Annotated in this window: 52 protein-coding genes and 2 pseudogenes (2 of these 54 running past the window's edge); 25 read left to right on the forward strand and 29 right to left on the reverse strand. The window is 71.9% G+C overall.

The features are described 5' to 3' along the window. Together ACIHCM_RS01755 and ACIHCM_RS01760 are read right to left on the reverse strand one after the other, a co-directional pair. Positions 1 to 18, reverse strand: partial view of a hypothetical protein gene (locus tag ACIHCM_RS01755; RefSeq protein WP_399887698.1) — the 5' end (the start) only. The gene continues 186 nt to the left of window position 1, outside the view; 18 of the gene's 204 nt are visible here — the first part of the coding sequence; the start codon lies at positions 16 to 18; its stop codon lies beyond the left edge, outside the window. A 96-nt stretch (positions 19 to 114) separates the two neighbouring features. Beyond that, positions 115 to 759 (reverse strand): PhzF family phenazine biosynthesis protein, encoded by a 645-nt coding sequence (locus tag ACIHCM_RS01760; RefSeq protein ID WP_399887700.1) that lies wholly within the window; start codon positions 757 to 759, stop codon positions 115 to 117. A 41-nt stretch (positions 760 to 800) separates the two neighbouring features. Between ACIHCM_RS01760 and ACIHCM_RS01765 the strand changes: the two are divergent. The 3 genes and pseudogenes from ACIHCM_RS01765 to ACIHCM_RS01775 form a co-directional block, all read left to right on the forward strand. Beyond that, a pseudogene (locus ACIHCM_RS01765) lies at positions 801 to 1180 on the forward strand (hemin ABC transporter ATP-binding protein); the annotation flags it as partial. Position 1181: 1 nt separating this feature from the next. Next, positions 1182 to 1319, forward strand: a pseudogene (locus ACIHCM_RS01770) (iron transporter); the annotation flags it as partial. Next, entirely contained in the window at positions 1282 to 2289 is a 1008-nt protein-coding gene (locus ACIHCM_RS01775; RefSeq protein WP_399887702.1) for a hypothetical protein, read from the forward strand. The pseudogene ACIHCM_RS01770 and the gene ACIHCM_RS01775, both read left to right, overlap by 38 nt. Positions 2290 to 2765: 476 nt before the next feature. On the opposite strand, the gene ACIHCM_RS01780 is transcribed toward ACIHCM_RS01775, so the two are convergent. Together ACIHCM_RS01780 and ACIHCM_RS01785 are read right to left on the reverse strand one after the other, a co-directional pair. Next, positions 2766 to 3500 carry a bifunctional DNA primase/polymerase gene (locus ACIHCM_RS01780; protein ID WP_399887704.1) on the reverse strand — a complete coding sequence of 245 codons (735 nt, stop codon included), beginning with the start codon at positions 3498 to 3500 and terminating at the stop codon, positions 2766 to 2768. 140 nt (positions 3501 to 3640) lie between these two features. Then, positions 3641 to 4294 (reverse strand): TetR/AcrR family transcriptional regulator, encoded by a 654-nt coding sequence (locus ACIHCM_RS01785; protein ID WP_399887706.1) that lies wholly within the window; start codon positions 4292 to 4294, stop codon positions 3641 to 3643. Positions 4295 to 4423: 129 nt separating this feature from the next. Here ACIHCM_RS01785 and ACIHCM_RS01790 point away from each other — a divergent pair, with 129 nt between their 5' ends. Further along, positions 4424 to 4594 (forward strand): DUF6243 family protein, encoded by a 171-nt coding sequence (locus ACIHCM_RS01790; RefSeq protein ID WP_399887708.1) that lies wholly within the window; start codon positions 4424 to 4426, stop codon positions 4592 to 4594. A gap of 15 nt (positions 4595 to 4609) precedes the next feature. On the opposite strand, the gene ACIHCM_RS01795 is transcribed toward ACIHCM_RS01790, so the two are convergent. Genes ACIHCM_RS01795 through ACIHCM_RS01805 form a run of 3 tightly spaced genes read right to left on the reverse strand, consistent with a single transcriptional unit; the run spans position 4610 to position 8054 of the window. Continuing rightward, positions 4610 to 5602: a small ribosomal subunit Rsm22 family protein gene (locus ACIHCM_RS01795; RefSeq protein WP_399887710.1), complete on the reverse strand. Its 993-nt coding sequence runs from the start codon at positions 5600 to 5602 to the stop codon at positions 4610 to 4612. A 29-nt stretch (positions 5603 to 5631) separates the two neighbouring features. After that, a complete protein-coding gene (locus tag ACIHCM_RS01800) occupies positions 5632 to 6810 on the reverse strand; it encodes a serine hydrolase domain-containing protein (protein ID WP_399887712.1) in 1179 nt (392 codons plus the stop codon). Next, on the reverse strand, positions 6759 to 8054 hold the full coding sequence (locus tag ACIHCM_RS01805) for a multidrug effflux MFS transporter (RefSeq protein WP_399887714.1): 1296 nt from the start codon (positions 8052 to 8054) through the stop codon (positions 6759 to 6761). The genes ACIHCM_RS01800 and ACIHCM_RS01805 overlap by 52 nt, the downstream gene beginning before the upstream one ends. Before the next feature lie 112 nt (positions 8055 to 8166). Here ACIHCM_RS01805 and ACIHCM_RS01810 point away from each other — a divergent pair, with 112 nt between their 5' ends. After that, complete coding sequence (locus ACIHCM_RS01810) at positions 8167 to 9204, forward strand: Gfo/Idh/MocA family protein (protein ID WP_399887716.1); 1038 nt, start codon at positions 8167 to 8169, stop codon at positions 9202 to 9204. On the opposite strand, the gene ACIHCM_RS01815 is transcribed toward ACIHCM_RS01810, so the two are convergent. Next, the gene (locus ACIHCM_RS01815) at positions 9191 to 10831 is read right to left on the reverse strand and encodes an alkaline phosphatase D family protein (RefSeq protein WP_399887718.1); all 1641 of its coding nucleotides are present in this window, start codon (positions 10829 to 10831) and stop codon (positions 9191 to 9193) included. The two genes, ACIHCM_RS01810 and ACIHCM_RS01815, sit on opposite strands and share 14 nt — an antisense overlap. 142 nt (positions 10832 to 10973) lie before the next feature. On the opposite strand from ACIHCM_RS01815, the gene ACIHCM_RS01820 reads away from it, so the two are divergent. Further along, positions 10974 to 11747, forward strand: coding sequence for an SDR family oxidoreductase (locus tag ACIHCM_RS01820; protein ID WP_399887720.1), 774 nt, complete (start codon positions 10974 to 10976; stop codon positions 11745 to 11747). Between the two features lie 285 nt (positions 11748 to 12032). Here ACIHCM_RS01820 and ACIHCM_RS01825 read toward each other — a convergent pair whose 3' ends face one another. Further along, positions 12033 to 12359: a nuclear transport factor 2 family protein gene (locus tag ACIHCM_RS01825; protein WP_399887722.1), complete on the reverse strand. Its 327-nt coding sequence runs from the start codon at positions 12357 to 12359 to the stop codon at positions 12033 to 12035. Positions 12360 to 12476: 117 nt separating this feature from the next. Between ACIHCM_RS01825 and ACIHCM_RS01830 the strand changes: the two genes are divergently transcribed. Then, positions 12477 to 13025, forward strand: a complete 549-nt coding sequence (locus ACIHCM_RS01830) for a DoxX family protein (RefSeq protein ID WP_399887724.1) — start codon at positions 12477 to 12479, stop codon at positions 13023 to 13025. A gap of 86 nt (positions 13026 to 13111) precedes the next feature. Here the strand turns inward: ACIHCM_RS01830 and ACIHCM_RS01835 are convergent, their stop codons facing one another. Beyond that, the gene (locus ACIHCM_RS01835) at positions 13112 to 13762 is read right to left on the reverse strand and encodes a response regulator (RefSeq protein ID WP_399888691.1); all 651 of its coding nucleotides are present in this window, start codon (positions 13760 to 13762) and stop codon (positions 13112 to 13114) included. A 2-nt stretch (positions 13763 to 13764) separates the two neighbouring features. After that, positions 13765 to 14970 (reverse strand): sensor histidine kinase, encoded by a 1206-nt coding sequence (locus tag ACIHCM_RS01840; protein WP_399887726.1) that lies wholly within the window; start codon positions 14968 to 14970, stop codon positions 13765 to 13767. A gap of 161 nt (positions 14971 to 15131) precedes the next feature. On the opposite strand from ACIHCM_RS01840, the gene ACIHCM_RS01845 reads away from it, so the two are divergent. Further along, entirely contained in the window at positions 15132 to 15680 is a 549-nt protein-coding gene (locus tag ACIHCM_RS01845; protein ID WP_399887728.1) for a YceI family protein, read from the forward strand. Between the two features lie 195 nt (positions 15681 to 15875). Continuing rightward, complete coding sequence (locus tag ACIHCM_RS01850) at positions 15876 to 16328, forward strand: Asp23/Gls24 family envelope stress response protein (protein WP_399887730.1); 453 nt, start codon at positions 15876 to 15878, stop codon at positions 16326 to 16328. A 58-nt stretch (positions 16329 to 16386) separates the two neighbouring features. Here the strand turns inward: ACIHCM_RS01850 and ACIHCM_RS01855 are convergent, their stop codons facing one another. The 3 genes from ACIHCM_RS01855 to ACIHCM_RS01865 all read right to left on the reverse strand — a co-directional run bounded on the left by ACIHCM_RS01855 (position 16387) and on the right by ACIHCM_RS01865 (position 18111). Continuing rightward, positions 16387 to 16734, reverse strand: coding sequence for a hypothetical protein (locus tag ACIHCM_RS01855; RefSeq protein ID WP_399887732.1), 348 nt, complete (start codon positions 16732 to 16734; stop codon positions 16387 to 16389). Positions 16735 to 16944: 210 nt separating this feature from the next. Then, complete coding sequence (locus ACIHCM_RS01860) at positions 16945 to 17358, reverse strand: SRPBCC family protein (protein WP_399887734.1); 414 nt, start codon at positions 17356 to 17358, stop codon at positions 16945 to 16947. A 204-nt stretch (positions 17359 to 17562) separates the two neighbouring features. Further along, a complete protein-coding gene (locus ACIHCM_RS01865) occupies positions 17563 to 18111 on the reverse strand; it encodes a Uma2 family endonuclease (protein ID WP_399887737.1) in 549 nt (182 codons plus the stop codon). A 218-nt stretch (positions 18112 to 18329) separates the two neighbouring features. Between ACIHCM_RS01865 and ACIHCM_RS01870 the strand changes: the two genes are divergently transcribed. The 4 genes from ACIHCM_RS01870 (at position 18330) to ACIHCM_RS01885 (ending at position 22098) form a co-directional block, all read left to right on the forward strand. Beyond that, entirely contained in the window at positions 18330 to 18491 is a 162-nt protein-coding gene (locus tag ACIHCM_RS01870) for a hypothetical protein (RefSeq protein WP_399887739.1), read from the forward strand. 208 nt (positions 18492 to 18699) lie between these two features. After that, positions 18700 to 19842 (forward strand): universal stress protein, encoded by a 1143-nt coding sequence (locus ACIHCM_RS01875; protein ID WP_399887741.1) that lies wholly within the window; start codon positions 18700 to 18702, stop codon positions 19840 to 19842. Between the two features lie 173 nt (positions 19843 to 20015). Beyond that, on the forward strand, positions 20016 to 21383 hold the full coding sequence (locus ACIHCM_RS01880) for a TrkH family potassium uptake protein (RefSeq protein ID WP_399887743.1): 1368 nt from the start codon (positions 20016 to 20018) through the stop codon (positions 21381 to 21383). Continuing rightward, positions 21376 to 22098 carry a potassium channel family protein gene (locus tag ACIHCM_RS01885; RefSeq protein ID WP_399887745.1) on the forward strand — a complete coding sequence of 241 codons (723 nt, stop codon included), beginning with the start codon at positions 21376 to 21378 and terminating at the stop codon, positions 22096 to 22098. The genes ACIHCM_RS01880 and ACIHCM_RS01885 overlap by 8 nt, the downstream gene beginning before the upstream one ends. A gap of 31 nt (positions 22099 to 22129) precedes the next feature. Here ACIHCM_RS01885 and ACIHCM_RS01890 read toward each other — a convergent pair whose 3' ends face one another. The 6 genes from ACIHCM_RS01890 to kdpF form a co-directional block, all read right to left on the reverse strand. Next, positions 22130 to 24682 carry a DUF4118 domain-containing protein gene (locus ACIHCM_RS01890; RefSeq protein ID WP_399887747.1) on the reverse strand — a complete coding sequence of 851 codons (2553 nt, stop codon included), beginning with the start codon at positions 24680 to 24682 and terminating at the stop codon, positions 22130 to 22132. A gap of 54 nt (positions 24683 to 24736) precedes the next feature. Further along, entirely contained in the window at positions 24737 to 25420 is a 684-nt protein-coding gene (locus tag ACIHCM_RS01895) for a response regulator (RefSeq protein WP_399887749.1), read from the reverse strand. A gap of 124 nt (positions 25421 to 25544) precedes the next feature. Next, entirely contained in the window at positions 25545 to 26159 is a 615-nt protein-coding gene (kdpC, locus tag ACIHCM_RS01900; RefSeq protein WP_399887751.1) for a potassium-transporting ATPase subunit KdpC, read from the reverse strand. A 5-nt stretch (positions 26160 to 26164) separates the two neighbouring features. Further along, on the reverse strand, positions 26165 to 28303 hold the full coding sequence (kdpB, locus tag ACIHCM_RS01905; protein WP_399887753.1) for a potassium-transporting ATPase subunit KdpB: 2139 nt from the start codon (positions 28301 to 28303) through the stop codon (positions 26165 to 26167). Further along, complete coding sequence (kdpA, locus tag ACIHCM_RS01910) at positions 28303 to 29964, reverse strand: potassium-transporting ATPase subunit KdpA (protein ID WP_399887756.1); 1662 nt, start codon at positions 29962 to 29964, stop codon at positions 28303 to 28305. The genes kdpB (ACIHCM_RS01905) and kdpA overlap by 1 nt, the downstream gene beginning before the upstream one ends. Before the next feature lie 9 nt (positions 29965 to 29973). After that, positions 29974 to 30063: a K(+)-transporting ATPase subunit F gene (kdpF, locus tag ACIHCM_RS01915; protein ID WP_355810199.1), complete on the reverse strand. Its 90-nt coding sequence runs from the start codon at positions 30061 to 30063 to the stop codon at positions 29974 to 29976. A gap of 371 nt (positions 30064 to 30434) precedes the next feature. Between kdpF and ACIHCM_RS01920 the strand changes: the two genes are divergently transcribed. Beyond that, positions 30435 to 31055 (forward strand): hypothetical protein, encoded by a 621-nt coding sequence (locus ACIHCM_RS01920; protein WP_399887759.1) that lies wholly within the window; start codon positions 30435 to 30437, stop codon positions 31053 to 31055. Positions 31056 to 31297: 242 nt separating this feature from the next. Here ACIHCM_RS01920 and ACIHCM_RS01925 read toward each other — a convergent pair whose 3' ends face one another. The 4 genes from ACIHCM_RS01925 to ACIHCM_RS01940 form a co-directional block, all read right to left on the reverse strand. Then, positions 31298 to 31813, reverse strand: coding sequence for a hypothetical protein (locus ACIHCM_RS01925; protein ID WP_399887761.1), 516 nt, complete (start codon positions 31811 to 31813; stop codon positions 31298 to 31300). A gap of 36 nt (positions 31814 to 31849) precedes the next feature. Continuing rightward, positions 31850 to 32023, reverse strand: coding sequence for a hypothetical protein (locus ACIHCM_RS01930; protein WP_399887763.1), 174 nt, complete (start codon positions 32021 to 32023; stop codon positions 31850 to 31852). Between the two features lie 149 nt (positions 32024 to 32172). Then, complete coding sequence (locus ACIHCM_RS01935) at positions 32173 to 34680, reverse strand: ATP-binding protein (RefSeq protein ID WP_399887765.1); 2508 nt, start codon at positions 34678 to 34680, stop codon at positions 32173 to 32175. A 9-nt stretch (positions 34681 to 34689) separates the two neighbouring features. Then, entirely contained in the window at positions 34690 to 34779 is a 90-nt protein-coding gene (locus tag ACIHCM_RS01940; RefSeq protein ID WP_399887767.1) for a potassium-transporting ATPase subunit F, read from the reverse strand. 768 nt (positions 34780 to 35547) lie between these two features. Here ACIHCM_RS01940 and kdpB (ACIHCM_RS01945) point away from each other — a divergent pair. The 3 genes from kdpB (ACIHCM_RS01945) (at position 35548) to ACIHCM_RS01955 (ending at position 40042) form a co-directional block, all read left to right on the forward strand. Beyond that, the gene (kdpB, locus tag ACIHCM_RS01945; protein ID WP_399887769.1) at positions 35548 to 37701 is read left to right on the forward strand and encodes a potassium-transporting ATPase subunit KdpB; all 2154 of its coding nucleotides are present in this window, start codon (positions 35548 to 35550) and stop codon (positions 37699 to 37701) included. A gap of 339 nt (positions 37702 to 38040) precedes the next feature. Further along, entirely contained in the window at positions 38041 to 38850 is an 810-nt protein-coding gene (locus ACIHCM_RS01950) for an SDR family NAD(P)-dependent oxidoreductase (protein ID WP_399887771.1), read from the forward strand. Positions 38851 to 39376: 526 nt separating this feature from the next. Further along, on the forward strand, positions 39377 to 40042 hold the full coding sequence (locus tag ACIHCM_RS01955) for a GNAT family N-acetyltransferase (protein ID WP_399888694.1): 666 nt from the start codon (positions 39377 to 39379) through the stop codon (positions 40040 to 40042). Between the two features lie 187 nt (positions 40043 to 40229). Here the strand turns inward: ACIHCM_RS01955 and ACIHCM_RS01960 are convergent, their stop codons facing one another. After that, complete coding sequence (locus tag ACIHCM_RS01960; RefSeq protein ID WP_399887773.1) at positions 40230 to 40541, reverse strand: hypothetical protein; 312 nt, start codon at positions 40539 to 40541, stop codon at positions 40230 to 40232. 65 nt (positions 40542 to 40606) lie between these two features. On the opposite strand from ACIHCM_RS01960, the gene ACIHCM_RS01965 reads away from it, so the two are divergent. Further along, positions 40607 to 40858 carry a hypothetical protein gene (locus ACIHCM_RS01965; protein WP_399888697.1) on the forward strand — a complete coding sequence of 84 codons (252 nt, stop codon included), beginning with the start codon at positions 40607 to 40609 and terminating at the stop codon, positions 40856 to 40858. A 281-nt stretch (positions 40859 to 41139) separates the two neighbouring features. Here the strand turns inward: ACIHCM_RS01965 and ACIHCM_RS01970 are convergent, their stop codons facing one another. After that, entirely contained in the window at positions 41140 to 42111 is a 972-nt protein-coding gene (locus ACIHCM_RS01970; RefSeq protein WP_399887775.1) for an alpha/beta hydrolase, read from the reverse strand. Positions 42112 to 42507: 396 nt separating this feature from the next. Between ACIHCM_RS01970 and ACIHCM_RS01975 the strand changes: the two genes are divergently transcribed. The 5 genes from ACIHCM_RS01975 to ACIHCM_RS01995 all read left to right on the forward strand — a co-directional run bounded on the left by ACIHCM_RS01975 (position 42508) and on the right by ACIHCM_RS01995 (position 47077). Then, positions 42508 to 44388, forward strand: coding sequence for an amidohydrolase (locus tag ACIHCM_RS01975; protein ID WP_399887777.1), 1881 nt, complete (start codon positions 42508 to 42510; stop codon positions 44386 to 44388). Between the two features lie 137 nt (positions 44389 to 44525). Then, entirely contained in the window at positions 44526 to 45188 is a 663-nt protein-coding gene (locus ACIHCM_RS01980) for a hydrolase (protein WP_399887779.1), read from the forward strand. A 40-nt stretch (positions 45189 to 45228) separates the two neighbouring features. Continuing rightward, positions 45229 to 45753 (forward strand): DoxX family protein, encoded by a 525-nt coding sequence (locus ACIHCM_RS01985; RefSeq protein ID WP_399887781.1) that lies wholly within the window; start codon positions 45229 to 45231, stop codon positions 45751 to 45753. Next, on the forward strand, positions 45734 to 46471 hold the full coding sequence (locus tag ACIHCM_RS01990) for a YoaK family protein (protein WP_399887783.1): 738 nt from the start codon (positions 45734 to 45736) through the stop codon (positions 46469 to 46471). Before ACIHCM_RS01985 ends, ACIHCM_RS01990 begins: the two co-directional genes overlap by 20 nt. Before the next feature lie 30 nt (positions 46472 to 46501). After that, positions 46502 to 47077 (forward strand): Dps family protein, encoded by a 576-nt coding sequence (locus ACIHCM_RS01995; protein WP_399887785.1) that lies wholly within the window; start codon positions 46502 to 46504, stop codon positions 47075 to 47077. 63 nt (positions 47078 to 47140) lie between these two features. On the opposite strand, the gene ACIHCM_RS02000 is transcribed toward ACIHCM_RS01995, so the two are convergent. Then, positions 47141 to 48115 carry a helix-turn-helix domain-containing protein gene (locus ACIHCM_RS02000; RefSeq protein ID WP_399887787.1) on the reverse strand — a complete coding sequence of 325 codons (975 nt, stop codon included), beginning with the start codon at positions 48113 to 48115 and terminating at the stop codon, positions 47141 to 47143. Positions 48116 to 48388: 273 nt separating this feature from the next. Here ACIHCM_RS02000 and ACIHCM_RS02005 point away from each other — a divergent pair, with 273 nt between their 5' ends. Together ACIHCM_RS02005 and ACIHCM_RS02010 are read left to right on the forward strand one after the other, a co-directional pair. Next, positions 48389 to 49375 (forward strand): alpha/beta hydrolase, encoded by a 987-nt coding sequence (locus ACIHCM_RS02005; RefSeq protein WP_399887789.1) that lies wholly within the window; start codon positions 48389 to 48391, stop codon positions 49373 to 49375. Positions 49376 to 49495: 120 nt separating this feature from the next. Then, on the forward strand, positions 49496 to 52243 hold the full coding sequence (locus ACIHCM_RS02010) for a LuxR C-terminal-related transcriptional regulator (RefSeq protein WP_399887791.1): 2748 nt from the start codon (positions 49496 to 49498) through the stop codon (positions 52241 to 52243). Between the two features lie 17 nt (positions 52244 to 52260). Here ACIHCM_RS02010 and ACIHCM_RS02015 read toward each other — a convergent pair whose 3' ends face one another. After that, complete coding sequence (locus tag ACIHCM_RS02015) at positions 52261 to 55023, reverse strand: ATP-binding protein (protein WP_399887793.1); 2763 nt, start codon at positions 55021 to 55023, stop codon at positions 52261 to 52263. A 148-nt stretch (positions 55024 to 55171) separates the two neighbouring features. After that, positions 55172 to 56534: the 3' portion of an ATP-binding protein gene (locus ACIHCM_RS02020; protein WP_399887795.1), read on the reverse strand. The gene runs 1388 nt beyond the window's last position; the window shows 1363 of its 2751 coding nt (coding positions 1389-2751); its start codon lies beyond the right edge, outside the window; the stop codon is at positions 55172 to 55174.

The raw sequence follows: 56534 nt of genomic DNA on the forward strand, positions 1-56534 counted from the left end.
GGCAGATCGGATGCGCATGGGGCTCCTCTCGCGATGCTGAGTGGTCACGCCCATCGGTCCCCGTTCACCACCGCACGCACACGCTGTTCCACCCGTACGGGCGCTCACCGCCGGTCAGCGCTCCAGCAGGACCCGGCCCCCGATCTCCACCCACCCCTGGGGCTGAGGCGCCGTCAGGATCTGTGAGCCGCCGCCCTGCGCGATGTTCAGGGCCCGGCCCAGCCCGGCCGTGAGCAGAAGGGCGGCGGCGCCGGTCGCCTCGTCCTCGGCGATGCCGTCGCCCCGGCCGGGGAAACCCCGGGCCCGCACGCGCCCCGCCGCCTCGTCCTCCCACGCCCAGGCGTAGATCCACTCCCCGGGCGGCGGTACGGGCAGCTCGTCGACGTCCGCGGCGGTGGCGTACCGGCGCAGGGTGCGCGGCTCCGGCCACTCCGGGCGCGCCTCGATCCAGCTGAACTCCCCGTCCTGCCGGGCCCCCACCACCCCGGCGGGCGTGACGAGTTCGGGCACGTCGAGCAACCAGGCCGCGCCGACGCAGGGGTGCCCGGCGAACGGCAGGCGCGCGCCGGGCGTGTAGATGTCGATGACGCCGCGTTCGGGATCGTCCACGAACACGGTCTCGCTGAATCCGAGCTTCGCCGCGAACGCCTGCCGCTCGCTCCGCCCGGGCATGACCGAACCGTCGCGGACGACGCCCAGTTCGTTCCCGTATCCGCCGTTCGCCGCGCAGAAGACACGCAGCACGTCGTAGTCAGTCACTCCGGCATTCAAGCATCACCGGCGCGCGGCGACCCGGCCCCGTCGGCAGGCCACCGGCTCACCCCCAGGACCAGGACGACCCGGCCGTGGCCGCGGCCATGGCGGCCACCGAGGTGACAGCTTTCGCCACCCGGCCCATCTCCGCGCTCAGCGGCGGTGAACGCGCCCGGGTCGCCCTCGCCAGGGTCCTCGCGCAGCGCGCGCCGGGGACGCCCTCGTGGTCGTGCTGCACGACCTGGGGCTCGCCGCCGCCTGCGCGCACCGCGTCGCCGTGCTGCACGCGGGCCGGGTCGCGGCCGACGGGCCACCGGCGGAGGTGTTCGGCGAGCGGCTGCTCTCCGAGGTCTACGACCAGCCCGTCGAGGTGCTCCCGCACCCCCGCACCGGAGCGGTTCTGGTGGCTCCGCGACGGGACCTGTGAGGTCCAGGTCACGGTGTGGCCGCTGTACCCGGTCCGGCCGCCCGCGCGCCGGGGCGCCCCGGTAGGGTTCGCCTCCGGGAAGGGGACGGTGAAAGGACCCGATGAGCAGGGATCGCGGCCCTCGAAGGCTTCGCAGGCTGGACCGGAGTGTGCTCATGGCCGCTTCGGTGACCGCTTTGTCGCTGACGGCGAGCGGGTGCGTGGTGGTGCACGGGGAGCGGGAGGTGCTGCCGGGCGCGACCCAGGACGAGGCGGTCAAGGCGCTCCAGGACTTCACGAGCGCGTACAACAAGGCGGACAAGTCGTACGACAGTTCGCTCGACGCCGACCATGTCACCGGGCCGCTGGCCGCCATCGACGAGGCGCGGCTGAAGGCCGGTCACGTCATCAACCCGGGCGGCAACCCGAACCACTCCCCGCTGGAGTTCAGCGACGTCGAGTACACGATCCCGAAGAAGGCGGGCTGGCCCCGCTGGTTCCTCGCGGACGCCAGGGCGAACCGGGGCGGTGACGCGCGCTGGCTGCTGGTGTTCACCCGGGACGGACTGGACGACGAGTGGGAGGTGTCCTACCTGACCCTCGTGGCGCCCGGGAAGGTGCCGGAGTTCAAGAAGGACCAGGACGGCTGGGCGGAGGCCCTGCCCGTCGGCTCCGCCGAATTCGCCGTGCCGCCGGCCGAGTTGAGCGAGAAGTACGTCGCCTACCTCCAGGACGGCGGGGACGGCTTCGCGTCGGGCACACACACCAGCGGGTGGCGCCAGGAGCGGGAGAAGAACGGGGAGCGGCCGGGTCTGGTCACCCAGTACCTCGACGAGCCGCTGACCGAGGGCGACTACGCCCCGGTCGCGCTGCGCACCGCGGACGGCGGGGCGCTGGTGTTCTTCACCACGCACCACTACGAGAAGCAGACCGCCGCGGCGGGCACCTCGGTGCCGGAGCCCGGCGAGGACGTTGAGGCGCTGACGACCGGCGAGATCAAGCAGTCGCTGACGATGGAGTTCGTCTCCAACCAGGTGGCGCTGGACCCGAGAAAGGGATCCGGCACGACCGAGGACGAGGTCACCGTACTGGGCCGCATCCAGGGCCTGACCGCGGCGAAGGGCGAGTAGCGCCCGGCCGGCAGCCCTCGCCGACGTCGACCCGCCGCTCGGCTGCGGGCGCCGAGTGGCGCGGGGGCTGACTGGCACGGGGCCGGTTACCCAGGGACTCCGGGGTGGGCGTCACGTCGCGCGGGGCGCTGGGCTGAGGGTCACGGGCCCGACGGTGCAGTGCCGCGCCTCAGGGCCGGTCGTGCAGGGTCTCGGGGCCGGGCGTCAACTCGCGCGGGGCGCTGGGCTGAGGGTCAAGGGGCCGGCTGCCCGAGGACTGGGCCGGCGTCACCTCGCGCCGGGGAAGGACTGAGGGGCACGGGGCCGGTGATGCCGCGCCGCGCGCGGTCTCGCCGCCGGGCGTCGAGTGGCGCGGGGCCGGTGGCGGAGGGGCGCAAGGACTCGGGGCCGGACTGCCAGGGGTTCGGTGGCGCGGGTGGCGGGGGTTCGGTGGTGTGGGAGCCGGGGCTCTGAGAGCTCCGTAGGTCAGCGGCCGTTCAGTGACGCAGGGGCCAGGCCGTGTTCGCGTGGTCTGGTTCCGTGCCCGCGTGCCGGGCGCAGGCGTCCGTGAGCGCCTCCAGCAGGGTCAGCGGCTCGGGCAGCGGATGCTCGGGGCCGCGCAGCCAGCGCACGGACTTCTCGTCGCCGGGGAGCCGGGCCGGGGGGACGAGGACGTAGGAGCCGCGGCAGTGCCAGCGCAGGCCCGGATGCTCGTCCATCGTCTCGGGGTGGCAGTCCAGTTCGCACGGCCACCACTCGTCCTCCTCCTCGGGCGTGCCGCGGGTGAGGGTGAAGAACAGCATGCGCCCGTCGTCGCTGGTGGCGACCGGGCCGACCTCGACGCCGGAGGCGAGCAGCCGGTCCAGGGCCTCGCGGCCGGCCTCCAGCGGCACGTCGAGGACGTCGTGCGTCATGCCGGTGGCGGTGATGAAGTTGGCCTGCGGCTGGTGGCGGGCCCAGCGCTCGATCTGGGCGCGGTCGGTGGTGGACTGCGTCTGCCAGGCGAACGACACCGGATGCCGGGCGGGGGTCGGGCAGCCGACGCGGTCGCAGGAGCAGCGGTAGCCGGGTGCCGGATACGCGGCGGGCGCGAGGGGCAGCCCCGCCTCGGCGGTGGCCAGCAGCTGGGCCTCCCGGCCGCCCTCGCCGGCGGCGTCCTTCGGACGGCGTCCGCGCAGCCACTGGGAGAGTTTGCCCTGCCGGCCGGAGCGGCCGCCGAACTCCGCGCTCATCTATCCCCTCGCCTCGCCTGTCGAACGGTCACCATGCCCTATGGTCCCACCATCCTGCGCCCCAAGGTGCCGGAGTCCCCAACCGGGGCCGGGGGGAGGAGACATACTCCACACCGGCAATCACGGAAAGCCACGGTGGATCACGTGCCGTCACGGGGTGCGAGGCCGTGCAGCGCGTAGTCGACGAGGGTGTCGGTGTACTCGTAGGAGATCGGACCCGTGCGCTGCAACCAGCGCTGAGCCAGCGGGGAGACGAAGAGCTCCAGGGCGATTCGCGGGTCGACGTCGAGGCTGACCTGCCCGGCGGCCTGGGCCGCGCGCAGCCGCCGAACGTACAACTGGAGCTGCGGTTCGAGGAGCTTGGCGACGAACTCCCGCCCGAGCTGCTCGTTGACGACGCCCTCGGCGGCCAGGGCGCGGGACGGGGCTTCGAACTTGGGGTCGAGGAGTTCGTCGACGGTGGCGCGCAGGACGTACTTGAGATCGGCGGCGAGGTCGCCGGTGTCCGGGATGGTGTACTCGTCGTCCGGTCGGGCGCCCGGCCCGCCCGCCTGTTCGGCGGCCTGCTCCGCCGCCTGCGCGCCGAGGTCGAGGAAGGCCTCCAGGAGTACGTCCGCCTTGGACGACCACCACCGGTAGATCGTCTGCTTGCCCACGCCGGCGCGGGCGGCGATGCCCTCGATCGTGGTCTTCGGGTAGCCGGCCTCGGCGACCAGGGCGAGGGCGGCGTCGTAGATCGCGCGGCGTGACTTCTCACTGCGGCGGGCGGAGTCGGGAGCGGGCTTCTTCACCATGCGGCGAATCTATCAGGTTGACAAGACGGAGCGTCTCGTTTCACTCTGGATGGCGGCAACGGCGAGACGATACGTATCGTTCTAGTCGGTGGCGAGCAGGCATGACAGCTACGAACAGGGGAGACGGGCATGACCCGAGGCGGAGCCGGAAACATGCTGGGAATCGGCGGCACGCGCCAGAAGCTCGGCCGCAAGGCACTGCGCGGCGGCAACCAGGGCGGCCGCGTCGGCGGCCCTGACACCCAGGCCCGGAAACGGGAGCTGCTGCGCAAGTTCCAGGAGAAGAACGCGGGACGGTAGGGCGTCAGTGCGGCGTCACGGCGGCCAGGGGTCGCCCCAGCCGGCGTCACGGGCGGCCTTGTAGAGGTCCCCGTGGCGTTTGGTGACCGTCGTGCGGCGCAGCGCGGGCCCGGTCGCGTCGAGGCCTTCGCACAGGTCCAGCAGCACCTGGCCCTTGCGGATCTGCGGCTTGCGTACGACGCGGGAAGCGGCCGGCGCGGGGCGGAAGCGGGTCGCGGCGACGTAGCTGAACTTCTCGTCCTCGTAGGCCAGGGAGCCACCCTTGACCTGCCGGTGCAAGGAGGAACGGCTGACCCGGGCCGAGAAGTGACACCAGTCCGCGCCGGGGGCGATGGGGCAGGCGGCGCTGTGCGGGCAGGGCGCGGCAATGTGGAAGCCGGCGCCGATCAGGCGGTCCCGGGCCTCGATGACACGGGCGTAGCCGTCGGGGGTGCCGGGTTCGACGATCACGACGGCCTGGGCGGCGGCCGCGGCGGCGTCGACGAGGGCGGTGCGGTCGGGAGCGGTGAGCTCGTTCAGCACATAGGAGACGGTGACGAGATCGGTGCTCTCCACGGTGAGCGCCGCTCCGATACGGGAGCGCTGCCAGCGGGCTTCCCGCAAGGCCGGATTGGCCGCCGCGATCTCCCGGCCCAGCGCCAGCGCGGGCTCGGCCCAGTCGAGCACGGTGACCGGGCGCGTGCCCTCCCAGGTGGCGGTGACCGCCCAGGTGGCCGCCCCCGTGCCGCCCCCGACATCCACGTGCCCGCCGGGCACCCAGTCCGGCGCGGCGTCGGCGAGGGCGCCCAGCGCCGCCGAGACCGCCTCGAAGGTGGCCGGCATCCGGTACGCCGCGTACGCGGCCACGTCCGCCCGGTCCCGCAGGATCGGCGCGTCGGTCGGGGTGGCCCCCCGATAGCTCGCGATCAGCCGCTCCACGGCCTGCGTGGCCTGCCTGGGCGGCAGCCCGTCCAGGAGGCCGGCGAGGGCGGCGCGGAGCGTTTCGGAGGCGGGCAGGGGGGCGTTCACCGTGCGATTCTCTCAGGTCGCCGGCCCGCTCATACCCCCCGTACCGCCCAGGCCATCCGCGACCCCGCACGGGCCCGCGGCCTGCTGTCGGGCGGCCGGCGTCGCGGGTGGACCGTGTTGGCCAGCAGGACCAGGAACGTGTCCGTCGCCCGGTCCACGACCAGGGACGTGCCCGTGAAGCCGGTGTGGCCGGCCGCTCCCCTGCCCGCCAGCTCCCCCATGAACCACGACTGGTCCAGCGCGAACCCCAGCCCGGGCGGCGTCAGCATCAGGTCCACGAAGTCCGGGCCCAGGATGCGCGCCGGCCCGTACGAGCCGCCCGCCAGCAGCGCCCGGCAGAACACCGCCAGGTCCCGGGCGGTCGAGAACAGACCCGCGTGACCGGCGACCCCGCCCAGCGCCCACGCGTTCTCGTCGTGGACCTCGCCCCGCAGCATCCCCCGGTCCGCCTTCGCCCACGGGCGGCGCTGGTCCTCCGTCGCGGCCGCGTCCGGGCACGGGCCGAAGCGGGTCGACGTCATCCCCAGGGGCCGGGTGACGCCGTCGCGGATCAGTACGTCCAGGGGGCGGCCGGTGACACGTTCGAGGACGTGCTGCAGCAGGAGCAGGTTCAGGTCGGAGTAGCGGTACTCGCCCGGCGGGCTTGACGGGGCCTCCGCCCGGAGCCGGGCCAGGCGTTCCGCGTCCGTCGCGCAGTCGTACAGCGGCAGTTCGGGGCGCAGGCCCGACGTGTGGGTGAGCAGGGCGCGGACCGTGATGCCGTACCTGGCGGCGGCCCGGAACTCGGGGAGGTACGCGCCGACCTGCCCGTCGATGCCCAGCGTGCCGCGTTCGATCTGCTGCACCGCGGCGACGGCCGTGAAGAGCTTGGTGAGCGAGGCCAGGTCGAAGACGGTGTCGACGGTCACCGGCACGCGCGCGGAGGCCGGCAGCTCCACGCCCGCGTCCGCCTCCGGGTCGTACGCCGCGTACCGCACCGCGTGGCCCGCCGCCTCGTGCACCGCGAGCACCGGCCCCCGCCCGGCGGCGACCACGACGCCCGGCGCCCACGGGCGTTCCCCGGTCGTCAGCTGCCGGACCTCGCGGACCAGGGCACGCAGTTCGCCGGGGTCGAGGCCGGCCCGTTCCGGGGCGCCGGTGCGCAGTCTGGGTGCGCTCAGCTCTCCTCCCCCATGCTCTCGGTCGTGCGGGTGTTCCAGGGACGGCACATTCCCACGAAGCAGCCGACCGCCACCAGCGCGGCGGCCAGTTGGACGACGGCCATCGGAACGGCGGTGTGCTCACCGGCGATCCCGACGAGCGGGGAGGCGATCGCGCCGATCAGGAAGGACGACGTACCGAGCAGCGCGGACGCGGACCCGGCCGCGTGCCGTACCCGCATCAGGGCCAGTGCCTGGGTGTTGGGCAGGGTGATGCCCATCGCGCTCATCAGCACGAACAGCGCGCCGGCCACCGGCGCGAGCCCCACCTCGCCGAAGACCCCCAGCGACATCAGCAGCAGCGCGGTCGCGGCCAGCACGACGATGCCGAGGCCGGCGGCGAGGACCTTGTCCAGGCGGACCCGGCCGACCAGCACCTTGCCGTTGATCTGCCCGGCGACGACCAGCCCCACGGAGTTCAGGCCGAACAGCAGGCTGAACGTCTGCGGGGAGGCCCCGTAGATCTCCTGGACGACGAAGGGCGAGGCCGAGATGTACGCGAACAGCGCGGCGAAGGCGAAGCCGCCGGCGAGCATGAAGCCGGTGAAGGGCAGGTCGGCGAGGAGACGGCGCATGGCGTGCAGGGCCTCGCCGATGCCGCCGCCGTGCCGCTCCTCGGCCGGCAGGGTCTCCGGCAGCCGGAACCACACGACCGCGGCGAGCACCACACCGAGCGCCGCGAGCAGCACGAACACCCCCCGCCAGTCCGTCACCCGCAGCATCTGCCCGCCGATCAGCGGCGCCACGATCGGCGCGGCACCGGAGACCAGCATCAGGGTGGAGAAGAACCGGGCCATCGCGATGCCGTCGTACAGGTCGCGGACCACCGCCCGGGCGATCACGATCCCGGCCGCGCCCGCGAGCCCCTGCGCCAGCCGGAAGGCGACGAGTGTCTCGACGGTGGGCGCGAGCGCGCACAGCACGGTGGCGACGACGTACACGGCGAGTCCGGCGAGCAGCGGACGGCGGCGGCCCCAGCGGTCGCTCATCGGGCCGACGACCAGCTGCCCGAGGGCCATGCCGGCCAGGCAGGCGGTGAGCGTCAGCTGCACGGTCGCGGCGGGGGCGTGCAGCGCGCGGGTGACCTCGGGCAGCGCCGGGAGGTACATGTCCATCGCCAGCGGCGGGGTGGCGGTCAGGCCGCCGAGGACGAGCGTGACGAGCAGACCGGTGCGGCGCAGCGCACGAACGGGCGGCCGCGTGTCCGCCGCGGCCGCCTGTGACACGTCCGGTATCGGTGCCCCTTCGGGCATGTGCCCCTCCCTCTTCGAGCAGTCCGGTCCCTATGCTCTCAGTTCGAACACGGTGCCTGCTGACATCGAACGAGATCGAACGAGATCGAACGAGAACGAGGGCGGGGCGGGAATGGGCGCGGACGGCGTGCGGTGGGGGATTCTGGCGACGGGCGGGATCGCGGCGGCCTTCACGGCCGATCTGGTGGACCTGCCGGACGCCGAGGTGGTGGCGGTGGCGTCGCGGACCCCGGCGTCGGCGAAGGCGTTCGCGGAACGGTTCGGGATTGCCCGGGCGTACGGGGACTGGGAGGCGCTGGCGCACGACGAGGACGTGGACGTGGTGTACGTCGCCACTCCGCACGTGGCGCACCGGACGGCCGCCGGCCTGTGTCTGGCGGCGGGCCGGAACGTGCTGCTGGAGAAGCCGTTCACGCTGAACGTGCGTCAGGCGCAGGAGCTGGTCGCGCTGGCGCGCGAGCGGGGCCGCTTCCTGATGGAGGCGATGTGGATGTACTGCAGTCCGCTGATGCGGCGGCTGAAGGCGCTGGTGGACGACGGGGCGATCGGTGAGGTCCGCAGTGTGCAGGCGGACTTCGGGCTGTCCGGGCCCTTCCCTCCCGCGCACCGGCTGCGGGACCCGCAGCAGGGCGGGGGTGCGTTGCTGGACCTCGGTGTGTATCCGGTGTCGTTCGCGCATCTGCTGCTCGGGGAGCCGTCGGACATCGTGGCGAGAGCGGTGCTCTCCGACGAGGGCGTCGATCTCCAGACGGGAGCGCTGCTCTCCTGGGAGAGCGGCGCTCTGGCGTCGGTGCACTGCTCCATCGTCGGCGGTACGCCCGTGGCGGCGTCGGTCGCCGGCAGCCGCGGCCGGATCGACATCCCGTACGGCTTCTTCAACCCCGAGCGATTCGTCCTGCACCGCGACGGCCGGGACCCCGAGGAGTTCGCCCACGACCCGGCCTCCGGCGCCGCGCACAACAGCCTCAAGCACGAGGCCCGCGAGGTGATGCGAGCCCTGCGCGCCGGTGAGACCGAGTCGCCGCTCGTCCCGCTCGACGGCACCCTCGCCGTGATGCGGACGCTCGACGCGATCCGGGACCGCATCGGCGTCCGCTACCCGGGCGAGGCCCCCGAGGCGGACCCCACGGCGGAACTCACACCGGCCTGAGCCCCTGCTCCCCCACCTCGGTCACGAAGGACGCGGCCGTCGTGACCGGCGCCCCCGGGGTGGTCACGTACGGCACCGTCCGGAAGTCGGCCCGGGCCTGTTCCCGGCCCAGCGCGACCGTCACGTAGCCGCGCCGCCCGTTGTAGAACCTCATGTGCGGGTTGGCGGTCATGTACGTGTCCCAGTTGGCCGGCTTGTCGGCGCCGTCCCGGCCGCTGGCGATCGAGGTGGCGACGATCTCGGTGCCGAGCGTGCGCGACGCCGGGTCGTCGAAGTCGTCCTTGATGTCGAAGGCGTAGCCGACGTGCACGTCACCGGTGAGCACCATCAGGTTCTCCACGCCGGCCGCCTTCGCGCCGTCCAGCACCCGGCGGCGCGAGGCGCGGTAGCCGTCCCAGGCGTCCATGGACACCCGCGAGGGCTCCGTCAGGTCGAACTTCCGCTGGGAGAAGGTGACCTGCTGCGGTACGACGTTCCACAGCGCGCGCGAGCGGCGCCAGCCGTCGAGCAGCCAGCGCTCCTGCGTCGCGCCGGTCATCGTGCGCGCCGGGTCGTCGACGTCGGGTCCCGGCACGTCGGAGCCGTCCCCGTAGGCCTGGTCGGAGCGGTACTGCCGGGTGTCGAGCACGTCGAACTGGGCGAGCCGGCCCCACCCCAGCCGCCGGTACAGCTGCATGTCCGGGCCCTCGGGCCGCTGCGGCAGCCGCAGCGGCTGGTTCTCCCAGTAGGCGCGGTAGGCGGAGGCCCGGCGCAGCAGGAACTCCTCCGGCGGTACGGAGTTCTCGGGGATGTCCCCGGCGTAGTTGTTCTCGGTCTCGTGGTCGTCCCAGGTGACGACGAAGGGGTGCGCGGCATGGGCGGCGCGCAGGTCGGGGTCGGACCTGTAGAGGGCGTACCGCAGGCGGTAGTCCTCCAGCGTCACGGTCTCGCGGTTGAACAGGCCGGGCAGGGTCCGGTCGGTGTACTTGCGCTGCCCGCCGACCGCGTCGACGGCGTACTCGTACAGATAGTCCCCGAGGTGGAAGACCACGTCGACGTCGTCCTGGGCGAGATGGCCGTACGCCGTGAAGTAGCCGTCGTGGTACGCCTGGCAGGAGACGGCGGCCAGGGTGAGCCCCGAGACCCGGTCATGGGGGGCGGGGGCGGTGCGGGTGCGGCCGGCCGGACTGACCCACCGGCCGGCGCGGAAGCGGTAGAAGTAGACGCGGCCGGGCTCCAGGTGGCCCACCTCGACATGCACGGTGTGGTGGAACTCGGGGTGCGCGAGGGTGGTGCCGCGTCTGACCGGGCGGCGGAAGTTCTCGTCGCGGGCCAGCTCCCAGTGCACGGTGACGCGTTCGGCGGGCAGGCCGCTGTCGGGCTGGAAGGGGACGGGGGCCAGCCGGGTCCACAGCAGGACCGAGGTGGGCTGCGGGTCGCCGGAGGCGACGCCGAGCGTGAAGGGGTCGTCCGTGAGCTGCGCGGCGTCGAGCTCGGCGGCGCCGGCGACCCCGGCGGTGGGCAGGTTGACGGCGAAGGCGAGTGCGGCGGCGGCGCCGGTGGCGGTGAGGAAGCGGCGGCGGCCGATGTGCCGGGCCGCGGCGCGTAGTTCGGGGGCGTGCTGGGGCTGACGGGCTGCGGGTGTCATCCGGTTCTCCCCTGACGATCCTGCGGATGCGTGCAGGTGGCATTCGAGTGGCCCGGGACAACAACGGCTTGGCGCGTACACAACACTCGCATGGCGGACTCATGAGTTCCGGATGGCGGACCGTCTCCTACCCTTCAGGGCTATGAATGCCAAGCAAACTGCCGAACGGCAGTCGAGGATCGCGGTCGTGACCGGTGCGGGCTCCGGGGTCGGCCGGGCGGTCACGGAGGAGCTGCTGCGCGCCGGCTGGTCGGTCGCGCTGGCGGGCCGCCGGGAGGAGACGCTCCGGGAGACGGGGGCCCTGGTGCCCGGAGGCTCCTGGATGGCCCTGCCCACGGACGTGTCGCGGGAGCAGGACGTGAACGCGCTGTTCGCGGCGACCGTCGAGCGGTTCGGGCGGGTGGACCTGCTGTTCAACAACGCGGGGACGTTCGGGCCCGGCGGGGTGCCGGTGGAGGAACTGGCCTACGACGCCTGGCGGCACGTGGTGGACACGAACCTCAACGGGGCGTTCCTGTGCGCCCGGGCGGCGTACCGGCAGATGAAGGAGCAGGACCCGCAGGGCGGCCGGATCATCAACAACGGCTCGATCTCGGCGCACGCGCCGCGCCCGCACTCCGCCGCCTACACCGCCACCAAGCACGCCCTGACCGGCCTGACCAAGGCGCTGTCCCTGGACGGGCGGCCGTACCGGATCGCGGTCGGGCAGATCGATATCGGCAACGCGGCGACCGACATGACGAAGGCCATGAAGAGCGGCGCCCTGCAGGCGAATGGCGACGTGGTGCCGGAGCCGGTGATGGACGTGGCCGACGTGGCGCGCACGGTGCGGCACATGGCGGAGCTGCCGCTGGAGGCGAACGTGCAGTTCGCGACGGTGCTGGCGACGACGATGCCGTACGTGGGGCGCGGCTGACCGCCGGACAGGAAAAGGTGAACGGTCAACCTGCACAAGCGGAGTTTGACCGTCCGCCCCATAGCCGCCGGTGGCAAGCTTATGCTCGACTCTCCTCCACAGGAACTCCACACAGGGACTTCACACTTGGAGCAGCCGGCTCCCGTCAGCCACAGCCAGGGGGAGGGCGGCAGCCGTTCCACGGCGACCGGAGGGGGGACCTCGCGCGGGACCGCGGGGGACGGACCGGCCGGCGAGGAACGGCTGCCGCGTTCACGGCGCCGCCCGGCCGTCCGCTCCTGACGCTCAGGCCTGTCCGGTCTCGAACCGGGTGATCCTGCCGTCGTCGCCGACGCTGAACGTCCAGCGCGTGCGCATCTCGCCCCAGGTGTCGTTGCGGTAGCGGGCGATGAGGGAACGGCCGCCCTTGGACTCGTTGTCGACATCCATGTGGCCGTTGGAGGAGAAGATCTCCCTGTCGATCCAATCGGCGAGGTCACGGTCCGTGCCGTCGTCGGCCATGGTGGCGCCGGGTGCGAGGAGGGTCATGAAGCCCTCGCGGTCGTGGGAGTTGACAGCGGCGACGAAGGCGCGGACCGCCGGATCGCTCAGTTTGGCCGTCTGAATCGTCATGCACGCCACCCTCACACCGGCCCCGGCACCCCGCCACCCGAACGGCTGCCAGGGAGGGCCGGGTGGGTGGCGGGCTGCGAGGCTGGGGTGGAGTCCACTTCTGCACCGGGAGACATCGTGACGTGCTACGACCGACGTGATCTGGGTCTGCTCCTGCTCCGGCTGGGCACCGGCGGGGTACTGGCCGCACACGGCGCGCAGAAGCTGTTCGGCTGGTTCGGCGGGGCCGGGCTCGAGGGCACCGGCCAGTTCATGGAGTCCGTCGGGTACCGGCCCGGCAAACTGAGCGCCACCATGTCCGGACTGGCGGAGTGGGGTGGCGGCACCCTGCTGGCGCTGGGGCTGGCCACCCCGGCGGCGGGCGCCGCGGCGGCCGGCGGGATGGCGGGCGCGTGCGCGGTGCACGCCCCGAACGGCTTCTTCAACCAGGAGGGCGGCTACGAGCACCCCGCCACCCTCGGCCTGGCCGCGACGAGCCTCGCCCTCGCCGGCCCCGGCCGCCTCTCCCTCGACCATGTCCTCGGCGACCGCCTGAACCGCGGCTGGATGGTCCCGGCCGCCCTCGGCGTGGCGGCGGCCGGCACGGCGGTGGTGGTGGGCACGCGGAACAAGCGGGTCCGGCAGGAGGCGCAACTGGGCGGCCAGGAGCCGCTGTTCGAGGAGTAGCCCCGCAGAGCCCCGCCAGGCGCAACCGGGCGCCAGGGACCCGTCGTTCGAGCAACAACCCGGTCTCCCGCGCGGCCACGTGCCCGCTACGTCCCGACGATCCCCGCGTCATGGGCCAGCAGTCCCGCCTGGGTGCGGTTGACGCAGCCCAGCTTCTCCAGTGTGCGCGAGACATACCCCTTCACGGTGGCCTCCGACAGGTGGAGGCGGGCCGCGATCCGCGCGTTGGACAGCCCCTCGCCCAGACCCACCAGGACCTGCACCTCGCGTTCGGTGAGGGCCGCGACCAGTTCGCGGGCGCGGTCGCTGGCCGACAGGCTGTCCGTGGAGGCGGCGACCAGCCGGCGGGCGGCGGACGGTGAGAGGACCGTGTGCCCCTGCGCGGCCGTGCGGACCAGGCCGATGAGCTCCTCGGGCGGGGTGGACTTGACCAGGAAGCCGGTCGCGCCGGCCCGCAGGGCGCGCAGCACGTACTGATCGGCGTCGAAGGTCGTCAGCACCACGATGTGCGGCGCGTCCGGGAGCCTGACCACGTGCTCGATCGCGGTCAGGCCGTCCATGCCGGGCATGCGCAGGTCCATCAGGACGACGTCCGGGCGGCCGCGGCGGACCGCCTCGACGCCCGCCGCCCCGTCGTGCGCCTCGCCGACGACCTCGATGTCCGCGGCCGAGCCGAGGATGGTGCGCAGGAACACGCACACCATGGGCTCGTCGTCGACCACCACCACACGGACCACGCTCACACCGCCGATTCCGGGGTCGGGACGTAGGACGGCAGCGTCGCCTCGACGCCGAACCCGCCGTCGGGCCGGGGTCCGGCGCGCAGCGTCCCGTGCAGCAGCTCGATGCGCTGCCGCAGCTGGGCGATGCCCAGACCGGAGCCGGTGCCGGTGAGGGCGCTGTCCGGTCCGGCGGTGGGCGGCGTGCTGTGGACGGTGAGCCGCACCCGCGTGGCGTCGTACTCCACCCGTACGGTCACCTCGGCGCCGGGCGCGTGCTTGCGCACGTTGGTCAGCGCCTCCCGCAGCACCCGGTACGCGGTGCGGCCCACCACCGGGGAGGCGAGCGCCGGGTCGCCGGACTCGATCAGCTCGGTGGGCGTCCCGACCGCGCGCGATTCCGCTACGAGGTCGGGGAAGCCGGTCACGGAGGGCGTTCGGTCGCCGTCGGGAGCGGTGCGCAGGATGCCCACCAGATCCCGCAGTTCGTCCAGCGCCTGGCAGCCCGCGGCGCGCAGTTCCTCCGCCGCCCGCCGGGTCGGCTCGTCCGGCGCGGTCACCCGTAGCGCCCCGGCCTGGAGCACCATGAGGCTCACCCGGTGGGTGACGACGTCGTGCATCTCGGCGGCGAGCCGGGCGCGTTCCTCGGCGCGGGCCTGCTCCGCCAGCAGATGGCGTTCCCTTTCGGCACGCTCGGCGCGTTCGACGAGGGCGCGGACCATCCGCCGCCGGGCGTCGAAGTACAGCGCGAGCAGCGGCCCGACCGCGGTGCGCAGCAGCCCGATCGTCATGACGGTGAAGGACGGCTCCCAGGGCCGCATGACCACGAGCGTGAAGGCGGCGAGCGCGAGGTACGCCGTCCTGCGCTCGCGCCGGTGGAACAGCGGACCGTAGGCGGCGAGCACCGTCGAGTGGGGCGCCCAGACGTTGCCCTCGTGGGCGGGGGTCAGCACGCCGGCCGGTGCGATGAGCAGCGTCACCGTCAGCGTGAACAGGCCGAGCACAGCGACGACGGTGAGCGGGGCGATCCGGCGCAGGGCCAGGGAGGCGCAGGCGAGCGCCTGCGCCCCGAGCAGGATCCAGGCGAGCGGGTCCGGGCGGTCCGGCCACCAGCTGCCCCCGGCCAGGGTCACGCCGGTGTCGACGACGGCGAAGGCGACCGCGATCGCCACGTCCACCGCAAGCCGGTGCCGGCGGAGCCACGGCCCGCTCCTCGCGCCGCTCACGGTAGGGCAATCCACCACGGCCCCCTCCCCGCGCCCGTAACACCGCAAACCCTTACCGCCGACGCACCCTACGAAAGTCGTGTGCGGCCCCGTCGTTCGTCGCTCCCGGAACCGACCGCTCGCCCTGCCGCGCCCCATGTCCCCTGCCCTGCAATGGAGTTATGGACGCGACAGACGGCAACCACGTCACCACGATCCCCCGGCTCGGCCGGTACACGATCGACACCGGCCGCTCTTCCCTCACCTTCGGCACCAGGCATCTCTTCAACCTCCTGCCGGTACGCGGCACCTTCACCCTCCGCGCCGGCACGGCCGACGTCGCCGAACCGCTCGCCGAGTCGAGCGTGCGCGCCGAGATCGACGCGGCCGGCTTCCGCACCGGCAACGCGGTCCGGGACGCCGCCGTGCGGTCGCAGCGGTTCCTCCATGCCGAACGCCACCCCGTCATCACGTTCGTCTCCGATCACGTGAGCCCCACCGCCGTCTCCGGACAGCTCACCGTCCGCGCGGTGACCAGGCCGGTGCGGCTGACGGTCGTGCGCTGCGAGCTTCTCGGCGACGCGTTCACCGTGCGCGCCACCACCTCGGTCGACCGCACCGATTTCGGTGTCACCGGTTCCCGGCTGATGACCGGGCGGGTTCTGGACCTGACGCTGGAGGTCACGTGTGTTCGCGCCGACCCGAACGCCCCTGGGCACCCGGGCGTTTGACCCGGGGCCACCGGTTCACCGCCCGGTGGTTCCTCACGGGGACGGCGGCCGGCGGTTCCCGCTGCCGTACGACGCGGCCCCCGGCCAGCGGTGGCGGGCCAGGTGGCCCCGGGGCACCCTGGAAAGGAGTCGTGAGCGTCGCGGCGGGCCTCCCGCACGGCGGGTCCCCGCGCGCCCCGAGGAGGCGGGTTGGACATGACGGAGACGACCGGTACGGCGGTACGCGCAGGCGGGGCCGCCCGCGGCGGCGGGACGGAGCCCGGCGCCCGGGGCAGGACCACCATCGCGGACGACGTCGTGGCGAAGATCGCCGGGATGGCCGCGCGTGAGGTGCCCGGCGTGCACGCCCTGGGCGGCGGCCTCGCCCGCACCATGGGCGCGGTGAGCGAACGGGTACCCGGGCGACGGCCCGGCGTCACACGAGGCGTCAAGGTGGAGGTCGGGGAACGGCAGAGCGCCGTGGACCTCGACCTCGTCGTCGAGTACGGGCTGGCCATCCCCGACGTCGCCTCCGACGTCCGCGAGAACGTCATCGCGTCGATCGAGCGGATGACCGGCCTGGAGGTCGTCGAGGTCAACATCGCCGTCGACGACGTCCACCTCCCCGACGAGGAGGACGAGCAGCCCGCGGCGGGGCGGGTGCAGTAGCCACCCGCCTCCGCGCACCGGCTCGGACCACCGGCCGGCGACGCGGACCGCGGATCCGTCAGACGGGCCGGCCCCGCAGACCGCAGATCCAGGCGAGGGCGTCGTAGACGCCCCGGAAGTAGTCGCGGTTGCCCGCCGGCGCAGTGGGGTCCTCCAGCCGTACGGCGGTGGCGTCGGCCTCCGCCGTCAGCAGTTGCAGGTCCGGCACGTCTCCGGCGCCCACGCCGGTGATCGGCGAGCGGGCGGTACGCCCCAGCGCCCACTCCAGGGCCACCGCCTCCCCCGCGGAGAACTGCGCACTGTCCCCGCGCCGGGCCACCAGCCCGCTGAGCGCCGAGTCGACCTCGCCGTACGTGCGGATGCCGATCCGCTGCTCCGGCCGCGTCGTTCCGGTCACCTGCTCCATCGCATCCTCCTCGCTCGTCGCCGGCACCGGGCACCTCACCCCGCGTCTCCCTCTTTCGTCTTCCCGCACTCCCGCAAGCCGAACGCCGGGGTCGGCCCCCGCCGGTGAGCCCGCGCCACGGTCGGCTGGGGCCGGTGCTGCCCGCCCACCGGCGTGCCCAGGGGCGGCGATGCTGTACCGCTCCCCCTGCCATGACATACGGAACCCCCGTCAGCCGGCGGAGTGCTCGACCCGCAACCGCACCTGCTCCTCCAGACGGGCCAGACTCGTGTCCAGGGCGCTGCTCACGGCCTCCTCGCCCGGGTCATGGCTGTCGTCGAAGAACGACAGGTGCACCGTCACCTCACTGGCCCCGGCACCGATCCCGGCAACCTGAAGCCACCCGGCGTAGCTCCCCTGCTCACGGGTGCCCCACTCCAGCCGCATCTGGTCCGGCCGGGCCCGCAACAGGGCGGCGGTGTCCTCGTCCGTCCGGTCCTCGTGCACGGTGACGGCGGGCAGCTCCTCGGCCTCCACGTGCAGCTCGGCGGGCATCCAGCTGTCCAGCCGCCCCACGTCGGCGGCCTCGTCGAAGACCTGCTCCGGCTGCGCGGGCATGGTGCGTGAACGTTCGTACTCGGTCATGGCGTACCGTCCCTCGGCGCGGTCTCGTACGACGGAAGTCACCGGGTACCCGGCGGCCCGGCCGGCCAACCGACATCCCCCACGGAGACCTCGTCGCCCTCGCCCTCGATGCCTGGCTCCGAGCAAAGGGCTACCTGCCCGAGCTGAAGCCGCCCGCGGCAGAAGCGCCGTGACCGGGACAGCCTGACAACTGGGGCGGGCGGGTCAGCTCTCGTGGGAGTCGCGCGAGGGAAACGTGCTGGTGTCGATCGTCACGCGCTCCCCGGTGGCCAGAGTGAAGGCGACCGGGCTGCCGTACGGGATCTCCACGGTCCGCCCGTACCCGGAGGCGTGCGGCTCGGTCATGAGCGTGACCGCCTTCTTGAAGGGGTCGGCGATCAAGTAGACGTCGATGCCGTAACGCCCGTACTTGCGGACGTTACGCACGTAGTCCTTCTCATCGTCCGGCTCGGAGGGGACCTCGACGACCGCGAGCACGTCGACGCACGAGTAGCCGTTCTTCCGACGTTCAGCGTCGAAACCGATGACTGTCAGGTCGGGGGCCGCATCGTTCTCCCCGGGGAAGGTGATAAGGACGTCTCCGAAAACCCGCTCGCGGGCAATGCCCGCAGTCTTGACCGCGTCCTTGACGTCGGAGACGGTCCAGTCCTGCTCCGGACTCTGCGGCGTCATGATCACTCTTCCGTCGAAGACCTCGATCTGGTATCCCTCGGGGACAGCGCCCCGCTCGATCAGATCACTCATGACGCTCATGGCGGCTCACCTCCTGCGGGCATTATGACCGACGGGGAGCGATGCGGGCTCGGATCTCCTGAGCAACCCTCGTCCTTTCACCGAACTGCGTTTCATCACCCTCCGCGCAGTCCCGGCCACGCTTGCGGGTACGGGCATCCGTCAAGGAGAGGCGGCGCGACGGCCTCGCATCCTTCCGACGGGGCCCGGACCGGCTACTGGCCCTCGCGCATCTGACCGTGGCGAACACCGCCCTGAAGCGGCAGGTGATGAACGCCTTCCCGGCAGCCAAGGAGCGGCTCGCGGTGCGTCAGCGGTCCGAGGTCAGGTGGGCGGCGGTGCCGCCGGAGCGGCGGCCGCGTGAACCCGGACATCGGTCCGCTCTGTCCCGGACCGTCTGACGAGTCATGCAGGTCGCCGTGGTTCCGGCAGACTTGCGTGCTGCCGAGCAGTCATCGCCGTCGCTGCACCCTCACGCATTGCGGGCTCGAGCGCATCGGCCGGCTGCAGGAGCGAGCATGGTGAAGAGCGGTGCTCCGCTCGGCGTCGGAGCGACGTCCAAAGCGCTGCGCGTCACGCAGGGGGCGGGTCGTCCGGAAGGAGGGATGTATGCCACGGGGCAAGCTGCGGGTCTATCTCGGGGCGGCTCCCGGGGTGGGCAAGACGTACGACATGCTCGGCGAAGGGCAGCGCCGGGCGAAGCGGGGCACCGACGTGGTCATCGGGTTCGTGGAGGACTACGGCAGGCCGATCACCCGGCAGATGGCCGAGGGGTTGGAGACCGTGCCCCGCAAAGTCATGCCCTACCGGGGCACCTCCTTCAGCGAGATGGATCTCGACGCCGTCCTCGCCCGCCGCCCTCAGGTCGCGCTGGTCGACGAGCTCGCCCATACGAACGTCCCCGGCTGCCGCAACGAGAAGCGCTGGCAGGACATCAAGGAGCTGCTGGACGCGGGCATCGACGTCATCTCCACCGTCAACATCCAGCACCTGGAATCACTCAACGACGTCGTCGAGCAGATCGCCGGGGTCAAGCAGCGCGAGACCGTCCCCGACGACGTGGTGCGGCAGGCCGACCAGATCGAACTGGTGGACATGTCCGGCGAGGCGCTGCGCCGTCGAATGGCGCACGGCAACATCTACCCGCCGGAGAAGATCGACGCGGCGCTGTCGAACTACTTCCGCCTCGGGAATCTCACCGCTCTGCGCGAGCTGGCCATGCTGTGGGCCGCCGACCGGGTCGAGGAAGCCCTGCTGCGCTACCGCGAGGGCCACGGCATCCAGCAGCCGTGGAGCATCCGGGAACGGGTGCTGGTCGCGTTGTCGGGCGGGCCCGAGGGCGACACTCTCATCCGGCGTGGCAAACGGATCGCCTCGCGCGGGGCGGGCGGGGAGTTCCTCGCCGTCCACGTGGTACGGGGTGACGGGCTCGTCACCGGCTCCCCCGGCCTCCTGGATCACCAGCGTGCGCTGGTGGAAGAGCTTGGTGGCAGCTTCCATACCGTGACCGGGGACGACACGGCTCAGGGCGTTCTGGACTTCGCCCGGGTGGTCAACGCCACCCAGATCGTCATCGGTGCCACCCGGCGCAGCCGCCTGAAGGAGCTGTTCTCCCGAGGCGTGGGCGAGACCATCATCGAAGGCTCGGGTGATGAGATCGACGTCTATGTCGTCACCCATTCCGAAGCCGCGCACGGTCGGCTCCTGCACCGCCGTACGCGCCCCGCCGAAACGCACGATGCCGCGCAGTGATCCGAGGCCGTGACCTGCCCCTCGGTGGATTCCGACGCCTTCTTAACGCCGTGCCGCGTTCCGTACTCCGGTTCGGACGGGGATGCTGGCCCAGGACGGCCTCTTTCCGGCCGCCCATGCGATCAGGCCACTGCCGAAGTGTGGCGTCGGGACATCGGAGGTGGCTGGTGGCCGTGGGTGCGACGCGGGCCCGGTGGTCACGGCTGGCCGTCCACCCCACCCGCGGCGTCGTGTCGGGCTTCGCGCTCGCCATCGTGCTGGGGACAGCCCTGCTGACACTGCCTGCCGCCACCGCTCCCGGCCGTGACACGAGCACGCTGACCGCTCTGTTCACCGCCGCGGGTGCGCTCAGCGGCGGGCTGTCCATCGTGGGGACCGGCAGCCACTGGTCCCCGTTCGGCGAAGGCGTGGTCCTGGCGCTGATCCAGATCGGCGGATTCGGCATCATGACGCTCGCGTCGCTGCTGGCCCTGCTCGTATCCGGCCGGCTGCGGCTGCGGACGCAGCTCACCACACAGGCCGAGACGGAGACCAGCGGTCTGGGTGTCGGTGGTATCCGCCGGGTGCTGCTGGGAATCGCCGGTACGACGCTGGCCGTCGAGCTCGCCACGGCCGCCGTGCTCGCGCTCCGTTTCCGCTTCGGCCACGGCCTGACGGTCGCGGACGCCGTCCACCACGGGATCTTCTACGGGATCTCCGCCTTCAACAACGCCGGATTCGCCCTGCGCGACGACAACCTCGTCGGCTATGCGCACGATCCCTGGATCCTGCTGCCGATCGCCCTCGCCTGCATGCTCGGCGCCCTCGGCTTCCCCGTGCTGCTGGAACTGCTGCGCAGCCACAAGGCACAGGGGGGCGGCACGGGACGCTGGTCCCTGCACACCCGGCTCACGCTCGTCACCTCCGCCCTCCTGCTCGCCGCCGGCACGGTCATGACCTGCTGCCTGGAGTGGAGCAACGCGGCGACCCTCGGTCCCATGAGCTCGGGCGACAAGGTACTGAACGGGTTCTTCACCGCCGCCAGTGCCCGTACCGCGGGTTTCAGCACCGTGGACACCGGTGCCATGGAACCGGCGACCCTGCTGGGCATCTGCGTGCTGATGTTCATCGGCGGCGCCAGCGCGGGCACCGCGGGCGGCATCAAGGTCACCACGTTCGCGGTGCTGGCGGCCGCGATCCTGGCCGAGATCCGCGGGCACGCCGAGGCGGACATCATGGGCCGCCGGGTCTCCGGTGCCACACTGCGCCAGGCACTCACCGTGGCACTGCTGGGCGTGGGCCTCGTCATACTCGGCACGCTGGTCCTGCTCGCCGTCACCGGGTTGCCGACCGGGGCGGTCCTGTTCGAGGCCGTCTCCGCCTTCGGCACGGTCGGCCTGAGCACCGGCATCACCGCGGACCTTCCCGCAGCGGGCCAGCTGACCATCGTCGTGCTGATGTTCATCGGACGCGTCGGCCCGATCACACTCGCCAGCGCGCTCGCTCTGCGGCAGCGCGACCGCCGCTACACCCTGCCCGAGGAGCGACCCGTCATTGGCTGACCGTCTCAACTTCCTGCGTATGCGCCGGCCTCGGCGCTCCGCCGCCGACCGCCGCACGCGCCGCGACTCCCGGGTCGCCGTCATCGGACTCGGCCGCTTCGGCCAGTCCGTGGCAGGAGAGCTGATCCGGCGTGGCTGGGACGTGCTCGGTGTCGACGCCGACCCCGGCCTCGTCCAGAAGGTCGGCGACGAGCTGACCCACGCCGCCGCCGCGGACTGCACCGACCCCGCCGCTCTGGCGCAGCTCGGCGTCGGGGAGTTCTCCCGCGTGGTGGTCGGCATCGGCACCGACCTGGAAGCCAGCATCCTGACCACCTCCAACCTCGTCGACGCGGCCGTCCCCCACATCTGGGCCCGGGCCACCACCCGCCAGCACGGCCAGATCCTGGAACGTATCGGTGCCCACCATGTCGTCCTGCCCGAGCACGACATGGGCGAGCGCGTGGCCCACCTCGTCACCGGCCGCATGCTCGACTTCATCGCCTTCGACAGCGACTACGCCCTCATCAAGACCCTCGCCCCGAAGGTCGTCGGCGCAGTGCCGCTCGGCGAGAGCCGGGTGCGCAGCACGTACGGCGTGACCGTCGTCGGCATCAAACGCCCTGGCGCCGACTTCACCCACGCCACGGCCGAGACGGTGGTCCACCCGGGCGACGTCATCATCGTCACCGGGAAGACCCGGGCCGTGGAGACGTTCGCGGAGCTGGACCAGTGAGACGGCGTCACCGTCACCGGCCCGGCGTGTACTACGAGGTGGCAGTCGCCGGGAGATTCGCGGGAACCGGCTGACGCTCTGCGGCGGTCGGCAGGCTGAGCACCATGGTCAAACCACCGCCCGGGGTGTCCTCGGCGTGGAGGGTGCCGCCCAGGGCCTCGGCGAATCCGCGGGCGACCGCGAGGCCGAGGCCCACGCCGTTGCCGCGCGGGGCGTCCCCGTAGCGCTGGAAGGGCGCGAAGATGCGGTCCTTGGCCTCGTCGGGGACGCCCGGTCCGCGGTCCACGACGCGGAGTTCGACCCGGTCGGCGATGGCGCTGGCCGCCACCAGGACCGGCTCGTCCTCGGGGCTGTACTTGACCGCGTTCTCCACGATGTTGGCGACGACCCGCTCCAGCAGACCCTTGTCGGTGGCCACCATGGGCAGGGTCTCGGGGATGTCCAGGTCGACCGTCTCGTCGGGTTCCGGGATGCCGCCCAGGGCCAGCGGGACGACCTCGTCCAGGTCGATCTCGCGGATGAGCGGGGCGAGGGTGCCGGTCTGCAGGCGGGACATGTCCAGCAGGTTGCCGACCAGGTGGTCCAGCCGGTCCGCGCCCTCCTCGATCGCCTCCAGGAGATCGGCCCGGTCCTCTTCGGACCATTCGACGTCGTCCGAACGCAGGCTGGACACCGATGCCTTGATGCCGGCGAGCGGGGTGCGCAGGTCGTGGCTGACCGCGGCGAGCAGGGCGGTGCGGATGCGGTTGCCCTCGGCCAGTTCCCTGGCCTGGTCGGCCTCGGACTGCAGTCGCTGGCGGTCCAGGACGACGGCGGCCTGGGCGGCGAACGCGGACAGAACCCGTCGGTCCGAGGCGGGCAGCACCCGGCCGGACAGGGCCAGTGCCATGTGGTCGCCCACCGGCACGTCCACGTCGGCGTCCTCGGGCCGCTCCACGACGGGGGTGTCACCGACCCGGCCCGCGCAGGTCCACGGCGCTGTGTCGTTCTCCCGCTCCAGCAGGCCGACCGACCGCATGCCGAAGGTCTCGCGCACCCGCTCCAGCAGCTCATCCAGGCCGGTCTCGCCGCGTAGCACACTGCCGGCGAGGAAGGAGAGGATCTCCGACTCGGCGCGCAGCCGGGCCGCCTGCTCGGTGCGGCGCGCGGCCAGGTCCACCACGGACGCCACCGACACGGCCACGCCGACGAAGACAGCGATGGCGACGATGTTCTTCGGGTCGGCGATCGTCAGCGTGTGGACCGGCTCCGTGAAGAACCAGTTGAGCAGCAACGACCCCACCGCGGCGGAGGCCAGGGCGGGAAGCAGGCCACCCAGCAGCGCCGCCGCCACCGTCAGCGTCAGGAACAGCAGCATGTCGTTGGCCAGGCCCACATCGGGCACGACATGGCTGAGCAGCACGGTGAGGAGCACGGGGCCCGCCACACCGGTCAGCCAGCCCCAGACGATCCGCTGCCGACCTAGCCGTGCGCCCCTGGCGACCGGCAGCCCGCGCCCCTTGCCGGCCTCGTCGTGGGTGATCAGGTGGACGTCCAGGTCGGGCCCCGAGTCGCGGGCGACGGTGGCGCCGACACCGGGCCCGAAGATGTACTGCCAGCTCTTGCGGCGGGAGACGCCGAGGACGATCTGGGTGGCGTTGACGGCGCGCGCGAACTCCAGCAGCGCGGCGGGGACGTCGTCGCCGACGACGTGGTGGAAGGTGCCGCCGAGGTCCTCCACAAGGGTGCGCTGGACTGCCAGTTCCTTCGGGGAGGCCGAGGTCAGTCCGTCGCTGCGGGCGATGTAGACCGCCAGGACCTCGCCGCCGGCGCCCTTCTCCGCCAGCCGCGCGGCCCGCCGGATCAGCGTGCGCCCCTCCGGGCCGCCGGTCAGGCCCACCACGATCCGCTCGCGGGAGCCCCAGATCTTGGAGACCCGGTGTTCGCTGCGGTACTGCTGCAGGTACTCGTCGACCCGGTCGGCCACCCACAGCAGCGCCAGCTCCCGCAGCGCGGTGAGGTTTCCGGGGCGGAAGTAGTTCGACAGAGCGGCGTCGACCTTGTCGGGCTTGTAGATGTTGCCGTGGGCCATGCGCCGGCGCAGTGCCTGCGGCGACATGTCGACCAGCTCGATCTGGTCCGCCCGGCGCACCACCTCGTCCGGCACGGTCTCCTGCTGCCGGATGCCGGTGATGGACTCGACGACGTCACCGAGTGACTCCAGGTGCTGGATGTTCACCGTGGATATGACGTCGACGCCGGCCGCGAGCAGTTCCTCCACGTCCTGCCAGCGTTTGGTGTTGCGAGAGCCCGGGATGTTCGTGTGGGCGAGCTCGTCGACCAGGGCGACCTGCGGGCGACGCGCCAGGACCGCGTCGACGTCCATCTCCGTGAAGACGCTGCCGCGGTACTCCAGCTCCTTGCGCGGCATCTCCTCCAGGCCGTGCAGCATCACCTCCGTGCGCGGCCGGCCGTGATGCTCGACGAACGCGACCACGCAGTCGGTGCCGCGTTCCACCCGCCGGTGCGCCTCCGACAGCATCGCGTACGTCTTGCCGACGCCCGGTGCCGCACCCAGGTAGATCCGAAGCTTGCCGCGTGCCATTGTCTCGTCTCTGCTCTCGTCTCGTGCGGGCGGTGGGCCGGCCGGGGATCGGGCTCACGCCTCGAAGCGGTAGCCCATGCCGGGTTCGGTGATGAGGTAACGGGGGTGGGACGGGTCGGCCTCCAGTTTGCGGCGCAGCTGGGCCATGTACACCCGCAGGTAGTTGGTCTTGCTGCTCTGCGACACTCCCCAGACCTCCTGGAGAAGGTGCTTCTGTGTGACGAGCCGTCCGGGGCTGGTCACCAGGATCTCCAGCAGGTGCCACTCGGTCGGGGTGAGGCGGACGTCGTGTCCGCCGCGGTGGACCTTCTTGGCGGCCAGGTCGATGGTGAACTCGTCCGTCGTGACCAGCTTCGTCTCGGGTTCGATCGGCATGGCTTCGGTACGGCGGACGGCGGCGCGCAGGCGGGCGAGCAGCTCGTCCATGCTGAACGGCTTGGTGATGTAGTCGTCGGCGCCCGCGTCCAGGGCGGCGACCTTCTCGTCGGACGCCCGCCGTGCGGACAGCACGAGTATCGGGACCCTGGTCCAGCCGCGCAGGGCCTTGATGACGTCGACGCCGTCCATGTCGGGCAGGCCCAGGTCGAGGACGACCACGTCGGGCTGGCGGGCGGCCGCCAGGCGCAGGGCCGTGGCGCCGTCCGGGGCCGCGTCGACGCCGTAGTGGCGGGCCTGCATGTTGATGACGAGCGCGCGTACGAGCTGGGGGTCGTCCTCCACGACCAGCACCCGGGTCATCGGTGTGCGCCTTTCCTGTCATGCGCGGGGCGGGACAGCCCACCGGGGGCTGGATGCCGGTGGGAGCCGACGGCCCCGGAAGGTGTCCCGGGCCGTCGGCTCCCGTGCGGTTCGGGTAAACTCATCAGCTCTTCGCCGCGAGTTCCTTGAGCGCGATGTTCAGTTCCAGGACGTTGACGTGCGGCTCGCCCATGAAGCCGAGGGTGCGGCCGTCGGTGTGCTCGTCGACCAGCTTCTGCACCTGGGCCGCGGTCAGCCCGTTGTTCTCGGCCACCCGCTCGACTTGGAGGTCCGCGTACTCCGGGGAGATGTGCGGGTCGATCGCGGAGGACGAGCCGGTCACCGCGTCCTTGGGCACCTCGGACGCGGGTACGCCGTTGAACTCGGCGACCTGTGCCTTGGCGGCCTTGACGTTCTTGACGAGGGTCGGGTCGCTGGCGCCCAGCTGGCTGGAGCCGGTGGCCAGCGGGTCGTAGCCGCTGTTGGAAGGGCGGCCCTGGAACCACTTCGGGTCCGGATTGTCGGTGCCGGGCAGGTTCCAGCTCTGGCCGATCAGACGGGAGCCGACCTCCTTGCCCTCGGCCTCGACCATCGAGCCGTTGGCCTTGTCGTTGAACAGGGCCTGGCCGATGCCGGTGACCAGCAGGGGGTAGGCGATGCCGGTCACCACGGTGAGGACGAGGAGCATGCGCAGGGCGGCCCACGCCATGCGTGCGGAGCTTGCGAGAGAGGTGTTCATGTCCTTCACCCGATCCCGGGGATGAGCGAGATGAGCAGGTCGATGATCTTGATTCCGAGGAACGGGGCGATCAGGCCGCCGAGGCCGTAGATCGTGAGGTTGCGGCGCAGCATCTTGTCGGCGCTGACGGGCCGGTACTGGACGCCCTTCAGGGCGAGCGGCACCAGCGCGATGATGATCAGCGCGTTGAAGATGACCGCGGACAGGATCGCGGAGTCCGGCGAGGACAGGTTCATGATGTTGAGCTTGTCCAGGCCCGGGTAGACGGCCGCGAACAGCGCCGGGATGATCGCGAAGTACTTCGCGACGTCGTTGGCGATGGAGAACGTCGTCAAAGCGCCTCGGGTGATGAGGAGTTGTTTGCCGATCTCGACGATCTCGATCAGCTTGGTCGGGTTGGAGTCGAGGTCGACCATGTTGCCGGCCTCCTTGGCGGCCGACGTGCCGGTGTTCATCGCCACGCCGACGTCCGCCTGCGCGAGCGCGGGTGCGTCGTTGGTGCCGTCACCGGTCATCGCGACCAGCTTGCCGCCGGCCTGCTCCCGCTTGATCAGCGCCATCTTGTCCTCGGGAGTCGCCTCCGCGAGGAAGTCGTCGACGCCCGCCTCCTCGGCGATCGCCTTGGCGGTCAGCGGGTTGTCACCCGTGATCATGATCGTCTTGATGCCCATGCGGCGCAGCTCATCGAACCGCTCCCGCATGCCGTCCTTGACGACGTCCTTGAGGTGGATGACACCCAGGACCCGGGCACCCTTGGCGTCGTGGACCGCGACCAGCAGCGGGGTTCCGCCCGCCTCGGAGATCCGGTTGGCGATCGTGTCCGCGTCCTCGGCGACCGTGCCGCCCTCCTCCCGCACCCAGGCGATGACGGACGCCGTGGCGCCCTTGCGCACCTTCCTGCCGTCCACGTCCACACCCGACATGCGGGTCTGGGCGGTGAACTCGATCCACGTGGCATGCGCCAGCTCGCCCTGGTGGCGCTCGCGCAGCCCGTAGTTCTCCTTCGCCAGTACGACGACCGAGCGGCCCTCGGGCGTCTCGTCGGCCAGCGAGGAGAGCTGCGCGGCGTCGGCGACCTCGGCCTCCGTCGTCCCGCGCACCGGCACGAACTCGGATGCCTGGCGGTTGCCGAGCGTGATGGTGCCAGTCTTGTCGAGCAGCAGCGTGGATACGTCACCGGCGGCCTCGACCGCACGGCCGGACATGGCCAGCACATTGCGCTGGACCAGGCGGTCCATGCCGGCGATGCCGATCGCGGAGAGAAGCGCGCCGATCGTCGTCGGGATGAGGCAGACCAGCAGGGCCACCAGCACGACCATCGTCAGATCGCTGCCCGCGTAGTCCGCGAACGGCGGCAGGGTCGCCACCGCCAGCAGGAAGACGATCGTCAGCGACGCGAGCAGGATGTTCAGGGCTATCTCGTTCGGCGTCTTCTGCCGTGCCGCGCCCTCGACCAGGTTGATCATCCGGTCGATGAAGGTCTCGCCGGGCTTCGTCGTGATCTTGATGACGATGCGGTCGGAGAGCACCTTCGTACCGCCGGTGACGGCGCTCCTGTCACCGCCGGACTCGCGGATGACCGGCGCGGACTCACCGGTGATCGCCGACTCGTCGACGGAGGCGACGCCTTCGACGACGTCGCCGTCGCCGGGGATGATGTCGCCGGCCTCGCAGACGACCAGGTCGCCGATCTTCAGCTCGGTGCCGGGCACCTGCTCCTCGCGGTCGCCCACGAGGCGGCGCGCGACCGTGTCGGTCTTGGCCTTGCGGAGTGTGTCGGCCTGGGCCTTGCCGCGGCCTTCGGCGACGGCCTCCGCCAGGTTGGCGAAGATCACCGTCAGCCACAGCCAGGCGCTGATCACCCAGCCGAACCAGTCGCCCGGGTCCTTGAACGAGAAGATCGTCGTGAGGACCGAGCCGACGAGGACCACGAACATCACGGGGGACTTGATCATCACCCGGGGGTCGAGCTTGCGGCAGGCGTCCGGCAGCGACCTGATCAGCTGCTTGGGGTCGAACAGCCCGCCGCCGACACGGCCATCGGACGACTTGTGCCCGGTGGGCGCGTCCTGGTGGGGCGCGAGGGTGGGTGTGGACATGGAGTCCTGCTTCTGTACGTCGGTCTTCTGCGTGTTGGTGGTCATCACGCCAACCCTTCGGCCAGCGGGCCCAGCGCGAGGGCCGGGAAGAACGTCAGACCGGTGATGATCAGGATCGCGCCGACCAGCAGACCGGTGAACAGCGGCTTCTCGGTGCGCAGCGTGCCCGCCGTGGCCGGTACCGGTTTCTGCTCGGCGAGCGAGCCGGCGAGCGCCAGCACGAACACCATCGGCAGGAAGCGGCCGAAGAGCATGCACAGCCCGAGCATGGTGTTGTGGTACTCGGTGTTGGCGGCGAAGCCGGCGAAGGCGGAGCCGTTGTTGTTGGAGGCGGACGTGTAGGCGTAGAGCACCTCGGAGAAGCCGTGCGCGCCGATGTTCGTCATCGACGACTCGCCCTTGCCCAGCGCCATCGCCAGCGCCGTGCCGATCAGCACCAGCGCCGGGGTGATGAGGATGTAGCAGGCGGCCAGCTTGATCTCACGGGAGCCGATCTTCTTGCCCAGGTACTCGGGCGTACGGCCGACCATCAGACCGGCGATGAACACCGCGATGATCGCCATGATCAGCATTCCGTAGAGCCCGGAGCCGGTACCGCCGGGTGCGATCTCGCCCAGCATCATGCCGAGCAGCAGCACCCCGCCGGACAGGCCGCTGTAGGAGTCGTGGAAGGAGTTGACCGACCCGGTCGAGGTCATGGTCGTGGAGACCGCGAACAGCGAGGAGTTGCCCTCGCCGAAGCGCTGCTCCTTGCCTTCCATCGCGCCGCCCGCCAGCTGGGAGGCGGTGCCCGGGTGGGCGTACTCCAGCCAGGTCACGGCGATGACGCCGAGGAACCAGATGGTGGCCATGGCGCCGACGATCGCGTAGCCCTGCTTGACCGAGCCGACCATCTTGCCGAAGGTGCGCGGCAGCGAGAACGGGATCACCAGCAGCAGGAAGATCTCCAGCCAGTTGGTGAAGCCGTTGGGGTTCTCGAACGGGTGCGAGGAGTTGGCGTTGAAGTAGCCGCCGCCGTTCGTGCCCAGGTCCTTGATGGCCTCCTGGGAGGCGACCGCGCCGGGGCTGATGGCCTGCTTGTCACCGGTCAGCGTGGTGATCGTGTGGATGTCGCCGAAGTTCTGGATGGCGCCGCAGGCGATGAGGACCAAGGCCGCGACCACCGAGATCGGGACCAGGATGCGGACGGTGCCGCGCACCAGGTCCGCCCAGAAGTTGCCCAGCTCACCGGTGCGGGAGCGGGCGAAGCCGCGGACCAGCGCCACCGCGACGGCGATGCCGACGGCCGCGGAGACGAAGTTCTGCACGGCCAGGCCCATCGTCTGGGTGACGTGGCTCATGGCCACCTCGCCCGAGTACGACTGCCAGTTGGTGTTGGACACGAAGGAGGCGGCCGTGTTGAACGCCTGGTCCGGGGTGATCGGCTCGAAGCCCAGCGACAGCGGCAGCTTGTCCTGCACCCGCTGCATCACGTAGAGGAAGAGCACACCGACCGCGGAGAAGGCCAGCACCCCGCGCAGGTAGGCGGGCCAGCGCATCTCGGCGTCCGGGTTGGCACCCACGGACCGGTAGATCCACTTCTCGACCCGCAGGTGCCTCTTGGACTGGAAGACGGCGGCCATGTAGTCGCCGAGGGGACGGTGCACCAGGGCGAGCGCGCCGATCAGCGCGGTCACCACGAGCACGTCAGCAAATACGGAACCCATGACGGCGGCTCAGAACCTCTCCGGGAAGACGAGGGCGAGGACGAGATAGCCCAGCAGGGTGACGGCCACGACCAGGCCGACGATGTTCTCGGCAGTCACAGCTTCGCCACCCCCTTGGCGACGAGAGCCACCAGCGCGAACACCGCGATCGTGGCGACGACGAAGGCCATATCGGCCATCGCAAGCTCCTGGATGAGGTTCGGAACGGATCGGACCAGTACAGGAAACCCGCCACTCGGCCGGATTCCAGCGTCCTTAACGGCCCTCTTACGGCGACTCCGACGGCCTTGACACACCTCTTACGCCGCGCCGCGCCCGCCGTTCGGGTGATCATGGCCTTGCGCGGAACGGGCCGGTCCTCCCAGCCGGCCTCCGCAGCCCGCGCCAAGGCGTCAGGGATCGGTCGGCAACCCGTTAGCGGCCCGTCAGGAAGGGTGTCCGGGCGACGTCTCCCGCCTATCGTCCCGGCCATGGGAGACCGCACTCATGGGCACGGGGAAAGGCACGGTACCGGCCCGTCCGGCCCCGGGGCCGACGGTACCGCGGGGCGCCTCGCACCGCACGGGAACGAGATCGTCGACTGCGAGTGGGCCGCGGACCTGCGCACCGCGCAGCTGTGTGCCGGTTCCCTCCTCGGGCTGCTCGTCCTGGTGGACGCGGCGGCCGGTACGTTCACCGCCGCGCGTGCCGTTCTGTGGAGCGGGCTCGCCCTGCTGTTGTTCCTGGTCCTGATGCCTCCCCGCGTCACGGCGGGCGAGGGATGGCTGGCCGTACGGACCCTCAGGGGCACCCACCGGGTGCGTACCGACCGCCTGGTCGCCGCCCGTGTCACCGGTCACGCCTGCCAGCGCCTGCTCCTGCGGGACGCCCTGGGCGGGCAGGCCGAATGCGACATCCAGGTGCTGATCACCAACCCCGCCCTGTGGCACCGCCTCGACACGGACGCCCGGACATCGGCCGACGGGAAGCGCCACGCCCCTCGCCTGGCCGCGTTGCGCACGTTGTCGGACCGCATCGACCGCGAAACCGCGTTGGCCGTGTTCAAGGTCTCCGGGATGACGGCCGCGACCGACGAGCGCCCCGCCGCCTGAAACGGTCCGGGTGAGACCCGGCGCGGTTCGGCGGCGCCCTGAAGGGGTGCGGGGCCGTGTCCGATGTGCGGCCGCCACCGCGCGGGCGGGTCCAGCCGCAGCGGCGCCGCCGCACGCCGGTCCATCGCCGCCCCGCTCCCGAGCCGCACACCGGCACAGCCGGCGGAGCGCTCGGCCTGGCCGGGGTTGCGTGTGCGGCCGCGCGGGGCCCCGCACGGCCGAGGCGTGTCCGTGCCCCGGCGTCAGCCCGAGGTGTGTCCGTTCGCCAGGCCGGCCGTGTCCAGGGCGGCGCCCGCCTGGTCGGCGAGCGTCACCGCGACCAGCCGGGCCTTGAGCGAGGGAGCGCCGCCCGGTCCGGGGGTCATCATGAACCGTCCGAAGTAGTGCCCGTTTCCGTACGCGCGCAGTTCGATCCGGCCCTCGGGCCGGCCGGCGGCGTCGACGTCCCAGCGCCGGCGGCCGACCGCAACCGCGCCGTCCTGCTCCAGCCTCGGCGGCCGCCCCATGAGCGTGCCGTACTCGAAGCGGCAGGTGCGCAGGTCGAGCAGCTCGACCAGCTGACGCCGAACATGCTCGACCACCGCGTCGGCCGAGCTGGTGGTCCTGGCCAGGTCGGCCGTCTCATGGATACGCCGGAGGTGTTCGGCGTCGGTCACCGTCACCACCTCCAGCCGCCTGGCGTGGGCGGCCAGCTGGGAGACGATCAGGCCGACGGCCAAGAGCAGCACGGCGGTCTCGATGTCGTCCGTTTCGGTCATGGTGAACCGCTGGTACGGACGGGTGAGGAAGCTGTATCAGAGTGCGGCTGCGCCGCGGGCGAACCACACCGCAGCCGACAGTGACGCGACCGCGCCCGCGATCCGGTCGCCGACGGCCGCGACGGCGACGACCACCACGACCACCACGACCACCACGACCACCACGACCACCACGACCACCACGACCACCACGACCACCACGACCACCACGACCAGGATCAGGGGCCCCGTTGGTGTTCGACAAGCCGGTGCGGAACGGCACGGGGGCGAGGGCCGCCAGGAGCGGCCCCAGCAGCGCGGCGACCGCCGCAACCCGGTCCCGGAGCGCGAACCCGGTCATCTCTCCTCGGCTCCCGCGCTCATACGGCGCCTTGTGTGCTCTGCGCACCACGAGCCCGTGCCCTCTGCTCGCCGACGGCGGCCGGCAGGGAAAGGACCATGGTCAGTCCCCCGCCGGGAGTGTCCTCCGGCGTGAGTGTTCCGTCCATGGCCTCGGCCAGGCCCCGCGAGAGGGCGAGACCGAGGCCGAGGCCGGCGGTGTTGTCCGTGTCGCCCAGCCGCTGGAAGGGTTCGAAGATCCGCTCCCGGTCTTCGGCCGGCAGGCCGGGCCCCCGGTCGACGACCCGCACCTCGACCCGGTCGGCCAGGGCGCTGGCGCTGACGAGCGCCTTAGTCCCCGGCGGGGTGTGCCGGGCCGCGTTGGCGACCAGGTTGGCGATGACCCGCTCCAAAAGCGGCGGGTCGGCCAGGATCTCGGGGATCCCTTCCAGGTTCGCCGCCTCGACGCCGGTCGCATCTCCGAGCGCCGACGGCAGGACTTCCTCCAAGGTCGTGGGCCGCAGGTTCAGGGGGAGGGCGCCGGCCTGGAGGCGGCTGAGGTCGAGGAGGTTCTCCAGCAGCCGGTTCAGCTTGGCCATGGACTCGTCGGCGGTGGCCAGGAGTTCCTCGCGGTCCTCGTCCGAGAATGCGACATCGCGGCTGCGCAGCGAAGTGATGGCGGCCCAGCCCGCGGCAAGCGGGGTGCGCAGGTCGTGGCCGACGGCCCGCAGCAGGGCGGTGCGGAGCCGGTCTACGGCCTTGACCGGCTCTATCTCGGCGGCGGCTTCGGCCAGCCGGGCCCGCTCCACCGCCGACCCGACGTGCGCGGCGAAGGCGGCCAGCACCCGCCGCTCGGAGGAGGGGAGTGTACGGCCGCGCAGCAGTAGGTAGGAGCGGGAGCCGACCGGGACGGTGACCCCGTCGTACGTGCCGGGGCCGGGCGGCTGCTCGACAAGTTCCGCCGACTCCATGCCGAACGTCTCGCGCGTGCGCTCCAGCAGCGCCGGGATCGTCGCGCCGCCGCGCACGATCGTCCCTGCCAACGACGACATCGTCTCCGCTTCGGCGGCGGCCCGCGCCGAGCGCCGGGACAGTCTCAGCGAGCGGTCGACGACGGCCGCGACGGTGGCGGCGACGATCGCGAAGACGACGAGCGCCAGGAAGTTGTCGGTGTCGCCCAGCGTGAAGTGTCCTGTGGGCGGCACGAACCAGTAATTGAGCAGCAGGGACGCCGTGACCGAGGCGACCACGGCGGAGGTGACCCCGCCTATGCAGGCGACGCCCACCACGGTCAGCAGATACAGCAGCGCCTCGCTGGTGAGGTTGAGGGTGCCGCGTACCTGCTCCAGCAGCAGGGTGAGCAGTACCGGCAACGCGAACCCGGCAACCGGACCCGCGATCCGACGCCCGGTCGTGAGAGTGCGCCGCCGGGACGGCAGCAGCCTGCCCCGCCCGGCCCGCTCGTGGGTGACCATGTGGACGTCGATGTCGCCGGAGAGCGCGACGGTCGTCTCACCGATGCCCCGGCCGGTGAGAAACTGTTCCAGGCGGCCCCGGCGGCTGGTACCGAGCACCAGTTGCGTGGCGTTCTCGGCGCGCGCGAACTCCACCAGCGCGGTGGGCACGTCGTCCCCGACCACAGAGTGGTAGCTGCCGCCCAGATCCTCCACGAGCCCCCGCTGCCGGGCGAGCGAGGCGTGCGAGGCACCGGCGGCCAGCCCGTCGCTGCGGGCGACGTGCACCGCGAGCAGGTCACCGCCCGCCGACCGGTCCGCGATCCGGGCACCCCGACGGATCAGGGTGTCGCCCTCCGGCCCGCCGGTCAGCGCGACCACCACTCGCTCCCGGGTCTCCCACACCCCGCCGATACCGTGCTCGTTGCGATACGACTGCAGCGCCTCGTCGACCCGGTCCGCCACCCACAGCAGCGCCAACTGCCGCAGGGCGGTCAGATTGCCGGGCCGGAAGTAGTTGGCGAACGCGGCGTCGATCTTCTCGGGCTCACGGATGTTGCCGTGCGCCAACCGCCGCCGCAGCCCTTCCGGCGGGATGTCGACCAGTTCGATCTGCTGGGCGCGCCGTACGACCTCGTCGGGCACCGTCTCGTGCTGCGGCACCCCGGTGATCTTCTCGACGACGTCGTTGAGGGACTCCAGATGCTGGACGTCGACGGCGGTGAGGACGTCGATGCCCGCCGCCAGCAACTCCTCGATGTCCTGCCACCGCTTGGCATTGCGGCCCTCGCCGGGAATGTTGGTGTGGGCGAGCTCGTCCACGACCGCAACCTGCGGGCGCCGGCCGAGGACGGCGGCCAGGTCCATCTCGGGGAAACCCCCGCCCCCGTAGCCGCAGTCGAGCCGGCCGACGACCTCCAGTCCGTCGAGCATGGCCTCGGTGTGCGGCCGTCCATGGCACGCCACGAACCCGACCACCACGTCGGCGCCCCGCGCCGCCCTGCGCCGCGCCTCGTCGAGCATCCGGTAGGTCTTGCCGACCCCGGGTGCCGCCCCGAGGTAGACCTTCAGCCGTCCCGGCCGTACGTCGTTCATCGGGTCGTCTCAGAACCTCTCCGGGAACTTCAGAGCCAGGACGAGGTACCCGACCAGACAGCCCGCGACGATCAGGCCCACGACGTTCTCGATACTCACCGGCACTCAGCTCCTCGGGCTCCCGGGCCGGACCCGTCCCGTGCCGCTCCGGCCTGTTTTCCCTCACCAAAGCGTTTCTCCCGGCTGCCCGGCACTGTTTTGACACATCTCTGGTGCCGCGCCCGAGGACCTTGACGTGACGTTGACGGCGCGGCGAACCGTCCAGGGGTCAGCGGAACTCGGCGAGCGGTGGCCGTGGCCCCAGGACGGTCAGCGCGCCCGCCGCAGGCCGCAGGCCGCAGGCCGCAGGCCGCAGCGCAGGGGAGCAGATCGGCGAGGGTCGAACGGCCGGACCGCACCGACGCCGCGAAGTGCTGTCACTTGATGGCGATCAGCCTCCCCAGGGCGTCCCTGTACGCGCCGAGATACGCGTGGGCGCGACGGGCGCTGAGAGAGCCGCTCAGGCACTTGACGCCCTCATGACGCCAACTCAGGTTTCTTGACAGAGGTTTGACGCCTCTTACGGCCGGCCCGTATGGGAGCCGCAAATTCCTTTGCGAGCGCGGTGGTTCGAGCCTCGGGCGCGGTTAGATTCCCTGTCGGCCGCCGAAGAGGCCACGGGCGTCAGTGGCCTCACGGTTCCGGACCGATCGTCCGGAACCGGTCGAGGCGGCGCGGGGCGTGTCGAGGGGCACGCATCGGCGCACGGCGTTCTGTCGTCGTCCCACCGCCGACGTCCGTGCGCGCCCGCCGTGCGGGGCCGGGGCCCCCGGCCCCGCACGGCTCCTGCGGCCACTGTCATGTCGTCGACGAGACCCGAAGGTCCCCATGTTTCCCGCCGCTCGCGAGCAGGCCCCACCGTCCCGCCACCAGCGCCCGACGCGGCCCGGAGCAAGACCGAGTGCCCGACGGCGTGCCCCGAGCGGGATCTTCGAGCCCGCCCAGCTCGTCCGGTCCTTCCCCGAAGCGCTGCGCAAGCTGCACCCCAAAGTTCTGGTGCGCAAACCGGTGCTGCTCGTCGTCTCCGCGGGAGCGGTCCTGACCACACTGTCGGCTCTGTTCCACCCGGCGGTCTTCACCTGGGTCATCAGCGCCTGGCTGTGGCTGACGGTGATCTTCGCCAACCTCGCCGAGGCCGTCGCCGAAGGCCGCGGCAAGGCTCAGGCCGAGTCGCTGCGCAGGGCCCGTACGGACACGGTGGCGCTGCGCCTGCTGGACTGGCGCTGGGGCACCGATGTGCGCACCGCCCGCTCGGAGGCCGTCGCCGCCACCGACCTGAGACCGCTCGACGTCGTGCTGGTCGAGACGGGCGAGATGATCCCGGCCGACGGCGATGTCGTCGACGGGGTGGCGGCGATCGACGAGTCCGCCGTCACCGGAGAGTCGGCCCCGGTCATCCGCGAGTCGGGCGGCGACCGCAGCGGCGTCACAGGCGGTACGACGGTCCTTTCCGACCGGATCGTCGTGCGGGTCGGCGCCCGCCCCGGCCACAGCTTCCTGGACCGGATGATCGCCCTGGTCGAGGGCGCGTCCCGGCAGAAGACGCCGAACGAGATCGCCCTTAACATCCTGCTGACGTCGCTCACGATCATCTTCGTCCTGGTCGTGGTCACCCTGCAGCCGATGGCCTCGTACGCGGACGCCGCCCAGTCGACGACCGTGCTGGTGGCTCTGCTGGTCACGCTGATCCCGACCACGATCGGCGCCCTGCTCTCCGCGATCGGCATCGCGGGCATGGACCGCCTGGTCCAGCGGAACGTCCTGGCCATGTCCGGCCGGGCCGTCGAGGCGGCGGGGGACGTGGGCACCCTGCTTCTCGACAAGACCGGCACCATCACCCTGGGCAACCGCGAGGCCGCCGCCTTCGTGCCGATGCCCGGCGTCGACGAACGGCAGCTCGCGGACGCGGCCCAGCTCTCGTCGCTGGCCGACGAGACACCCGAGGGCCGTTCGATCGTGGTCCTCGCGAAGCACAGGCACGGGCTGCGCGAGCCCGCCGAGGGTGAGTTGGCGAACGCCCGCTGGGTCGCCTTCAGCGCACAGACCCGGATGAGCGGCGTCGATCTGCGCTGGGGCAACGGCGCGGTGTGCGCCATCCGCAAGGGCGCCGCCCAACAGGTGATCGAGTGGGTCGAGATGTACGGCGGCGAAGTCCCGTCCCAGGCACGGCACTACGCGGACTCGGTGGCCGCGTCCGGCGGGACGCCGCTGCTGGTGGCCGTGCACGACTGGAACGGCCCACGTGTCCTCGGCCTGGTCCACCTCAAGGACGTGGTCAAGGACGGCATCCGCGAGCGCTTCGCGGAACTGCGCCGCATGGGCATCCGGACGGTGATGATCACCGGTGACAACCCGCTCACCGCCCGCGCGATCGCCGAAGAGGCGGGCGTGGACGATTACTTGGCCGAGGCGACCCCCGAGGACAAACTCGCGCTGATCAGGCGCGAGCAGGAGGGCGGGAAGCTGGTGGCGATGACCGGTGACGGCACCAACGACGCGCCCGCGCTCGCACAGGCGGATGTCGGCGTCGCGATGAACACGGGTACGTCGGCCGCCAAGGAGGCCGGCAACATGGTCGACCTCGACTCCAACCCGACCAAGCTCATCGAGATCGTCGAGATCGGTAAGCAACTCCTCATCACCCGGGGCGCGCTGACCACGTTCTCCATCACCAACGACGTCGCCAAGTACTTCGCGATCATCCCGGCCATGTTCGCGAGCGCCTACCCCGGTCTGGGAGCACTCAACGTGATGGGCCTGCACAGCCCGACCTCCGCGATCACCTCGGCGATCATCTTCAACGCCCTGATCATCGTGGCTCTGATCCCGCTCGCCCTGCGCGGCGTCCGCTACACGCCCGCGTCGGCGCACGACCTCCTGCGCCGCAACCTGCTCGTGTACGGCCTCGGAGGACTGGTGCTGCCCTTCGTCGGCATCAAGCTGATCGACCTGTTGGTCTCCGGGGTGCCCGGCCTTGGCTGAGCCTCGCCCTCTGTTGTGGCACCCCGGCCGTCAAGGACGCATATGCGCACGTCAGAAGGGTGTAAGAGAACGAGAGTCGGGCTTGCCCCCGCTCTGCGGTACGGCTTCCATGGATGACGTGAACAGCGCCTGGCTTCTCTTCGACCGACCGCCGAGTCCCGCTCGGCCGTCCAGTCGTGCGCCGCGCTGTGCGGAAATGCCCGCGTCCGTGTCCCACTGACGCGTTCCGCATCCCCCGGGCGCCGTGACTCCCGTCCGGCGTCCCGCCCCGTTGTGTACCGCACGCCCACCGCCCCGCATCGGGGCCTGCGTCGCGTGCCGTCAACCCCGGATTGGATCATGTCCGACACCACTCTTTCATCCCGCACGGCCCTGGTCACCGGTGCCACGGCCGGCATCGGCTACGAGACCGCACGGCAGCTCGCCGAGCGCGGTGCCACCGTGCTGCTGCACGGTCGTACCGCCGAGGACGCCCGAGCCGCCGCCGACAGCCTCATCGCCACCGCCGGCATCGACGCCAACCAACTGTGCACGTACGCCGCAGACTTCGCACGTCTCGACGAGGTCGAGGCCCTCGCCCACAAGGCAGTCGCCGAGCACCCTCATCTGGACGTCCTCGTCAACAACGCGGGCATGGCCGCACCCGAGCGGCACACCGTCACCGCCGACGGCAACGAGATCGCCTTCCAGGTCAACTTCCTCGCCCACTACCTGCTCACCTGCCTGCTGGAGCCCGCGCTGACCAGCGACCCTGGCGGCCGGGTCGTCAATGTGTCCTCCTCCCTGCACCGCACCGCCTCCATCCAGTGGTCCGACCCGAACCGCGCCCGCCGCTACTCGCGCCTCGCCGCGTACGCCCAGTCCCAGCTGGCCCTGACGGTGTTCGCGGCGGACCCACGCGTCACCGCGGTCTCCGTGCACCCGGGCGTCTGCGACACCGCGCTGCTCCCGCTGTACGCCCACGAGGGCGTCAGTCCCGCCGAGGGCGCCGCGCATGTGGTCCGGCTGTGCGACCCGGCGGTCGAGATCGTCAACGGCGCCTACTACGACCGCACCGAGCGCGTGGACCCGGCCCCGGCCGCCACGGAGGACCGCACGGTGAAGCGCCTCATCAGACTCGCCGACCTCCTGGTCGGTCGCACCGCTTGAACCTCTGTCCATTTCAAGGGAGTTGACCCGAGTGTCGAAGCGCGCCCGCAAGAAGAAGGCCCGCCGCAAGAAGAAGGCGAACCACGGCAGCAAGGCCGGCCAGCGCTGATCCGACCGACAGGGACGGGCGGTTGCCCCACCCCGCACCAGGCCCCGCCCGCCCTTGTCCCCCACCGGCCACCCACGGGGCATCGATGATCGAACTCACGCGCTGCACGACCTCATTCACCCGCCGGTTCCCACCCGGTCTCCGGCCCGGCAGCCATCGGCCAGCATGTGCCGATCACGGGAGTCGGCCTCCCCCAGGTGGGCCGACCGCCCGGCCGAACCGCGCGTTGTCGCGGCCACCTGTGCGGGCCACGCCGTGCTGCGCGGCTCCCCGGACGCCCTCACCCCCGAACTTCGCGCCTCTGGCCGACCATCGCATGGACAAGCCCGCCCGTTTCCCGCCCGCGCCAGATGCGCGTTCGGCCGCCTCACCCCACGGGAGCGCATGATCTGGACTCTCCAGGCCACACCCCAACCCATGCGCTCACAGCGGCGTCACCGTCCGCCGCCTGGAGACGGCGGACGCAGTGCCCTGCGGCCCCTCGGTCCTGAGGCGTCCTGGATCACTGACACCTGGGGCGGACCGCCGGGGCTCGCCTGCACGCACTTCCGGGGCGCCCGCTACGGGGCCGTGGCCGTGTACACCGTGCCTGAAAACCGCCGTCACCGCCTGACTCTCGCCTGCATCACCGCCCTGTGCGGGGACATCACCGCTGGCGGCCACCTGCCCAGTTGGAACTGCTCACTCCACAACCGCCCCGGCCGCCTGCTCGCCTGGAACGCGGGCTTCCGCCTGGTCCGCGAGTACGTCCATTACGCGGACGGAAGCCCCTCCCGGCAGGAGCCCCTCGCCTATAGACAGGAAGATGAGGCCCGAAGCGCGCGAGAGCCACGAGAGTCCGTTGAGCAGCGCCGTATCCGACCCGACGCCGCCAACGGGCATCAGCCCGAGGGGGGACACGCCAGACGATACTTTCGAGTCCGTCCGAGGTCTTCCGTCCCGCTGTTCGCTGAATTCCGACGCCCCCCACACCCACATGGCGCCCGATATACCCTTCCTGCCCATCAGCGGATCGGACAGGGCGGGCGATACGCGAGGGCAAATTCGGCCCGGATTCGACCCGAACCATTTGTTCAACTATGAAACATATCCTCTGACCCGCGGAAATAGAGAGCGGCAGACGAGTCGGGCTGTACGCCGGGGACTGGTTCCAAAACGCTATGACCTGCACAAACGTGAAGGGAGGACGGCTCCGTGGCTACCTTGATGGCTACGTAAGGAGACGCCCCGCCCGGCACCGTCCGGACGGGGGTTCGTCGTTTCTCGGGGTTCAGACGGTCTGCTCGATGCGCTCGAAGATGTCCGAGTCCGTCTCCTGTTGCCAGGCCGGAAGGTCGACCCAGTCGGCGACGTACCCGGGCTTCGGCTCCTCGAAGTGCTTGAGCATCTGGGCAGTCCAGCAGATCGCGACGAAGCCGCCCTTCTGCTCACGGGTGAGCCGCGCGGCGTACCCTTCGCTGATCCTGATGAAGTCGCGCACCCGTCCGTACACGGCGGTGGCAGCCTCGCGCTCCCACTCCGGCGTCTCGTCCCACGGTGTGACGTGGCCGGGCTTCGGCTCACCGGGGTAGTGCCTGGTCACCCGACCTCGTCAACAGCAGCGATCACGCGATCGTTGCCACGTTCGAGGCCGTTTACCGGGGCATCATCCAGTACTACCAGCTTCCCGGAGACGTCTGCCGGCTGCACCGCCTGCGCTGGGTCATGGAACCGTCCATGCTCAGGCCCCTGCGGCAAAGGACCGTTCGACCGTGCCAAACGTGGCCAGGCCAGAGTCGACACGCCCAACGGGCCCCGAGTGTGCTTCGAGGCCCGCAGCGAACGGGAGAACAGGAAAACACTGGCGGCACGGTTCGGTGCGACTACCCTCGAACGGCAGCGGGCTGGAGCGTGAGATGAACGACACCGGCGACGCCCGTGACCTCCCCGATCCGGCGGCATCGACCACCGCGATGCCGCCAGCCGCCTACGGGGCGTCCCGGGCGGCCCTGCGGACAGCAGTGTCCGTCGGTTCTCTGCACCAGGGACAGCCGTAGGCGGGGCTGTTCGAGACCACCACCGGGGCCGGGTGCCGGTGCAACCGCCCGAGGCGGGATTCCGCTTCAGGGCCCGGCCTCGGTGTGTCACCCGTTCTCTCCCCGGCCTGACGGCAGCGCGCCGCACCGGGGCCGTCGAAGGGGTCAGTCGGTGTGCAAGGCCGCCTGCAGGGTGCGCACGGCCATGGTGATGGCGGCTTCGGCGGCGTGGGTCTCGCGCAGGGCGTTGAGCATCACGAAGTCGTGGATGATGCCCTGGAACCGCGCGGCGGTGACCGGGACACCGGCCTCGCGCAGCTTGTTGGCGTACGCCTCACCCTCGTCCCGGAGCACGTCGGCCTCGGCGGTGATGACCAGCGCCGGGGGCAGGCCGGTGAGCTGCTCGGTGGTGGCGCGCAGCGGGGAGGCAGTGATCTGGGCGCGGGCGGCCTCGTCGGTCGTGTACTGGTCCCAGAACCACTGCATGCCGTCGCGGCGCAGGAAGTAGCCGGTCGCGAACTGGTGGTAGGAGCCGGTGTCGAAACTGGCGTCGGTGACCGGGTAGAACAGCACCTGCTGGACCAGCGGCAGGCCGCCGCGCTCCTTGGCCATCAGGGTCAGCGCGGCCGACATGTTGCCGCCGACGGAGTCGCCCGCCACGGCCATGCGCGTGGCGTCGAGGCCCTTGGTGGCGCCCTGCTCGACGACCCATCGCGCGACGGTCCAGTTCTGCTCGATGGCGACCGGGTAGCGGGCCTCGGGCGACAGGTCGTACTCGGGGAACACGACCGCGGCGTTCGCGCCGACGGCCAGCTCGCGCACCAGGCGGTCGTGGGTGTGGGCGTTGCCGAACACCCAGCCCGCGCCGTGGATGTAGACGATCACCGGCAGGGTGCCCTCGGCGTCGGCGGGCTTGACGATCCGGGCCCGGACGCTGCCGGTGGGGCCCCCTTCGACCGTGATCCACTCCTCGTCGACGGCCGGCTTCTCGATCTCGCCGGACTGCACCTCGTCGACGCCCTTGCGCCCCTCCGCCGGGGGCAGTTCGAAGAGGTAGGGCGGGTTGGCGGTCGCCTCGGCGAACGCGGCTGCGGCGGGTTCCAGCACCGGCTGGACCGGCGCGAAGGCATCAGACATGCGGGGCTCCTGCAATTTCGTCGGGTACGTCAGTCGTTCCGGCACACGACGCGGATCGTCGCCAAGGGCACTCCGGCGCCGCTGATCTTCACGGTAGGGCCACCGGGGAAACGCCGGTTGTCCACAGGTGCACGCCTGATGTCCCACAGCGCACTGCCCCCTGTCCCGAGACGAGGCCGCCAACTGCCGTGACGCGCAGTGCGCTGCGAGCACCGTTCCAGTGCACGGACGGGACACACGACCGCGTCCGCCGCGCCTAGCGTCGGCTCGGCGGACGCGGTTCGCCCCGCCATCGAAAGCGAACAGGCACGCCGGCACCGCATCCCTGGTCCGCCGGTGCCAACGCGGCGGACATCGAAGACGCTCATCCCCGAGGGGGCCTGCAACGTGTGTGCAATGCCTGTCGGCGGACTGGTTCCCCAGGCCACCGACGACGCCGCGGAACTCGTCGTCCGCAACGCCAGAATCCATACCGGGGACCCGAGCCGCCCGCACGCCGAGGCGCTCGCCGTCCGGGACGGTGTCATCACGGTCGTCGGTGACGACAAGGACGTGGCCCCGCACATCGGCGCGGCCACGAAAGTGATCGACGCGCTCGGCCGGCGCATGGTCCCGGGCCTCAACGACGCCCATCTGCACGTGATCCGCGGCGGCCTCAACTACGTACTGGAACTGCGCTGGGACGGGGTTCCCACGCTGCGCCAGGGTCTGGCGATGCTGCGGGAACAGGCGGCGCGTACCCCGAAGGGCCAATGGGTGCGGGTGGTGGGCGGCTGGTCGGCCGAGCAGTTCGCCGAGCGGCGGCTGCCGACCGTCGCCGAACTGAACGCCGCCGCCCCCGACACCCCGGTGTTCGTGCTGCACCTGTACCAGTCGGCCGTCCTGAACCGGGCGGCGCTGAAGGCCGCCGGATTCGACAGGGACACGCCCGACCCCAAGGGCGGACAGATCGTCCGCGGCCGGGACGGCGAGCCGACGGGCATGCTGCTGGCCGCGCCCAGCGCCCTGATCCTCTACTCGACCCTGGCCAAGGCGCCGGCGCTCGAGGGCGGGGACCGCAAGACCTCCACCCGCCACTTCCTGCGCGAGCTGAACAGGTTCGGGCTGACCTCGGCGATCGACGCTGCCGGCGGCTTCCAGAACTTCCCCGACAACTACGCCACCGTCATCGAACTGGCCGAGGCCGGACAGCTGTCGCTGCGCATCGCCTACCACCTGTTCCCGCAGACACCGGGCCAGGAGATCGACGACCTCACCCGCTGGACGGAGACGGCCCGCCCCGAGGACGGGGACGAATGGCTGCGGCTGAACGGAGCGGGCGAGAACCTCACCTGGGCGGCGGCCGACTTCGAGAACTTCACCCAGCCTCGTCCGGAACTGGCCGCCGGTTACGAGGCGGAGTTCGAGAAGGCGGTGCGCCTGCTCATGGAGAGCGGGTGGGGGTTCCGACTGCACGCCACGTATGACGAGACCATCCGCCGGGATCTCGCGGTGTTCGAGAAGCTCGCCGCGGAAGGGCTCTTCCCGGCCGGGAACCGGTGGCTGTTCGACCACGCGGAGACCGTCTCCGCCGAGAGCCTGGACCGCATCGCCGCGCTCGGCGGCGCCATGTCCGTGCAGAACCGCCTGTCCTTCCAGGGTGAGGCGTTCGTACGGCGCTACGGTCCGGGCAGAGCCGCCGACGCCCCGCCGATCCGCGCCATGCTGGACCGCGGCCTCACCGTGGGCGCCGGCACCGACGCCACCCGGGTCTCGACGTACAACCCCTGGGTCGCCCTGCACTGGCTGGTCAGTGGCCGCACCGTCGGCGATCTGGCCCTGCGCCCGCCGGCGAACCGCGTCGACCGGCAGACCGCGCTGGACATGTTCACCCGTGCCGGAGCGGCGCTCACCGGCGAGGACGACGTCAAGGGCGTGCTGCGGCCGGGAAGTTACGCGGACCTGGCGATCCTGTCCGGGGACTACTTCACCGTGCCCGAGCCGGAGATCGCGCACATCGAGTCGCTGCTCACCGTCACCGGGGGCCGGATCGTCTACGCCGCCGGCGAGTACGAGGGGCTCGACGAGGAACTTCCCCCGGTGAGCCCGGCCTGGAGCCCGGTGGCCCACTTCGGCGGCTACCAGGCATCCCGCCGGGCGGCCGGCGCCGGCGCCCGCCAAGCGGCGTCGCTCGGCGAGGTCGTCGCCGAATCGGAGCAGCACCGGCAATGGCGTGCCGCGCGCGGTCTGACCCCGGACATCGCGACCACACCCTTCGATCCCTGCTTCGTCCTCTGAACTCCCGGAAGGAGCCAGGCACTTGAGCCGCCCCTTCCGGGACACCAGCCACCGGCTCCATCCGCCGGACGGCACCACCCCTCGCCCCACGGCCCGGACAGCGGTCCGCGCCGTCCCTGCCCAGAAAGGCTCCCACCATGGTCAACATCGCTGAGGTCACCCCCGCCCCCAGCCCCGACCTGCTCACCCCGGACAACTGCGCGGTGCTGTTCGTCGACCATCAGCCGCAGATGTTCTTCGGCGCCGGCAGCGGTGACCGGACCGCGATCATCAACGCGACCGTGGGCCTGGCGAAGGCCGCCAAGGTGTTCGACGTGCCGGTCGTGCTGAGCACCGTCGCCGCCGAGTCCTTCTCCGGCCCGATCATGCCCCAGCTCCCGGACGTCCTCCCCGAGCAGAAGATCATCGACCGCACCACGATGAACGCCTGGGAGGACGTCGCCTTCGTCGACGCCGTCAAGGCAACCGGCCGCGAGAAACTCGTCATCGCCGGCCTGTGGACCGAGGTCTGCGTCGTCCTGCCCGTGCTCTCCGCCCTCGCGCAGGGCTACGAGGTCTACGTCGTCACCGACGCGTCCGGTGGTGTCAGCCCGCAGGCCCACGAGCACGCGATCCAGCGCATGGTCCAGGCCGGGGCCGTCCCGGTCACCTGGGTGCAGGTGCTCCTGGAGCTCCAGCGCGACTGGGCCCGCGGCGAGACGTACGAAGCGGTGACCGGCGTGGTGATGGAGAACGGCGGCGCCTACGGCCTCGGCATCGTCTACGCGCAGACCGTCATCGGCGCCCACGCCGCAGGCTGACCCTCACGGCACGCGACGACCGCGAACAGGCTGGAACACGATGGACGCTGGACTGTTGGTCCTCCGGCTGGTGGTGGGGCTGCTCATCGCCGGACACGGAGTGCAGAAAGTGAGCTTCCGACTCGGAGGCAACGGTGTGGCGGGCGGGACCGAGGAGTTCCGCCGCGACGGATTCCGCGGCGGCCGGCTCACGGCTCTCACCGCGGGAGCCAGCCAGATCGGTTCCGGCCTGTTCCTGGCGGTCGGCCTGCTCACGCCCCTGGCCGCGATGGCCGCCATGGGCGTGATGACGGTCGCCGCCACGGTCAAGTGGCCCAAGGGCCTGTGGGTGCAGAACGACGGCTACGAGTACCCGCTGGTCCTCGTTGCCGGGTGTGCGGCGCTGGCCCTGACCGGGCCCGGCCGGTGGTCCCTCGACCACGCGCTGGGGCTCGACCCGTGGCCGCTGTGGGTGTCCGGAGCCGCGATCGCGGTCGGCCCCGTCAGCGGGCTGCTGACCCGCCTCGTGCTGCACCGTGCGCCCGCCGCGTCGGAAGGGAAACGCCATGCGCAGGCTGCTGACTGACGCGTTCCACACCCTCGTGCCGCCCCGAGGGGACCGCCACGGCCCGCTGCCACCACTGCTGCTGACGCTGACCGTGGTCACCGGTCTGGTCGACGCCGTGAGCTATCTGTCCCTTGAGCATGTCTTCGTCGCCAACATGACCGGCAACGTGGTCTTCCTCGGCTTCGCGCTGGCGGGCGCCGAGAGCCTGTCCGCGCTCGCCTCTGTCGCCGCGCTGGCGGCGTTCCTCCTCGGTGCGCTGGCCGGCGGGAGGCTCGGTACACGTCTCGCGGCGCACCGCGGACGCCTGCTGCGGACGGCCACGGCCGTGGAGACGCTCCTGGTCGCCGTCGCCTCAGCCGCTGCCGCGGTCACCGGCGGCCGGGTCACCACCGCCGTCCTCTACGCGCTGATCGTGCTCCTGGGGCTGGCGATGGGACTGCAGAACGCGGTCGCCAGGCGGCTCGGTGTCCCCGACCTCACCACGACCGTCCTGACGCTGACCCTCACGGGGCTGGCAGCGGACTCCACCTCGGCGGGCGGCGCGGCGCCGAGGCCCGGCCGCCGGATCCTGTCCGTACTGGCCATGCTGCTCGGCGCCCTCGCCGGAGCCGCGCTCGTCCTGCACGGCCATCTCGTCCTCACGCTGGGCCTCGCCCTGCTGCTCCTGGCGCTCACGTCCGTGGCGACGCACCTGCTGTCCCGCACCGACGCCGCCTGGACCCGGCCGCCGTCCTGATTCACCGCACGTCATCCCCGGAGGTACGTCATGACCATCAGCTCCCAGGCCACCGGCAGCCAGCCGTGGCTGCATCAGAAGGGCCCCGTCATCCAGGAGTTCGGAACCGTCAAGCAGTTCCCCGTCGCGCTGTCCTACGAGGCGCGCATGTACTCCTGCCAGCGCCTGAACCAGATGCTGGCGGACACCCAGATCCTCTACGGCCTCTACAAGAAGCACCACTGGATCATGCGGGGTGCGACCTTCTATCAGCTGCATCTGCTGCTGGACAAGCACGCCGGGGAACAGCTGGAGCTGGTCGACACCCTCGCCGAGCGGGTCCAGACCCTGGGCGGCGTCGCAGTGGGCGATCCCCGGCACGTCGCCGAGATCACCTCGATCCCGCGCCCGCCGGACGGTGTGGAGGGAGTCCCGGCGATGCTGTCGCGGCTGCTCGAAGCCCACGAGACGATCCTGACGCAGGCCCATGACGCCGCCGCCCGTACCGCCGAGCTCGGCGACGACGGCACCAACGACCTGCTGGTCTCCCAGATCATCCGCACCGGCGAACTGCAGGCCTGGTTCCTCGCGGAGCATCTGGTCGACACCCCGCTGGTCCGCTCCTGAGGAGCTGCTGAGCCTGCCGTACCCCGGCGGCCGGGGTACGGCAGGCTCAGCAGCCCCGGTGTCTCAGACGCAGCTCTCCTGAGGCGCCCGCAGCGCACGCCACTCGCTCGGGGACATGCCGTACGCGGCACGGAAGGACCGGCTGAAATGGGCGGGGTTGACGAACCCCCAGCGCATCGCCACCGCCGACACGGTGGGGCTCACGCTCCCCCGGCGGGCCAGCTCCCGGCTGCACTCCTCCAGCCGACGGCGCTGGATCCAGCGGCCGACGGTCGTGCCGTCCCGCGCGAAGATCTTGTGCAGGTAGCGCACCGAGATGTGGTGGGCCGCGGCGATCGCCTCGGGCGCGAGTTCGCTGTCTCCCAGGTTCTGGTCGATGAAGTGCCGGATCCGCTGGGCCAGGGCCCGGCGCGCGCTGTCCGGGTCGGCGTGCCGGGGCTCCGTGCGCTCCGCAACGAGCGTCGTCAGGAGGTCCGCCACGTTCCCCGCCAGCAGTTCGCCGACGCCCTTCGCGCACTGCGGGGCCGTCCGGGCCAGCGAGGCCAGGAACGGCGGGAGCAGCGCCCCCACACCGGAGTCGCTGCGCAGCTCGGTGGCGGTGATGACGTCCAGGTCGTCCTGCGCCACGTGCAGTGCGCGCCGGGGCAGCTGGAAGACGCGCCGGGTGGACCGGTCGGCGCTGTCCAGCAGATACGGGCGCGCGGTGTCGCAGACCACCAGGCTGCCGGGCGTGAGCCGGGCCTGCCGGTCGTCCTGCTCGATCACCGCCGTACCGGCCACCTGCTGAGTGATCATCACGGAGCCGCCCTGTCCGCCCTCGCGGTCGATCAGGCGCCGGCTGCGGACGACCCGCTCGGGATCGGCCTCCACGGTCGACAGCCGCAGACAGCCCAGGCTGTCGGTCGCGATCCGGCCGTGGAACGGAGCGCCGCTCAGGGCCGTGACGTTCACCGGCACGAAGGCACGGGTGACGAGTTGGTTCCAGTACGAGAGCTTCTCCGCGTCCGGAACGGCGTCGGTACTCGCGATCAGGCTCATCGGGCGCTCCGATCAGGTCGGCCGGCGGCTACTCATTCAGCGTCGGCCTTCGCGTGAACCGTGAGGTAAGTCATCTGACCGACGAAGCGCGGTGCAGTCGCCCCGCGCCACGTTTGCGCAGCTGCGAGGCGCCGCCTTGCCCGCACCGGCACGGGCGATGTCCTGCCCGTGCACCGCTCGCGGCGCCGCGGCGGGCCGGCTGCCGGCAGGCACTACGGTGTGGGGTCACGGACGGCGTCACGTACGCGCCCTTACGTGCTTCGAGGAGAATCCGTGCCCGAGGATGCAACACCGCCGAAGCCCGTACTGGAGCCATCGGCGCGGGATTTCCTCAGCACGCTCGGGAACGGCGGTCTGCCCTGGGGGCCGGACCCGGCTGCGGCGCGCAATGCCTTCGCGGAGCTGCAGGAGAATCCGGTCGACGACCCGGAGACCGAGGACGAGTGGCTGACCCTCGCGGTGGGGCCCGTCGCGCCGGTCCGGGTACGGGTGGTCCGGCCCGTCGGCAGCCGGGAGGAGCGACTGCCCGTGATCCTCTATCTGCACGGACCGGGATGGGGTTTCGGCGACGCCCGCACCCACGACCGTCTGGTCCGCCAGCTCGCCCTCGGCGCGGACGCGGCCGTGGTGTTCCCCGAATACGCCCGGCCGCCCGAGGCCCGCTATCCGGTCGCTCTCCTGCAGGCTTACGGGGTGGCGGAGTGGATCACCGCCGAGGGCAGTGCGGCGGCCCTGGACGGCACCCGGCTGGCGGTCGCCGGCGACGGCGCCGGGGGGAACCTGGCCGCCGCCCTCACCCTGCTGGCCCGGCAGCGCGGCGCCGTCCGCCCGCTCTGCCAGGTGCTGCTCTGCCCGGTCACCGACGCGGCCCAGGACACCCCTTCCTACGACGAGTTCGCCGACGGCTACGTCCTCGGCAGAGACGCGATGCGCCGGTTCTGGGACCTGTACACCGTGGACCACGCCCAGCGGGCCGAGATCACAGCCTCGCCGCTGCGGGCCACGTCCGGGCAGCTCGCCGGGCTCCCGCGGGCCCTGATCGTCACCGCCGAGGCCGACGTGCTGCGGGACGGGGGCGAGGCGTACGCGGCGGGACTGCGCGCCGCCGGGGGCAGCGCGACGTGCGTGCGCTATCACGGCGCCCCGCACGGCTTCATGGTCCTCGACTCGCTGCGGACCACCGACGCGGCCCGCGCCGCCCTCATCCAGACCACCGACACCTTGCACATGGCGCTGCACGCCTCCGCCCCCAGGGGCTGACGCTGTCATCGGGGACTGACCCCCGCCTCGACTGGCTCATTGCAGGGGACGCAACGTTACGATGGCCGCGAACCCGGTCGAACGGGGTGTCGGGGCGGGCCAGGGCTGGGGAGGCACACGGTGGTGTCCGGTATCGCGGTTCCACAGTTGGTCGGGCGCAATGCCGAGCAGGAGATCCTCGCCGAGGCCCTGGCTTCGGTACCGGACCTCGGCTCGGCGGTGCTGCTGCGCGGCGGGGCGGGCATCGGGAAGACGGCACTGCTGGACTGGGCGGCGGCCCGCGGGGAGCTCGACGGTCTGCGGGTGCTTCGGGTCACCGGATCCGAGACGGAGTCCCGGCACGCCTTCGCCGCGCTGCACCAGGCGCTGTGGCCGCTGATGCCGTTCGCGCAGGAACTGACCGCCACCCAGCGGGCCGCCCTGGAATGTGCGCTCGGGATCACCGAGAACGCTCCGCCCACCGGGTTCATCCTGTCCGCCGCCGTATTCCGGCTGATGGAGCTGGCCGGCAGCCGGCAGCCGCTGCTGCTGGTCCTGGACGATCTGCACTGGGTGGACCCGTCGAGTGCCGCCGTGCTGGCGTTCGTCCAGCTCAGGGTGCGGCAGATCCCGGTCGCGATCGTCGGCGCCATGCGGGCCGACGGCTCCCGCGTCGACACCAGCGGCGCCCAGGTACTCGATCTGTCGCCGCTGGACGACGACAAGGCGCTGGCGCTGCTCGACGAACGCCGCCCCGACCTGTCACCGGAGGCACGCCGGCAGGTGCTCGCGGACTCGTCCGGCTACCCGCTGGCCCTGGTCGAACTCCCCTCGCGGCCCCGGGGCGTCGACGGGACGACCGGGGCGCTGGACGGTGCGCTGGCCGACCGGCTGGAGCGCGCCTTCGGCAGCCAGCTGCGGGACCTGGCGCCCGGGGCACGCCAGATCCTGCTCGTGGCGGCCCTCGCCGGTGCGGGCCTGCGCACACCGGACCTGCTCTCGGCGGCCTCCGCGGTCTCCAGTGCCGCGGTGACCTCCGACGACCTGGACCTGGTGGCCGGAAGCGGGCTCGCCGCACCGGATCCGGTGACCGGCTCGCTGGCCTTCCGGCACCCGCTGGTGCGCGCCGCCCTGATCAACACCGTCGGGCCGGCCGTGCTGCGCCGCGTGCACGCCGTGCTGGCGCGGACGATCCCCAGCGACGACGCGCGTCACCTCACGCATCTGGCCGCCGCCGCGCAGGCACCCGACGACGAGGTCGCCGCGCTGCTCGACGCCGGGGCCGAGCGGACCCTGCGCCGCGGCGGTGACGCCGAGGCCGCCTTGATGCTGGCCCGTGCCGCGGAGCTGGGCACCGACCCGGACGCGCGGGCGCGCCGGCTCACCGACGCGGCCGCCGCGGCGGCCCGGGGAGGGCGCGCGGAACTCGCCGAGCAATTGCTGCACGCCATCGACCGCGACCGGCTGAGCCCGCCGCACCAGGCGGTCTTCATCTTCACGCTGTCCTACGTCCACGAGAAGCTGTACGCGGATTTCTCGATCCCGTTGCGGCTGTATCCGCAGGCCCTGCAGACGCTGCGCGCGCTGGCCGACCAGCCGGCGATGGAGCCCGTCCGGGAACTGCTCCAGTTCAAACTGATCTTCGTCGCCGTCTACACCGGCACCATCACGCTCTGGGAGGAGACGGACGCCGAGCTGAAGCGGGCCTACGAACTGCCCAGGCTGTGCGGCGACCTGTCCCGCGACCCGGCACGCACGGCGCACCACGGTGCCCGACGTTTCGCGGAGTTCGTCGCCTCGCTCACCCCGGACGAGGAGGTGCAGAAGGCGTGGCTGCTGCTGTGGTGCGCGTCTGCCGTCGACTCCTTCGGCGAGCACGAGGCGTTGTGGCGGAGGATCAGGGACCGGTCCCCCAACTTCACGACCGCGTACATCGACACGCTGGCGGTCGATGACGACAACCTGCGCGGCCGCTGGGACCGAGCCCTGGCGACGGCAGCGGAAGGCGTGGCGCGCAGCCAGGAGCATGGCAATCTGCTCAGCCTGCGGTCCTTCACCGTGACGAGCGCGTATGTGCACGGCGGCCGGGGCGACACCGCCGCGCTGGCCGCCGTCGAGGACGCACTCGGCCCCTGGCGTGACGACGCCCCGGTTTTCGCCGCCAACCAGTGGCACACCGCGAAGGCCCTGTGCGCCTTGGGCCACGGCGACTACGAGACGGCGTACGCGCTGGCGAGTTCGATCACCGCACCCGGTGAATTCCCGTGTACGGCAGAGCAGTTCCAGCGGGTCTTTCTCATCCTGGTCGACGCGGCGATGCACTCCGGACGGGTCGCCGAGGCCCGCCGTCACGTCGCGGCGGGGGTGGCGGCGGACATCGGCACGATCTCCGAGCACCACGCCTTCGTCCTGGCCGCCGCCGCGGCGCTGAGCGCTGAAGAGGACGAAGTCGGCGCGGCGTGCGAGGCGGCGTACGCCGTCCCCGGCAGCGAGAAGTGGCCCTTCGAGCTGGCCCGGGTCCGCCTGGCGCACGGCACCTGGCTGCGCCGGCGGCAGAGTCGCAGCGAGGCACGGGACCAGCTGATGGCCGCCCTGATCGTCTACCGCGGGCTCAAGGCCGAGCCATGGATCCGCAGGACCACGGAGGAACTGCGGGCCGCCGGATACACCCTGGCTGAGGAGCCGGTGCCACCCGCCGAGACCGAGTCTCTGACGGCGCAGGAGCGCCGCATAGCGGAGCTCGCCGCGAAGGGCCTGTCGAACAAACAGATAGCCGCGAGGCTGCAACTGTCACCGCGCACGGTTGGCTCGCACCTCTACAAGATCTTCCCCAAGCTCGGTGTGGCGTCCCGGGCGGCGCTCGCCGACGCCCTGCGCCGGCGAGCCTGAGAAGTTCCGTCGACGGTTCACGCTGGTTTGCGGAGGGCGTCGGCCAGGCCCCCGCGTGAGGTGACCCCCAGCTTGGGGAAGATCTTGTACAGATGGGCGCCCACGGTGCGCGGCGAGAGCCGCAGCCGCGCACCGATCTCCTTGTTCGTCAGCCCCTTCGCGGCGAGTTCGGCGATCCGCCGCTCCTGCGCGGTGAGGGCCGCCGGGCCCTGCGTCGCCGGCGTCTGCGGCGCCGACGCCGGTTCATCGGCGATGTCGTAGCCACCGGCGCGCAGTTCCTCGGCGGCCCGGCGGATCCATGGCTCCGCCTTGAGCCGGGTGAAGGCGGCGTGCGCCTGAAGGAGCTGTTCCCTGGCCTCCTGGCGGCTGCGGCCGCGGCGCAGCCAGGTGCCGTGCGCCAGGCGGACCCGGGCCAGCTCGAAGGGCCACTTCTCGCTGCCGGGGACGGCGTAGGCCGCCTCGCATGCCGCGCCCACCTCGGCGTCATCGGCCGTGAACGCGCGGGCGGCGGCCAGGACGAAGGCGTGGTGTTGGGAGATGGTGGCGATGCCCGTGTCCTCACCGGCCCGGACATGCAGGCGGGCCTGGTCGATCAGGCCGATGTGCACGGCGGACTCGACCAGGGTGAGGAAGACGTACTGGAACTGGACCGCCTCGGGCGGAAACTCCCCGGGCGGGGTGATGGCCGCGGCCAGATGATAGGCCCCCTCGTAGTCCCCGAGGCTCAGCCGGCACAGCGCCCGCGCGGCGCCCAGCTGGTGCTCCACGAACAGCGGCGCTGCGCCCCGGCTGTAGGGGCCGAGGGAGCGGCCGAGTTCCTCCAGGGCGGCGGCGTCACCACGGCCGGCGTGTACGTAGCCGGTGATGACGAGGAAGGCGAGGCTGTTCAGGAGATTGGCGCGCTCGCCGGCCTCGGCCGCGCCCTCCTGGCTGATCCGCAGGCAGCGGTCCCAGTGGCCGCGCAGGACATCGTCGTGGGCCGTGCACAGCCCGAGGAAGGCCAGCGTCGCGTCCGGGGCCTTCGCGGCGATGCGCTGCCACAGCCCGTCGTAGTCCCCGAACGCGTCGATCGCGACCGCGGACCACAGCAGCGGCCAGATCGCCTCCCCTTCCGGCTCGGACTCCAGAGCGGCGACCAGGTCGGCGAAGCGCCGGGCGCCGTCGTGTGCGCCGCGGGCCGGGTCGCGCCACAGGTCGGCGCAGAGCCTGAGCTGTTCGGACCCCCACTCCAGGACCGGCTCGATGTCGGTCCACAGGTGCCTGCAGCCGGTGTACGTGGCGGAGAAGATCGCCTTGTAGAGGAAGATCTCCCGGATCGCCGCCGCCCACGGCGCGTTCCCCGCCTCGCCCAACTCGCGCAGGGCCTTCGGGAAGAGCTGCATGGTGATGGAGTAGTCGGCGTGCAGCAGCGCGCGCAGGTAGGAGAGCGTGTAGGCGTACAGGACCTCGTGTGCCGGGCTCAGTTCGTCCCGTTCGACCAGGCCGATGAGCCGCTCGGCGAGTTCCGGACGTCCGCCGCGCGTAGCCGCGACGGCGGCGTCGGTCAGGCGCCGGTTGCGCGCGGCCGGATCGGTTCCCAGCTCTGCGGCCCGGGCCAGCATCACGGCGGCCTCCGCCGCACCTTGGCGGCGCATGATGCGCATCGCGGCCTCGTCGAGGAGGGCCGCGACCGTGTCGTCCGGGGGGAGCGTGGCGGCGGCCAGATGCATGACGTGGCGCGGGTCGTCCTCGGGGAGGGCGGCGGACAGGGCCGCGTGCGCCTGGCGCAGTTCGGCCCGTGGTGTGCTGTTCAGCAGCGCCTCGCGGACCAGCGGATGGCGGAAGGTCAGCGCGGCGGTCACGGGGTCCGGTGCGGCGAGTCCGCTGCCCGCGACAACGTCCCGGTCTTCCGCGGTCACCGGCGTCCCGGCGACCTCGGCCGCGCTGTGCACCAGGTCGGCAGCATGGGCACCCGCACCGGCGAGCACGGTCAGCAGCAGCACCCGCCGTGCCCCGGGCGTCAGCTGCCGCAGCTGACGCCCGAACGTCCGCTCCAGGCGTTCGGCGAGGGGGATGCCGCCCACCGGACGGCCACTCCCGCTCTCCTTGAACAGATCGGGCGGCAGTTCGACCAGGGCGAGCGGATAGCCCGCCGAATGCTCCACGACCTGCCGCCGGCCCGGCGTGGAGAGCTCCGGGCGACGCTCCGCCAGCAGCTCAAGAGCCTGCTCCTCGTCCAGCGGCGGCAGGTTCAGCACCCGCGCCCCCGCGGTGTCCACCCGCGTCCCGTCCGGCCGCGCGGCGCCGACCATGGTGATCGGCGCCGGGCCGAGCCGGCGCTGGACGAACGCGAAGACTCCGGCGCTCGACGCGTCGACCCAGTGCAGGTCGTCCACGATCAGCAGCAGCGGCTCCCGGGCCGCCGCCGACTCAAGCAGCGTCAGTACAGCGACGGACACGACGGACGCGCTCGGCGGTGCGGCGTCCGCCATGCCCAGCACCCGCTCCAGCGCGCCGCGTTGGGCGGCCGTCAGTTCGTCGGCGAGCGGCATCAGCGGCCAAGTCAGCTGGTGCAGTGCCGCGAACGCGTGCTCCGACTCCGTCTCGACGCCCGTCACCCGAAGCACCCGCGCGCCCTGGCGGTCCCCCTGCTCGGCCGCCCAGTCCAGCAGCGCGGTCTTGCCGATTCCCGCCGCTCCGCGCACCAGCACCGCGGTGCCGGCGGACGATGTCAGCGCCTCCGCCAAGATCTCCTGCTCGGAACTACGGCCGACCAGCCGCGCACCCGTCGCCTCAGCCATCCCTGCCCCTCACATCCGGCGCTGCGGACGGCACCCGAACGGCCCGCCGTGCAAGAGCGCGTTCATGGGGGGCGGGGCTGTGCCACAGAAAGACTGGCGTGAGTGTAATAGGCGTAACGGTTCTGCAGAGAGCCGGTGGAGCCCCTGTTCAGGGCCTGCCCGAAGCGGAGGCCCCCACGAGGACGGTGCCGAGGGCGGCGCCCAGCTGGGCTCGCGTGGTGATCCCGAGTTTCGGGAAGATCCGGTACAGGTGCGAGCCCACGGTGCGGTGCGACAGGAAGAGGCGGTCCGCGATCTGCCGGTTGGTGAGCCCCTCGGCCGCCAGGTTCGCGATCTGCAGTTCCTGCGCGCTGAGCGTCTCCCGTACCGGCCGCGTGGAGCTCCCGCTGCGCTCACCGGCGGCCCGCAGCTCCTGGCGGGCCCGCTCGCTCCAGTGCCGGGCGCCCAGGGCGTCGAAGCGGTCCCGGGCCGCCCGCAGCGACTCCCGTGCCCGGGCGGCCCGGTGCCGGCGCCGTAGCCAGACGCCCTCGGCGAGGAGGAGCCTGCCGTGGTAGGGCGGCCAGGGCGGCACGTCCTCCGCGAGGGCGTCCTTGAACAGCTGCTCGGCTGTGTCGTCGGGGGCGAGGACCGCGCGGACGTAGGCCCGGCACATGCGCAGCATCGGCGAGGGGAGGCGCTGCGCCATCTCTTCCAGACCGCCGAGGATCACCTGGGCCTCGTCCTGGCGGCCGAGGTGGCGCGCGGCGTCCGCGAGGTCGGGTGCCGCGTGCCAGCGCATGTCGTGGAAGGCGGGATCGGACGGCTCGTAGAGGCGGCGCAGCAGCGCGAACGCCTCCTCGTACCGTCCCGCGGACAACGCCGCCACGCCTCGGGCGTGCTGCAGCGCGCAGTGCATGAACCCGACTCCCTTCAGCAGCGGGCTCGCCAGTCCCTCCAGCGCCACGGCCTCCGCCTCGGCGCTCTCCCCACGCTGGGCGGCCAGCATCGCCAGGTCGGCGTTGGCGGAGAGCACCCAGAACGAGTCGCCCGTCTCCTCCGCCAGCCGAGCGGCCTCCTTAGCCTCGGTGCGCACCAGGTCCCACTCGCCCGTCCAGATCCGGCCCCAGTTCCCGGCGCCCAGCACGCGGGCGAGCAGCGCGAGTTGTCCGGAGTCCCGGCAGGCGGCGGCCGCGGCGCGGACGTATCCGGATGCCCGGTGGTAGTCGCCGAGGATCACGGCGGCGCTGGACAGGAAGTGTGTCATCGGCCCGCGCGCCCGCTCGGGAGCGATGCCGGCCGTACGGGTCAGCACCTCGCGGCCGTGCACCTCGGGCTGCGCGAAGGCGAGGATCCCGAGGCGGCGCGGGTCGTCCGGGTCGAGTCCGATGGCGGGCACCGCGTCGGCCACGGCCTGCCGTACGTCCGGTGCCGCACAGGCCCACCAGCAGCGCGAGGCGGCCCGCCACAGCAGGTGCACGGCGAGGGTGGTGTCACCGGCCTCCCGGGCGTCGCCGGACTGCTCGACCAGCGCC

It is taken from the genome of Streptomyces sp. NPDC052023, assembly GCF_044548465.1.
Taxonomy (GTDB): Bacteria; Actinomycetota; Actinomycetes; order Streptomycetales; family Streptomycetaceae; genus Streptomyces.

Coding starts and splice junctions, on each gene's coding strand:
- ACIHCM_RS01865 (WP_399887737.1), bottom strand. CDS start 18,111: ATGAGCGTCATGAGTGATCTGATCGAGCGGGGCGCTGTCCCCGAGGGA.
- ACIHCM_RS01890 (WP_399887747.1), bottom strand. CDS start 24,682: ATGGCACGCGGCAAGCTTCGGATCTACCTGGGTGCGGCACCGGGCGTC.
- ACIHCM_RS01805 (WP_399887714.1), bottom strand. CDS start 8,054: ATGCCCGAAGGGGCACCGATACCGGACGTGTCACAGGCGGCCGCGGCG.
- ACIHCM_RS01980 (WP_399887779.1), top strand. CDS start 44,526: ATGGTCAACATCGCTGAGGTCACCCCCGCCCCCAGCCCCGACCTGCTC.
- ACIHCM_RS01920 (WP_399887759.1), top strand. CDS start 30,435: ATGGGAGACCGCACTCATGGGCACGGGGAAAGGCACGGTACCGGCCCG.
- ACIHCM_RS01850 (WP_399887730.1), top strand. CDS start 15,876: ATGACGGAGACGACCGGTACGGCGGTACGCGCAGGCGGGGCCGCCCGC.
- ACIHCM_RS01985 (WP_399887781.1), top strand. CDS start 45,229: ATGGACGCTGGACTGTTGGTCCTCCGGCTGGTGGTGGGGCTGCTCATC.
- ACIHCM_RS01855 (WP_399887732.1), bottom strand. CDS start 16,734: ATGGAGCAGGTGACCGGAACGACGCGGCCGGAGCAGCGGATCGGCATC.
- kdpA (WP_399887756.1), bottom strand. CDS start 29,964: ATGGGTTCCGTATTTGCTGACGTGCTCGTGGTGACCGCGCTGATCGGC.
- ACIHCM_RS01875 (WP_399887741.1), top strand. CDS start 18,700: ATGCCACGGGGCAAGCTGCGGGTCTATCTCGGGGCGGCTCCCGGGGTG.
- ACIHCM_RS01825 (WP_399887722.1), bottom strand. CDS start 12,359: ATGACGATTCAGACGGCCAAACTGAGCGATCCGGCGGTCCGCGCCTTC.
- ACIHCM_RS01820 (WP_399887720.1), top strand. CDS start 10,974: ATGAATGCCAAGCAAACTGCCGAACGGCAGTCGAGGATCGCGGTCGTG.
- ACIHCM_RS01970 (WP_399887775.1), bottom strand. CDS start 42,111: ATGTCTGATGCCTTCGCGCCGGTCCAGCCGGTGCTGGAACCCGCCGCA.
- ACIHCM_RS01790 (WP_399887708.1), top strand. CDS start 4,424: ATGACCCGAGGCGGAGCCGGAAACATGCTGGGAATCGGCGGCACGCGC.
- kdpB (WP_399887753.1), bottom strand. CDS start 28,303: ATGACCACCAACACGCAGAAGACCGACGTACAGAAGCAGGACTCCATG.
- ACIHCM_RS01785 (WP_399887706.1), bottom strand. CDS start 4,294: ATGGTGAAGAAGCCCGCTCCCGACTCCGCCCGCCGCAGTGAGAAGTCA.
- ACIHCM_RS01950 (WP_399887771.1), top strand. CDS start 38,041: ATGTCCGACACCACTCTTTCATCCCGCACGGCCCTGGTCACCGGTGCC.
- ACIHCM_RS01925 (WP_399887761.1), bottom strand. CDS start 31,813: ATGACCGAAACGGACGACATCGAGACCGCCGTGCTGCTCTTGGCCGTC.
- ACIHCM_RS01845 (WP_399887728.1), top strand. CDS start 15,132: ATGGACGCGACAGACGGCAACCACGTCACCACGATCCCCCGGCTCGGC.
- ACIHCM_RS01935 (WP_399887765.1), bottom strand. CDS start 34,680: ATGAACGACGTACGGCCGGGACGGCTGAAGGTCTACCTCGGGGCGGCA.
- ACIHCM_RS02000 (WP_399887787.1), bottom strand. CDS start 48,115: ATGAGCCTGATCGCGAGTACCGACGCCGTTCCGGACGCGGAGAAGCTC.
- ACIHCM_RS01810 (WP_399887716.1), top strand. CDS start 8,167: ATGGGCGCGGACGGCGTGCGGTGGGGGATTCTGGCGACGGGCGGGATC.
- ACIHCM_RS01860 (WP_399887734.1), bottom strand. CDS start 17,358: ATGACCGAGTACGAACGTTCACGCACCATGCCCGCGCAGCCGGAGCAG.
- ACIHCM_RS01955 (WP_399888694.1), top strand. CDS start 39,377: ATGCGCTCACAGCGGCGTCACCGTCCGCCGCCTGGAGACGGCGGACGC.
- ACIHCM_RS01815 (WP_399887718.1), bottom strand. CDS start 10,831: ATGACACCCGCAGCCCGTCAGCCCCAGCACGCCCCCGAACTACGCGCC.
- kdpC (WP_399887751.1), bottom strand. CDS start 26,159: ATGAACACCTCTCTCGCAAGCTCCGCACGCATGGCGTGGGCCGCCCTG.
- ACIHCM_RS02015 (WP_399887793.1), bottom strand. CDS start 55,023: ATGGCTGAGGCGACGGGTGCGCGGCTGGTCGGCCGTAGTTCCGAGCAG.
- kdpB (WP_399887769.1), top strand. CDS start 35,548: ATGTTTCCCGCCGCTCGCGAGCAGGCCCCACCGTCCCGCCACCAGCGC.
- ACIHCM_RS01895 (WP_399887749.1), bottom strand. CDS start 25,420: ATGACCCGGGTGCTGGTCGTGGAGGACGACCCCCAGCTCGTACGCGCG.
- ACIHCM_RS01975 (WP_399887777.1), top strand. CDS start 42,508: ATGCCTGTCGGCGGACTGGTTCCCCAGGCCACCGACGACGCCGCGGAA.
- ACIHCM_RS01990 (WP_399887783.1), top strand. CDS start 45,734: ATGCGCAGGCTGCTGACTGACGCGTTCCACACCCTCGTGCCGCCCCGA.
- ACIHCM_RS01995 (WP_399887785.1), top strand. CDS start 46,502: ATGACCATCAGCTCCCAGGCCACCGGCAGCCAGCCGTGGCTGCATCAG.
- ACIHCM_RS01775 (WP_399887702.1), top strand. CDS start 1,282: ATGAGCAGGGATCGCGGCCCTCGAAGGCTTCGCAGGCTGGACCGGAGT.
- ACIHCM_RS01780 (WP_399887704.1), bottom strand. CDS start 3,500: ATGAGCGCGGAGTTCGGCGGCCGCTCCGGCCGGCAGGGCAAACTCTCC.